We start from the raw sequence: 57,671 nt of genomic DNA, 5'->3' as shown, positions 1-57,671 counted from the left end.
CGTCACGTCAATACGGGGCTTTGCTGACGGTGTTGTGCAGCTTGTTGATTATCCTTCCCACGCTGGTGGTGGTCTGCACGGCGGACACGCCGCAGGCCTTTCAGGAAAATATCTACGTGGATGGCGTCATGTTTCATCTCTCTTCGCTGCGCAGTGTCGATCGCCAGGCGCTGGCGCGAAAGCGGCATGACCTGCCGGCGGGTATCAATAATGTTTACATCGCGTCGAACGGCCCGAAAGTGTTTGTTGCGCAATGTGAAGGCGAACTATCTAAGGAGGGAAAATGCGGTTACGAATACTATTCGTCATATTGAGCGTTTGCATCAGCGTTTCGCTGGGTGGCGTGCTGGCTTACCTGACCAGCGGCTACCTGGAGAGCAGAATGGTGCCTGTCGAGCCCTGCAGCAGCGTCATTCGTAACGGCAAGTTTATCGATGAAAGCCTGGAACATTACCAGTTTAATGGTGTTATCACCTGGTGGCCTAAACTGCACAGGCTAACGTTATTTGGTGTAAAAACCGATGAGGCCGGAAATCGGGTATTCAACCGAACCCTGCAGTTAAAATCGGTGACACAGAAAGGAAACGTCATCAATGGTCGGGTGGCAGAATTAAAAATTGCCGTTGGCGATCAACTTCCGCAGAAGACTTTTCTGATAAGTGAAGATGATCAGTATATTAATCTGTTATTCAAGCCGATTAATAAAAATAGCTGGCTAATGAAAATTAACGATAACTGGGTAGCAATGTGTGAGTATAAGTAATCTCACGATAATTTTATTATAAGACATATCCAGGCTGGCGAGTTTTAAATCTGCTGCTGCGGTTAGCTGTTCTCCTGTTTTCAGGGAGATGAATATCCTATCTTGCGGGACAGGATTTCATTATTAAACCTGGAGCAGGATATCTCCCATGTTAAAGAAAAATAAAATATCTCTGAGCGCTATTGCCGCAGGCCTGGCGTTAAGCGGAATGCTGGTCAGCACGTTTAGCCATGCGGCCGCAACCGACGCCGCCTCACAGATGCCGGATATCAGTCAGAAAAAAATTCTCGTCGGTTATTGGCACAACTGGGGAATTAACCCGGAAGAGATAGACAAAGCGCGCGGCTATCAGGGAGGCTTACCTTCTGATATGTCGCTGCGTGAAGTGCCGAGAGGCTACAACGTCGTCAACGTCTCCTTCATGAAAGTCATGGATGGGCAGAGCGGGAATATCCCCACCTTCAAACCCTACAACGCGAGCGATGAGGAGTTCCGCGCTCAGGTTGCAGAGCTGAACGAGCAGGGGCGCGCGGTGTTGATTTCACTGGGCGGCGCTGACGCGCACATTGCACTGAACAAAGACCAGACTGAAGCGCTTGCGGCGGAGATTATTCGCCTGACCGATCGCTATGGTTTTGATGGTCTTGATATCGACCTGGAGCAGACGGCCATTACTGCGGCTGACAACAGTACGGTGATCCCGGCGGCGCTGAAAATGGTGCGCGACCATTATCAGCAGCAGGGCAAACACTTCATCATCAGCATGGCACCAGAGTTCCCTTATCTTCAGTCCGATCGCGGGGTGAACTACAAAGCCTACCTGCAAAATCTTGAGGGCGTGTATGACTTTATCGCTCCACAGTATTACAACCAGGCGGGCGACGGCGTGAATATGATGACGCAGGAGGAGAAGGACGAAGTCGGTGAATGGTGGCTGCCGCAGGAATGGGGGAAGGGCTATAGCGACCGTCAAAAAGAGCTTTTCCTTTACTATCTCACCGACAGCCTGGCAAACGGGACGCGCGGGTATGTGAAGATCCCGGCGAACAAGCTGGTGATTGGTCTTCCGGCCAACCCGGATGCGGCAGGAACCGGCTATGTGCGAGACGCGCAGAGTGTCTTTAACGCACTTTCGCGACTGGAAGCGAAAAATGAAGCGGTAAAAGGGCTCATGACCTGGTCAGTGAACTGGGACAATGGCAACACTATAAATGGTCAACATTACGGCTATGAATTCCTGAACCGCTACCAGAGCATCCTTGACGGCAGTCTGCCGGATGGGGGCGACGAAACAGATACTCAGGCGCCAACACAGGTGCAGGGCGTGCAGGCCACGCTGAAGGGGCAGGATGTTTCGCTCAGCTGGCTGCCGGCTAAGGATAATACTGGCGTGGCGGGGTATGCCATCTGGCGCGGTCTGGAAAAGATCGGTGATACCCGTGAACTCAACTTTACCGACAGCCAAACCACGCCGGGTGTGACCTACCGCTACACGGTTATCGCCTATGACGCCGCCGATAACTACGCCGCCCCGAGCCAGGCGGTGACCGTTACCGTGCCTGAAGGCGACGAAAGCACTGGCGAAGAGGGCGGTCAGGGTGGCAACGCCACAGCGTTCACACCGGGAACCGTCTATGCGGTGGGGGATAAAGTGCTCTATGAGGGCAAGGTTTACCGCTGTCAGATTGGCCATACAGGTGCCAGCCATTGGGCGCCGGATCGGGCCCGCAACTTGTGGGTAGCTGAATAACCTTTTTTAAACAGCATGGCTTCTCAGGGAGCCGTGCTGTTATGTTTTACAGGACAACGACTATGCAAACTTCTCTGGTTATTGCCAAACGTTACGATCGGTTTTCTCGCCTTCTGCACTGGGTGGTCGCAGCCGTCATTATCTACGCGATGTGCATGGGCTATATTCTGCACGCTCTGGAAGGAACCCGCTGGTTTACCTTCTTTTCCGTGCTGAATATGTCGCTTGGTACCATCGCCACGCCCATCATGATGGTGCGTTTCGTCTGGCGCTTCTTCCGCCCTTCGGTGCCCTATCCGGCCACGGTGGCCGGACGTAAAAAACAGCTGGTCGTCTTTATTCATGAGCTGTTTTATCTGACCATAATGGTGGTGCTGGTTAGCGGTTTTCTGATGCTGCAAAAAGATTACAACCTGTTTGGTCTGGTGCCGGTTTCCCGCCCGATTGCCATCGCCGAAGTGAATGCGTTTTTCTTCCAGGTGCATCGCTATAGCTGCATTCTGCTGGGCTTAATTCTGCTTGGGCATGTCGCGGCGGTGTTGAAATACACCTTTAGCGGGCAGCGGGAGATCCTGCAGCGGATGCTGTGAGAAAGAGGCTCACTCCCCCCATCAGATGCGCGGTGTTATCGATCCTTTGAAACATCACCATCCCGCGCATCTGCCTTCCCTGCAGCGTTTGCAGGACAACTTCCCGGGCAAAGCTGTTTTCACCCTGTCTTGAGTACCAGGCGCGAAAATCGGGCAGGAACGACGTATCGCAGTGTGCGTCCAGAAGCGTCAGGGTGCTTAGCGTCTTTTCCTCATCCGGGAAGAGCGCTTCCGTGCTGCCTTGCCAATGGATCTCCTCCTCCGGCATCGAAAGGCGAAACACGACGCATGAACCCGTTTGCGACAGGCGGATCATGATGGCACTGGCGCTGGTCGCGAGCGCCTGCTGCTGTTGGATCCAGCGGCGATACTGATATAAGCAGTTGGCAAAAATCGCCGAAAATACCAGATACCACTGCGCCTGCCAGATTGCCGGTATGAGATCGGGCGTTAGCGTGTAAAAAATCCCTTCCCGCTGCTGGGTCGCCAACACCACAATCAGGTACTGGATAAGCAGCAGAGCGCCGACACCGCGTCCGGAGAGCGCAAACACGCTCAGTAAAACCACCGTTGTTTGCACCAGCAGCAGGTTTAGCCCTTGCCAGAGCGGGGGCAGGAGAAAGTAGCCCGTAATCAGCGCAAGCGTATTCGCGGCAAGGATCAGCGCTTCCCGCCCGTTAACGTGCTGGCGCGACGGCATCTTGTTCTCCCGCAACAGCGGCAGAATGGCGAGAATGCCGGTTAACGCAGCCAGCACCCAGGAAAAAAAATGCAGTGGCGCAATTGGATACCCTGACAGCAGCAGCGCCAGATTAAGCAGCAGGCTGCCGCAAAAAATGCTGAGTATTAACTGCAGGGGATAGACCAGCTCACCAATAATCGGCCTGCGCGCAAAACGCAGCGCAGGCAGCTGCGCATTCAGACGAAAGACGGCGACGCAAAGCGGAAAAATCGCAACGTCGAAAAGGGCGAACAGGCACGCCAGTGCGAGCGGACGGCCTATCCAGACCCCAACAAACACATGCAGCAGGCCAGCGGTAGCCAGCCACAGCGGCCACTCGCGCGGGGCTGTTAGCCATAACGCGGCGAAGAGCAACGGCGCCGGGAACCAGAGCGTGGTGGAGAGGCTCCAGCTATCCCGCGTGTGAAAGCTCAGGAATGCCAGCAGGATATAGAGACCTGAAAAGGCCAGCCAGCGGATGATATTGGTAATCAGCGTTGTTCTCCCACTGAGGCGTTCAGCGTTAATCAGGTATTTATCATTTTAATCTCAATTATTTTATCGTCGCTATTGATACGCTGGGATTTTTTCAAAAGGAATTAACAATGGACTGGCAAAGCGACAAACACGATCCTGCTACCGTTTGGTTTTCACTTTCTTCCCGTGCGGCAGAGCATGAGCAGGGAAAGCAGTGGCATATCGCGGCATTATTGTGGAAAGAGGCGGCGCAATATGCAAAAGTGCATCTGAATATCGAGTGGGCAAACCTGCGCGGTGAATTTTGTGCTTTGCGTGCAAACAGGATGCCTAAATATAACGAGTAGGCTCTGCTATTATCGGATATCGCATGTTCCTCAGAGTGTTGAACCATGGTAGAGAGTGTAATACTCGTTTTTAGTGTTTTACTGGGTGCCGTTATCGGCAGCTTTTGCAACGTCATTATTTATCGGCTCCCCTTGATTCTCCACGGTGAAGCACTTTCTTTATCGTGGCCTGCTTCCCATTGCCCCCGCTGTAAAAACCCCATTAAATTTCGTCACAATGTACCTCTGATTGGCTGGCTGCTGTTGCGTGGACGCTGCGCCAGCTGTGGTCAGGCGATATCGTGGCGCTATCCGCTGGTTGAAGCGCTTATGGCGCTGCTGTACGGGGTGATTATCTGGCAGCAGGGCGTCACGCCGCAAAGCCTGTTCGACGTGCTGGCGGTGACGTTTTTGCTGCCGCTGCTGTTTATCGACCTGCGCACCATGCTCCTGCCCGATCGTCTGACGCTCCCGCTGCTGGCGTTGTCGTTGGCGTTTGCCGCCAGCGGCTATAGCCATGTCGAGCCGATGCAGGCATTAATCGCCGCTCTGCTGGGCTTTGGTGTGCCCTGGACGCTCTCTTTACTGTTCCGTTTGTTGCGCGGTCATGAAGGTATGGGGATGGGGGATATGAAACTGCTGGCGGCGCTCGGGGCGTGGCTTGGCCCGCTGGCGCTGCTGGATGTTTTTGTTGCCTCTACGCTGCTGGCGCTAGTCACGGCGCTGATTCTGTTGCGGATCAAGCCCGGTCAACCGTTTCCCTTCGGCCCGTATCCGATTATCGCCGCGATAGGGTGGGTGGTGTTATACCGATAAAAAAGCGCCGGAAGGAAGGGGCGATTTCCGGCGCAAAATGATAACGAAAGTGTAGGCAGGGAATGATAATGTGAGGCACGGGTCAGTGAAGACCCGGCCAGAGTTAACTTACAGTATTATTTGCACTCTTTAGGCATGTTGGATGCACCTTCTTTCTTCCAGACGCCCCATTCGCCATCGGAGCCAGGCTTAACGCCTCGGGTTTCCCAGCTGTTCAGCCAGATGTTGCCTTCATAGCTCACTTTTTCACAAGGTGTCTTGTAAGTCTTGCTGTGGTCCCAGGCTTTTACATCGGTTTGTGCCGGGCGCAGTTTAATCACCTTCGTTGCCGTGGAGACTTTACCGGTATCAGGCGCCGTTACTTTCACCTGCAGCGTCACGTCCACATTGTCGGTATACGGATGTTTACCCATGAGGTTGGTGCTGAAGTTATTCGGTGACGAGATCTGAATCTTATCGGCGTGATTCAGTGCGGACCATTCAATTTTTGCCCCCTTTAACGAGTCATTATTCTTGGACACGACGGCGGCAGCAATAACGTCACTGCCGACGATGGTGTCCTGGTTGTTGCCCGTATTGATCTGCACATCAGAAGCCTGCTGCGCTTCCTTCACGGTCACCGTGATATCGTCGGAGCTGGTTTTGCCATTTTTGGCCGTAACCGTCAGGCGATAGGTCACTTTACCGATTTTGCCGGGCTTAATCAGCGCACGGGCTTTTGCCGCGTGGACGGTTGAAACCCATTCGCCACCGTTAGCGACCTGCAACGCACCAATGTCCTGACCAGAGACGATAGTCCATTGATATTTTTCAGCATTGACGCTTGCGGAACCGTTGAGGTCATAACCACGAGAATCACTGTTGCTGGTCACGGTGAAGTCACTGCCTGCCTTCGCCTCCGGTGCCGTGTTACCCGCGTCCGCTTTGGCATTCAGGGTCACGGTTTTTGAATCACTCTCGTTTTTGGCGTTGGTGACGGTCAGCTTCACATTTACGCTAAAATCGTTATCAGGTTTAGCCTTCAGGCGAATGCTGGCCTTAGCACTGGTGCTGTTCTCCAGAATGACCTTGTCGGCATTGCTGGTGACGGCCCAGCTGTACTTCAGCTCTTTCCCCGTAGAGGCGCTACCGTCCAGCGACAGCGCGCTGGTTGACAGGTTATGGCTGGATGGCGTGACGTTGGCCACCGGTTTGCTAATGACTTCACCGCCGAAATCGACGTCGATCATCTGATAAAATGCGTTATCGGTATCACGCACGCGCCAGACGGCATAAATTTTCTGTTTACCTTCACGCTCCGGTACATCGCAGGTGTGGGTTTCGAAGCCTGTCGGGATCGAAATATCGGCAGAAGGGTTGCCTGGTGCGTAAGTATAAACCTTGTGGCAGAAAGGTTTATCTTCAAACATCGCTCTGGTCAGGCGCGAATCCGCTCCCGGCATAGAGTGCCAGTCCGGCTTCGTAATGTAATAGGTAAAATAGGTGGTACGGTGCTTAGCCGGTAAATGCCATTTAAACTGGTGCGGGCCCGCAGACATCGGGTTGTTATAGGTATTCTGCTTTTCGTCATCCAGCTTGCTGAAGTCAGGAGTAGCCGTTGAGCCACCGCTTGCGAGTTTTCCATCCTGCGGGAACTGGAACAGCTGCTCGTTGGCGATCGGGGTTGGGCTCATATCGTTGCCAGCCGGGAGCTTTGGCGCTTCCACGGCGTCAGCAGGCCAGACGTTACTATGTTCACCTTTATCATTCATCGGCGGGAAATGAATCACCGAACGGGATTTTGGTTCAAAAACATAGCCATGTGCCAGCGCGCTCGTGGAATACATGCCAATCAATGCCACGGCTAACGCCGACGTAATATTATTCATCTTGAGTAGTTTCAAAATAATCTTCCCTGAATTAATTGAAGGACACTTCTACGTGAGTGAGGGGATTGTTCCCTTTGGCATACACCTTATTCGGCTGAGACTCATCGGGCGTAATCTCGCCGTTGCTGTGCTGGAAACCGGCACGCAGATCGGGATGCTGCTGGTTGATGGCCTGGGCAAGAGCGTAGGACCAGTGTGCCTCTTCGCCAGCAAGAATGGTGACGCGGGTCTCCAGGTCAGGCAGTTCGGTTCCGTCGTTAAAGAAGCGCGCACGAATCGTTTGCCCTTCAACGACCTTCACTTTCGCACCGTTGACGGCGCGTTCCAGTGAGCCAAGTTCTTTCATGCAGTTCTGGTGACCTTGTTCGCAGTTTGCCGATGGCGAGGTCGTGGCGGCGTTGGCTGAAACGCTGACGCCCGCCCCTGCCAGTAATGAGGCAAGGACAAAAGCAGATCCTGTTAATTTCATAAGTTCCCTTATTAATGACTGAACAATAACGAAAGGTAAATCTCACCTGCAGAGCAGGTAAAAAATGGCGTTATTACCGTGTGATAACAGGGACAAATAGTACCGGGAGGAGACAACTGGCTTGAATAAGAGACTTCTCTGGGCCATTAAGAGTCGGGGAGTTTCGGCAGAGAAGAGCGGCCGGTCATGCTGTTAAGAGGCTTGAGAGCGATATGGGGGGAAATGGCCAATATCAATCCTTTACTCTTTATATTCAAATATGAGCGTATATCGTTTTTTTAAATGTCTTTTTTACGAATTTCCTGCGTGCTGAGTTAATAAAATAAAGCCTGGCTTACATCCAGGCTTTACAATTATGTTAACCAAACAGGTATTTAAGGGCAGCTATTATTGGCTGCATCCGACGCTCGCCATGCCCCCCACTCACCGCCGCGTCCCGGCTCCTCTTGTCCGGCATTGACATACCACTGATTCAGCCAGATTTTGCCGTTATGCGATACGCGGGTACATTTCACCGGGTAGGCTATGCGTGGGTTATACGCTTCTGCGTTGTCGTCAGGAATATCAGGTAATTGCGGTTTTTTCACCGTTACGGTGATCTTCTCAGCGCTCACGCTTCCGTCTTTGCCCGTAACGGTTAACCAGTAGGTCGCTTCCCCGTCTGTATTGGCGGGTATAAGCGCCCGGGCGGCAGGGCCTGAAACTTCACGTACCCAGCCTCCGGCCTGTTTCTCCTGTAGCCAGAATTTGCCTGTACTGTTTTTGTCGATGGTCCATTTCCAGGAGACGGCATTCTTGCTGGCGCTGCCGTCTAACTGATACGCCCGTGAGGAATCGGTCGTGCCGGTAACAGTAAAGCTTTCTCCTGGCACAGCCTTTACTTCCTCCTTATCTTCCTCTTTGAGTTCCATAATCCTGGCCACCGCTTTCGCCATATTTGGGTGAGTACCCACTTTCGCTGAATCGCCTGCCGCTAAAGATGTACCGGTTTCCTGCAGGATGGTACGCATCTGTTGAGGCGTGACGGTGATATTGTGAGCTTTTGCAATGGCCGACAGGCTGGCGACCACGCCTGCGATAATCGGGTTCGCGGAGGAGGTGCCGGAGAAACTTGAGGTGTATTCCGCGTTTTTTATGCTATGCAAACCGCCATAACCCGTAGTAACCACATCCCAGCAGCCCCAGCTGGCGCTGGTCACGCGTGAACCATAGGTACTGAAAGAGGCTTTTTTGCCATTGTCAGCGCAGAATGCACCCGCGATGATCGCACCGGAATCCCGTTTTTTAACGTCAAATTTTCCGTTAAATCCAGCATGATCGAGGTTGATATTGCCATTGCCTGCCGCCTCGATAACGTGCACGCCTTTGTCCGTCAGCGCTTTAATCACGTCATAATAGGCAGGGGCGTTTTCCTGGGGGACATAGCAAGAGGAGGTACAGCCTGTCACATCCCCTCCGCCGGTCTGCATGCCAATTTGCACCACATCTCCTGCCTGGAGTCTGGGGATCATGTTGTAGAGGTGATTGGCCTGCCATTTGACGTACCCCATGCGGGCGTTCCACGTCAGGCCTTTGATGCCCGCATTGATATCTTTCGCCGCCATAATCCCGACGGAGCTGGTGTCGTGATCTTCGCCCGGCGTATAGCGCGTATCACCTTCATGGAAATCGATCGGCGGCAAATTCACATGGCTGGTATTCCACGCATTGTTTTCCATTGAGACCAGCGAAATGCCGCTTCCATCGTGTCCTGAATATTGGCTCACGCTGTCGCGATTTACGCCACCCATGTAATAGCCGGGCCGTTTTTCATCTGGTGATTTGGTGTAATCCTGTAGTCCACGAAAATCCGGGACGGTGGTCCGGTTGGGACTATTCAGGGCATAGCTCAGTCCGGAATAGGGCGGCACGTCGGGAATGTTGACACCCTTTTCCAGCGACACCGGCATGGATTCCGGGTAAGCCAGCTCAATATCTTGTCGCGTCGCCAGTTCATTAATTACGTTATTGATATATGCCGTGTCATGTTGCTTATTGGCTGGCAGCGCTATACGTAAGTAACGATTAAAGCCATAGCGTTCGTTAAGCGCATCCATCTCGCTTAATTCACTGCTGCGCAAATTATTTGCCGTAAATAACGGACTCACAGACAGGGTAGTGTCGCGTAATGAAAAGGGCGATGACTTATTGAGCGTCGTCCCAGGTTTTAATTTCACGATAACGGAGAGATACGAAGTGCCTTCCCAGGCTTGCTCGTGCGTGACGGAGTTCTGCGCAAAAGAGGGGGCACTCAGTAGTGCACAAATTAGCAGGGCCAGTCCGGTTTTATTCATGTCAACGATCGTCCTTATAAAATGCCATCCAGAGTATTGCGGGAACCATCCTGCCATGCGGGGGAATTCCCCTTAAGAAGAAGGTCAGCGATGAAATTGCGAGATGTCTGGCCCCTGTAGAGAATTTCCTGCCCCGGAAAATATAAGGCTGAAATTTGGCTGATGGATTTATGAGGTGGGCTGAAAAAGTTGTTAATCATCAATGCATAAGTATTGAATTTAATGAGGAATGGAAAATCTCATGAACATCTCCTGAGTGCTGTATGGAGTTTAAGAATTATCTGGAACTTAATATCACTAACCAGGGAGTTTAATTAATAAGGGATGCGTCACAATGCCCGGTGTTTCATATTGTTCTTTACGTCAAAAATTATCCGTGTGGGTAATCCTCTTACATTATTTATTTTCCATCTTTTTGCTTACGGTCCCTCCCGTCGCGCGGGCGCAAACTGAAACCCGTGCGACCGTTGAAAGCGAAAGCAATCAACCCCTGCGGGATAAAATGGCCGGCATATGGGGAAGCGCCCAACAAAACGGCGCGGGTGATGCCCTGCGCGGTGCGGCAAACAGCGAGGTAAATGCCGCGTTAACGCAGGAGGTGGAAGCGTGGTTAAACCATACCGGCGGGAAAGCCCGCGTTACGGCAGATGTCGGTATTGGCGGGAGCGATAGTCGCGATTTTGGGCTGGACTATCTGTGGCCGGTTAAAATCTGGCAACACGACATTCTGTTCACTCAGATGAGCGCACACCGCTGGAACGAGCGCGATATCCTTAACGTTGGCCTGGGCTGGCGACATACCTTTAACCCGCATTTGATGGCGGGTGGAAACCTCTTTTTCGATCAGGATGTCACGCGCCACCATAACCGAATGGGGGCGGGCGCCGAGCTGTGGAGCGATGGGATTCGTGCGTCCGCGAACTACTACCTGCCCCTGAGCGGCTGGCGTCATTCTGACGACAGCATGTTTAATGACGATCCCGACCGCTATGAACTGTATGAACGTGCCGCCCGCGGCTGGGATCTCAATCTGGAGACGGCCCTTTCACAGCACGTCGCGCTCAAAATGGGCTGGTTCCAGTGGTATGGCGACAAAGTGGACGTTAACGGCAGCCGCAGCGAGGCCAGCCGCAATCCTCACGGGCTTAACCTCGGGCTTAAGTGGCAACCTGTGCCGCTGGTGGGGGTGAGCGCGGAGCAGAGCATGATCAGCGGCCAGCGGGATAACTTCTCTGTGGGACTCAATTTCCACTGGGAGTTTGGCCGCAAACTCTCCGAAATGCTGGCAAGTGAAAATGCGGCGGCTTTGCCATCGCTGATGCAGTCCCGCACAGAGTTCGTTACCCGTAATAACAACATCGTTCTTGCCTATAAGCAGGAAGAAAAAGACAGACGCCTCTATTTCAGCCCTACGGAAAAAACCACGCAGGCTGGCGTGCCGCTGCTTCATGCGGTGAAAGGTGGGCAGGGGGGCGTCATTCGCTACATCTCCTCCAACACGACGATCGCGACCGTGGAGCCGGGCAACGGTCTGGTGAACCCAGCGCATCGGGGCGATGTCACCATCACCGCAACGGAAACGTCACCTGTCGATCCGGAGCACGTGTTGAGTTCCGCCAGCTATCACCTGACCGTAACGCCGGGGGATTTTGCCCCTTCCGTTGAAGGCGTTGCCATTAAAGGGGACATGTCACCCGGCAAGATCCTGGAGGGAAGTTACCTCTATAAATCCAATGAAGGGGAAGATGAAGACCCCGGGCAAACCCGGCTGCGCTGGTATGACGCAGATTCAGGCGAGACGCTGAAGGAAGGGAGTGCCACGTATGAGGTGCAAACGCGTGATATGGCCCGCACAGTGATCTTCGAAGTCACGCCGGTCAACAAAAAAGGGATCGCGGGAGAGAGTGGGGCGGCGAAAGTTTCCGGTAGCGCAACGATAACCGCCCTGCGTATCGATCATCTGCTTTCACCGGGCGAGATCCGTCGTGACGGCAGCGTGAAGTTCTTCGAAGAAAGTCACGGTGCGTTGCTGCTATTAGCCGAGGTAAAAGACGGTCAGGGCTCTCCGCTGACCGATCAGATGGTGTACTGGCAGAGCAGGAACTCGCTTGGCTCGTTATCGCAAAACAGCGTACGCACCGATGAGCACGGTCAGGCGCTGGTCAAAATAGAAAACATCATGGCGGATGGCGAGGATGAAATCACGGCCTCGTTGATCCCGCCTGCCGGGATCCAGAGCAAAGCCAGCGATAACAGTGTTCAGCAGGAGAAGATGGCGCTGGTTGTCGATTTTGCCCACCCGCTTGCCATCCACTTCGTGGCGTCTCCCGGGCGTGCAGAAGTTGCCACGGAAAATACGTTCACTATTGAAGTTACCGATCAGGATGGTAAGCCTCTGACGGTTGAAAAAAACGTTACGTGGAGCAGCAACGGTGAAACCCTGAGCGGCAAAACGGATAGCGAGGGAAGAGCGTCCATCGCGCTCACCGCGCCGCAAAAAACAGCAGATAAGTGGGTGGTGAATGCCACGGTGGATACCGTGAGTAGCCCGTCCGATCCCGTAAGCCTTGAGCCGGGGTCGGTGGCAAAAGTGGTGCTGGAAGTCCCGGAAAACGCGGTTGCTGGCAGCGCGGATCAAACCGTCAGCGCGCAACTGTATGACCGGTTTGATAACGCGGTTATCAGCCGTAAACAGGCTATCGCCTGGCGGATTGAAGGGAGCCAGTTCCGGGAAGCGCCCACCGGAGACAGCGATGAGCGCGGTATTGTCAGTGCAACCGTCGTGGTGCCTGAAAAAGCGCCATCGCAGGTGAAAGTCTACGCCGGTGATGAGCATAAGATTATCAATGTGAATGTCGGGAAGGTGGATCATGTCGAGCTGAAAGGCACGCCAGATACGCTGAATGCCAATGGCAGCAGTACCTCTACTCTAACCGCCATCGCGCTGGATGAGCACAACAATAGCGTGTCGGAGGTTCCCGTGAAGTGGACCCTCATCACGCAGCAGTATGGCGCGCTGAGTAAAACGATTGAAAAAACGGATGCGGACGGCAAAGCGACGGCCACGTTTACGACCGCATCAGCGGGGGGCAATGCGCTAATTGAGGTCGACATCGACGGCAAAAAACAAACGACGCAGCTGACGCTTAACGGTTACCCGATTATCCGCAGCATCACGCTGAATAAAACCGCCGGGCTGAAGGTCGGCGACACGGTAAGCGTGGAAAAGGTGGACGTGGAGCAGAACGGCGGTGGCGAGGTGACGCTGAGCTACCAGTGGCATCGTGACGGTGGCGCGATCGATGCCGCCACGTCGGGCAGTTATCGCCTGACGGAGCAGGACACGGGGGCGACCCTCTTTGTGGCGGTAACTGCCACCAACGCGGCCAAAAATGAAGGGTATAAGGCGTCGTCGAACACGGAGCCGGTGGTCGGGAAGGCATCGACCGTGACGGTGAGCGCCAGCGCGGACAGCGTGGACGCGAACGGGCTTAACACCATCACCTACACCGCCACGGCGAAGGACACCTTCGGCCGTGCGGTCGTGGGCGAGGCGATTACCTGGGATATCGACAAGCCGGAGCTGGTGAGCCGGGGAGAGGCCAGCGCTGTTACCGATCCGGAAGGCACGGGAACGATGACCGTAACCACGAAAAAGACCGGCGGAACCGTCACGGTGAGCGCCACGGTCAATGGTAAAAAAGGCGAGTCCGGCGCGGTGCTGAAAGGGATTCCAACAATTAAAAGCATCACCCTGAACAAAACCGCCGGGCTGAAGGTCGGCGACACGGTAAGCGTGGAAAAGGTGGACGTGGAGCAAAACGGCGGCGGCGAGGTGACGCTGAGCTACCAGTGGCATCGTGACGGTGGCGCGATCGACGGTGCCACGTCGGGCAGTTATCACCTGACGGAGCAGGACGCGGGGGCAACCCTCTTTGTGGCGGTAACCGCCACCAACGCGGACAAAAATGAGGGGTATAAGGCGTCGTCGAAAACGGAGCCGGTGGTCGGGAAGGCATCGACCGTGACGGTGAGCGCCAGCGCGGACAGCGTAGAGGCGAACGGGCTGAACACCATTACCTACACCGCCACGGCGAAGGACCGCTTTGGCCGTGCGGTAGTCGGCGAGGCGATTGTCTGGGATATCGACAAACCGGCGCTGGTAAGCCGGGGAGAGGCCAGCGCTGCTACCGGCGCGGAAGGCGCGGGAACGATGACCGTCACCACGAAAAAGACCGGTGGAACCGTCACCGTGAGCGCCACGGTTAACGGGAAAAAAGGTGAGTCCGACGTTGAGGTTTATGGCACACCGTGGGTGACAGACCTGCATATCTCCGGCACACCGGAGGTGGGGCAGACCCTGAGGGCGGAATACACCTTCACGGCAAACGGGGCCGGTACGGATGCCTCCACCTGGCAGTGGCAGTGGAAGGAGGGTGACGCATGGAAAAATGCTGAAGACGGAACGGCAAAAACGTTCACGCTACCGGACAGCTATGCGGGTTACAGCGTGCGGGTGGTGGTGACGCCGAAGGGCAGCAGTCACCCGTCGCTGACCGGGACGGTACAGGAGAGCCAGGCGGTGGCGGCGTACGGCGCCCCAGCGGTGGAGGGCCTGCGTATCTCCGGCACGCCGGAGGTGGGGCAGAACCTGAGAGCGGATTATACCTTTATGGCGAACGGAACCGGTGCGGATGCCTCAACCTATATCTGGGCGAGGTACGAGAAAACCAGCTGGATGCCGATTGAGGGGGCAACGGGTCGGGAATATACCCTCCGGGCCGAAGATACGGGTTACAGCATTAAAGTGACGGTAATACCGAAGGGCAGCAGCCAGCCGACGCTGACCGGCGCGGTCCAGCATAGCTCCGCACAGGATGTTTATGGCGCGCCCTCGGTGACAGATCTGCGTCTCTCGGGCACGCCGGAGGTGGGTCAGGCCTTAAGGGCAGAATACACCTTCATAGCGAACGGAACCGGTGCGGATGCCTCAACCTATATCTGGGCGAGGTACGAGAAAACCAGCTGGATGCCGATTGAGGGGGCCACCGATCGGGAATACACCCTTCGGGCCGAAGATGCGGGTTACAGCATTAAAGTGACGGTAATACCGAAGGGCAGCAGCCAGCCGACGCTGACCGGGACGGTTCAGAGCAGCCCGGAGGTGAACGCTTTTGGGGCGCCTTCGGTGACGAATCTGAGGATTTCCGGCACGCCGGAGGTGGGTCAGGCCTTAAGGGCAGAATACACCTTCACGGCGAACGGAACCGGTACAGATGCCTCAACTTATATCTGGGCGAGGTACGAGAAAACCAGCTGGATGCCGATCGAGGGGGCAACGGGTCGGGAATATACCCTCCGGGCCGGAGATGCGGGTTACAGCATTAAAGTGACGGTAATACCGAAGGGCAGCAGCCAGCCGATGCTGACCGGGACGGTACAGAGCAGCCCGGAGGTGAACGCTTTTGGGGCGCCTTCGGTGACGAATCTGAGGATTTCCGGCGCGCCGGAGGTGGGTAAGGTCCTCAGGGCTGAATACACCTATACGGCAAACGGAAGCGGTACGGATAACTCTACCTATATATGGGGGAGGTACGAGAAAACCAGCTGGATGCCGATCGAGGGGGCAACCGGCCGGGAATATACTCTGCGGGCCGGAGATGCAGGTTACAGCATTAAAGTGACGGTAATACCGCAGGGCAGCAGTCAGCCACAGCTGCAGGGCGAGACACAACATAGCCCGGCGGTAGATGCGTATGGCGCGCCGACGGTGACGAACCTGAGTATTTCCGGTACGCCGGAGGTGGGGCAGACCCTGAGAGCGGATTACACCTTTACGGCGAACGGTACCGGTGCAGATGCGTCTACCTACATCTGGGGGAGATACGAGAAAACCAGCTGGATGCCGATTGAGGGGGCAACGGATCGGGAATATACCCTTCAGGCCGGGGATGCTGGGCACAGCATTAAAGTGACGGTAGTACCGGGAGGCAGTACTCAGCCGTCGCTGCCCGGCGCGGTGCAGAACAGCCCGGCGGTAGACGTTTATGGTGCGCCTTCGGTAACTGATCTGCACATCTCCGGGACGCCGAAGGTGGGGCAGACCCTGAGGGCAGAATACACCTTCAAGGCAAATGGGGCCGGGACGGATGCGTCCACCTTCCAGTGGCAATGGCAGGACGGTGCTGCATGGAAGAATGCCGCAGGCGGCACGGCAAGTACGTTCACGCTGCCGGACAGCTATGCGGGCTATAGCGTGCGCGTGGTGGTAACGCCGAAGGGAAGCAGTCACCCGTTGCTGACCGGTGTGGCACAGGAAAGTCCGCCGATGGCAGCCTATGGTGCGCCAGTAGTGACGGGGCTACGTATTTCCGGCACGCCGAAGGTGGGGCAGACCCTGAGGGCGGAATACACCTTCAAGGAAAACGGGGCCGGTACGGACGCCTCCGGCTTCCAGTGGCAGTGGCAGGACGGGGCAACATGGAAGAACGCCACAGGCGGCACGGCAAGCACGTTCACGCTGCCGGACAGCTATGCGGGTTACAGCGTGCGGGTCGTCGTAACGCCGAAGGGCGCTGGCCAGCCGTTGCTGCCCGGAACGGTACAGAATAGCCCGGCGGTAGCGGTATATGGCGTGCCGTCTGTGGTGGGGCTGAGGATCTCCGGCACGCCGGAGGTGGGGCAGACGCTGAGCGCGGAATATACCTTCACGGCAAACGGATCGGGTTCGGATGCCTCCACCAGGCAGTGGCAGTGGAGGGATGGTCAAACGTGGAGAAATGTTGCAGGCGGCACGGCAAAAACGTTTACGCTGCCGGACAGCTATGCGGGCTATGACGTGCGGGTAGCCGTAAAGCCTAAAGGTTCAGGGCAACCTGAGTCCGGCAATGAGGTCTTTAGTAATGCTGTTACCATAAGATCTAAGCCCGTGCCTTTCGTTACAAATTTGGGATACAGCGGCAAAACCGGGGCCTGTAACAGAATAACGGCAACCTACACTTATAATGCTAATGGCGGAGCATCTGAAGGCAACACTATATTTCAGTGGAAATGGGGAAGCACCGTCGTTTCCAACGTACAAGGCGTTACTTTAGGCTATTGGGGTGAGGTCACACTGTATGTGACGCCAGTAAATAAAGACGGTATCAGAGGTAAGACGGAATCAAAAACGTTTAAAAACACGGGATCAAGTACCTGTGATTGGTAAGTAGGTTAATTCTTTCTGAGGTACTTTTGTAAACAGGGGGGCATAAGCCCCCCTGAATCCTACCTGTCGAATATTTGTTTACGGAGCACAGGGATAAAATTCATGAATAATGTTTATCCTGAAAAGCAAGCATCACTACTCATCGGTGATGCAGCCACGCATTTATCCTTGCAGGGTATTAATATTGATCATGTTTCGCTCAGTCATTACCTGAGTAAAAAACTTGAGTATGCCAGGCGTATTGATGATTGCCTGTATGCTGAGGTGATTTATCTGGCACTTTCAATGTTGAAGGAAAACGCTCAGCCCTGCGGGCAATGCTGTTGTCAATATTATGAGTGGCTTGATACATCTAACGGTTAAAGGCATGGCTTTTAATTCGCTTTCAAAGCTGATTATTACTGCTTCGGGCAATTTTCACTTCTTCAGCAAAATCCAACGCTTCTTTGTAATCAAAACGACGCGTCTTTGCGTTATGCCTGCCGGGTAACGGTGCCGGTATTTTCACGCCGAATAGCTCACCTGTCGTCATCAGCGCATAAACTAATTCAGCTTCAGTGACATCGGCCATCTTCGCCATAATATTCGTCCTGATACAAAAACTTAACTTCACGTTTAGTCCTCCGTTTGCAAAAGCGTTTCAGTCATGTTGCCTTCTGTAAAAATCGATAATGCTGTCGAGATTGGGTCGCATAAAGTTCATGGCGTCGATGGTTTCACACCAGCCCGAAAGGGATTCATTTGCTTTTACATACCATGCATGCTGTTCGCTTCGGGGGTGATGACCTGTAATCAAAACAAGCATGTCGGGTTTAATTCTTCTGATGAACTCCAGATACTTCACCAGATGCACCTTCGTGCCAAACGTGTCGGCATCAATAATGCAAAGTATTTTATCTCTGGCGATAAAGTAATAACGTGCAATTTCTGCAAGCCCTTTTTCAAATAAAAAAGAGTTTGTTCGCACGCAAACCCGAATTTTTTCAGGGGGTTGTTTAACTGAATGATCCATCTTTTGTCTCGCTCATCATGGTACAAAATATGAGATGGCTTTCAAGGCTACTATTCCAGACTAAAGGCTGGCAAGGCATTATATTCATTACTCAGAACAAAATAAGATGGGATTGGTATTGTGATTATTAAGAATCCTCTCTTTGTCTATGAGCTAATAATAAATAACTGCTGATATTATTCAGAGCCATGTTCTACTGACTGGCACATTAAGATATGGTCAGTGTTGTGCAAAGTTGTAATTTTTATTTTTTTCAAAGAGGATTTTTTCATGACAAAGGACATCGAAAGTCTTAGCATTAGCAATGCTTAGCATTTTTTTTCACAGCATCAGGATGTGCCAGTGATTACGCGCGTATGATCAACATTGAAAATCCTGACCATCTGAAAATCAGGATTTATAATGCTATCTATGAAGAGGGTAACAATAATGATTTTATTACCCATGTCTGGTTTGGTAACGAAGAAAACGGCGTCAACTTACAGGCAAACGGTAAAAACTGTAGTTATAAGAAAAAGAATTACCGTTTCGTTAACTCTCCCGTGGTCACCATTATTAATGATTCATCTTTAAATCTGCGACCCTATTTTTCTGTTAACGGGAGCGATTTTTTTGCTGCCGGCAGCTCGATCATCCCCAACGGGATCCGAATGTTTACCGGGGACAGTGGCACATGGAAAAAACAGGGCGTTCGCCACGGTGATAACCTGAAAGTGAAGTTTAGCTACGCGCTGGCTGAGCCGGGTTCACAAAAAGAGGTCATCTGTCCCTCGCTGGACTCCTTAACAGAAAACCAGCTTTATCGTCTTCAGGGTGGGGAGCAAAATGCGCTCTGCGCCCTTGAGAGTAACGAGATTCAGATAAAAAACGATCGTATTCAAAAAGCTAACAAAGCCGTCAGGCAACATCTCAAAAGCGTGTTGCCTGACGCGTCATAGTCTTATGGAATGGCGGTCATCACCCATTGTGGTCGATATTGTTGCTCCCCACCTTTGATATCACACCAGGCCATTAGCGGGTCGGTAACGGCGCCAGTTTTTTCATAGAGTAACATTGTACTGCTCTCCGGGTTGGGTTCGGATGCTTTAACCCCTGCGGGTAGCCACCATTTGCAGGCAAACTGAGAAACATCGGGTATGGAGCCCGGATCCGGAATGACCTGCGCCACATTGACGCTCGCATAACCTTTCAATGATTTCTGGGCGGCAGCCACCTGGTCTTTAATGATAAAAGACGTATCGGGAATCGCGCCGTCAGGAAAGAATGCTTTAATCTGCGGCCAGATCCGGGCAATCGGCATTGCCTGGTTATAACCATTCACCAGCTCACCGCTGGTACTGAGTGCCAGAACGCGCTGCGTGTAGTTATCGATCAGCGGCGCACCTACGCCCGGCTTCATAGGGTTGTTCTTATTACCCATATCGTTGTTGTATGTGCTACAACGATGCCGGAACTGACCCGCTTCGCGGTCGTATAGCTCAATAGCACAGTGGGTGCCATCTGACTTATTCACTGCAGCATACAAACGCGCATTATCTTTTTTAAACTGCGCCTGCGGCAGATAAAATTCGGTTTTTTGGGTGGCAATGTCGTTAGCCTTCGTCTCATCTCTTGGATCAATTCCTAAATAACCCAGTGATTTGACAAAATCTTCCTGCGCTTTATCGCCCGCAAAATCTAACGACAATAAACGATATTTACCGTCTCTGCTGGATGACTTGCCAAACGCTTTCACTTTGGCCGTTTTCTTTATCTGATAACTGGTACAATCATTTGGATTGACCTCAACCTCCTGAACAAACCAGACCTCTGTGGTTCTCACCTTTTTATCTTCTTTTAACGGGAAACTGCTTAATACCAGCAGGTCACCATCAACCCCTTTTTCGCCGATGCGCCATCCGGTATTGTAATGCGGTTTTTCTCGGTCATAGGTATCGCGGATCACCGCGACGGGTTTTGTATAGTTATAGATAAAAGGTGAGTCTTTAAAGCAGGAGTGCGGGAGCGGGTTTTTGTCACCCGGAATGATATTAAACAATGACATATCCTGAAGCGCTGGCTCGCCCCTGACCTGGAAGGCAATTTCGGCCTGTCGGGAAGAGGGAAGTGCAGAACCATCGGCAGCTAACAACCGTACCGTTACGCTATCACCAAAGATGGATAATGCATCGAAACTGACATGGTGCTCATCTGAGCCGCTCAGAATTTTCTCAGCCGCATAACGGTAAACTTCGTTGTTATTTTTACCCGCAATTTCCACTATCGCATCGGCGGGCAGGTTAGCATACGAGATATGGACATCAAGCAGCGCCGCATCTTCTATAACAACCGTCTCCTGCGTTTTATTTTGATTAAGATAATTATCAGCGACCTCCAGTGGGGTATTCGTTACATGATTATTTACCGTTATTGCCTGTTCGCCTGCAAATACAGGAAGGATGCTTTGAGATCCCACGGCCAGTGAAATAAGAAGGTAAGCCAGTCGTTTTTTTGGCATATACGCACTCTCCAGTTTGTGTATTTCCGCACGTCCAGAGTGACGATCAATAACATGCCCGCCATGGCCCCGCTGGTAAGAAAAAGATATATTTTTATGATATTGTGTCTAACACCGTATTATTCCATTAGCGACCACAGGCCGCAGGCAGCGGGGCCTGCGGATCGCTCTCTACCTGAAATTTCCAGTCGTAATACGTTTTGGCTTTGGCAAACTGTTTTGGATCGTGACGAAAGCCGGTTTTTTTCCGTGGTGTACCTTTTCCGAGACTGCGCACGCCAATCCATCGCCCCTGAGGGTCGAGGATCATTCCCCAGTTTTTACTCCCGGTTAGCGGGTCGGCGTAGTGCTGGCGCAGGTGATAAAGCGGTTTTCGCCCGCGTTTATCAATAAGCAGCTGTTCAAAACGCACGGGAAAACAGCCATCACCGTTGCCGCGGTAGGCTTGTATCGCTGCGCGGATTTGATCGCCGCGAAATAAAAGCTCAGCCTCCTGCTGCGCCTGATAACGCATCTGCACCTCGTCGCGGCTTTTCAGCAGCGACAACGCCAGCGTGGAGAGCGCAATCAGCAGCAAAAGATAGGTAAAGCCTCCCTGTTGTTTAATCGAACGCATCGGGATGATCCTGCCCGGGTTTAGGTGGCGTCTCGACGTCAATAATTTGCCCTTCGTCATCGGTCTTCGCTTCCCAGATATCGCGGCGGTTGGTGATCGGATCCAGCGGCATCTGGCGCAGATAACCGGCCTCGATCAGATCCTCCAGGCTGTATGGCCCCGCCAGGCGATCGCGGCGGTAGTGATCGATCGCGCTGCGCAGCGCATGCAGGTTATGCTCGCGCACCACCTCTTTGGCTCTGTCCGCGTGCTGGAAAAATCGTGGGGCGACAAGGGTCATCAATGTCGCGATGATTGCCATCACCACCAGCAGCTCGATGAGCGTAAAACCTTTTTCACCATTGCGCATAGGGCACTCCATTCAAACCGCTGGCCGTACTGGTGCTGCTGACATCAAACACATCTTTCCCTCCGCCGCTGAAATCGCCGGGTGGCTGTGTGGATGCGCGTAACCGCCAGGTCTCTTCATCATTTTTTCCCTCGCAATCGCACATCGGATCGCGCGGAATATGGCGCAGAAAGTAGATCATCGCGCCAGTGGGCGACGTCTTATCCCGCACGCCTTCCACCAGGCTTTTTAGCGACGGCGGGTATCCGGATTCGCTGGTTTTTTTCTCAATGATGCCGTCCACGCTTGCCTGGTGATAACGGTCAATGGCATCGCGCAGCGTGCGAAGCGACTCGCGTAGCTGCGTCTCCTGCTGCCGCTGGTGATAGTTACGCATCAGCGGCGCTGCGGCAGCGGCAAGCGTGGCGAGTAGCGCCAGCGTGACGATCATCTCAATCAAGGTAAAACCGCGCTGGCGCTGCATTACGATGCTCCGTTTTCCGTTTCAGACTCATCGAGGATCGGTGGCGGCAGGGTTGCCGCGCGGTCAGGGAAATGAGCGGGCGGCGCAAGCGCCGGTGCGGTAAACCCGCTGCCAGGCTCGTCGCGCTGCAGGTCGCGCAGCTGGATGCTGTCGCCCGTTAAATCGTCGCTACCCATCTCAATGGTACTGACGTGGCTTCCCGGTAAATCGAGGTTGCGTTCGATGGTCGGCGTAATTAACAGCACGACCTCCGTGCGCTCTTTATTGTCGGAATTGCTGCTAAACAGGCGGCCCAGCCCTGGGATGTCACTTAATAATGGCGTTCCTTTTTGGGTCGTGGTTTCATCCTGCTTGATCAGCCCTGCCAGCATCTGGGTCTCGCCGTTCATACTGCTGAGCGTGGTATTGGCTTCGCGTTTCGTGGTGCGGTAATACTTTGCGCCGTTCTCGCCGGGTTCCTCGGCACCCAGGGCACTGAGCGTGAACTTCACCTCCATTGAGATATTGTCATCCATACTGACTTCCGGAGTGACTTCCAGCTTCAGGCCGACATCCTGATAATCCACTTTCTGTTGCGAAATACCGTCGTTGACGGTTGTGGTCAGTACCGGGATAGTTTGACCAATATCGACCAATGCTTTTTTATTGTTTTTCACCCGGATCCGCGGGTTTGCCAGCACTCTGGCGTTGCTCAACACCTTTTTCATGTCAATGGTCATATTGTCGACATCGACCATGATATTTTTGGCGCTCAGGTCGCCCAGCGGGATCCCACTTCCCTTTAAATCACCGTCTTTACTTTTGGCAAAACCCGCGCTGATGGTTTGCGGCAGCTTCACGCCAAGCGCTTCAAGATCGTTGGTATTCACCTCCAGCACCTCAACGGCCAGCGTGACCTCCGCTTCAGGCCGGTCGAGCGTCACTAACAGGCGCTCCGCTTTTTCCACGCTCTCTTTTGGCCCGCGCAGGGTGACGGAGTTGGTTCGCTCATCAACGTGCACATCCTTCAGCTTGACCATGTTGCGCAGGGCGACATTGACATCTTTCGCTTTCGCGTAGCCCAGGAAGATGGTTTTGACGACCACGTCACGATAGATCTTCTCTTTTTGCGCGGTAGCGGGGTAGATCAGCAACGTATTGCTGTTCAGCACTTTTTTCCGCAGGTTATTCGACAACAGCAGCACGTTGATGGCATCTTCCGCAGTGGTGCGTTTGGCGATAAGGCTGCCGGTGGTGCTGGAAGAAATATCTTTGTCGAAGATGATATTGACCCCGGTCATCTGGCTGATGGTGTTAAAGATGGCCATCAGGCTGTGCTCGCGAAAATTAAGCGCAATCGTTTTTTGCAGCTCCCGGTTCAGACGCTGCTCCGGCTGGTTGATCCGTGAAACCTCACGCATCAGATGATCGCGCAGGGCGCGCGCCTGTGGCCAGTTAGGGTCCTCTTCCAGCACCTGCTGGATTTTGTGCAGCGCGCGTGCCGGGTCGCGGGTGCTGTTAGCCACCGCCTCCTTATACAACGTGTCCAGCGCCCGACGGGCATCGAGTTTACGTAGCCCCTGCAGGGCGCGCAGGTTGCCGGGCTCATAGGTAAGCGCATCGCGCCACATTTGCGTCGCCAGGGTGTAGTTATTCTGACGCACCGCGAGATCGGCATTTTTCAGGTAGTCATTTACCAGCTTTTTGCTGATATCAGCCTGCTCGGCGCGAAGCGCAATATCCTGCGGACTGGCGATGCGCTGTTGGTCTATTTCCTTCAGCCGCTTAACCAGTACCTGTGGCGAGGCGGTCACCGATTCCCGGGCCGGAGGCGCCGCACGTTGTGCACAGCCGCTCAGTAGCGCGCATGACAACAAAAAAGTGAGAGCAATTGTTTTTTTCATGATTAATGTGTCGGTTCCGATTGCAGTTCATCCAGTTCCAGCCGCTGCTGGGTATGGGTGGGCTGCCATTCAAACAGGAGGTGGTCGTTCGCCACCGCTTTTAAAATCCAGTTGTTGACCGGCGAGCTACCGATCCAGATCCTGCCGTCCGCTCTGCAGTGCTCGCAGACCGGCCAGGTCTCTTTGCCATCCGTCAGCACAACGATCCTCTGACGGTTTTCCCACCAGGCGCCGAGAAGCTGGAACGGTAGCGGCGGTGCGGTCGGTATCGCCTCTTCAGGCCGATCGCTGTCCGGCTGCTCTTCTGCCGCGTCTTGCGCCCTGCTGTGTGGGGTTGAAAAGAGATCGACGCGCGTTGGGTGAGCCGTCTCAGGCTTTGCCGGCGCGGGGCGCGGGCGTGAGACCGGCTGCACCTCAGGCGGCGCTTGCGATATCTCTTCATCGGCAAACTGGCTCCAGAACACAGCACCGGCTGTCAGCACCAGTGCGAGCTGTAAATAGCGCGGCAGTTTCATGGCGACTCCTTCAACAGACGAAGCTGCACGGTGGCGCTGAGCTGGCTTTCCGATGGCCCGGCGCGCCGCAGGCTTAGCTGCTCAATGCGTAACGGCAGGGTGCGGCTCAGCGTTTCCAGCGCGTCCACCAGCGGCAGATATTCACCGCGCAGCGGAATATCCAGCCGTAGCGCGGTTTTACCGTCGTCGTTTTCCAGCTGGTAGCGGCTGGCGTCCACCTTCATTCCCCGGCTCCTGAGCTGCTCAAAAATGAGCCTGACCTGCTGATATTCTCCGAGGCTGATGCGGTTCTGGAGTTCCGGCTGCTGTTTATCCAGCGGCAGCGCGGTTTGTAGCTGCGTCTGGATCCGGGCAAGGTTCTCCTGCAAATGAATGGTGTGCGGCCGCACGCCGCCCAGCCATAACACCAGCAGCCCAGCGGGAAGCCCGGCGAGCACGAGCGGAAGCGTTCCGATGCGTCCGGCAAACAACGCCGCCTGCCAGCGCAGCACGGCGGATTTATTCTGAAGCCGCATGGTGCTCCTCCGTCGTCACCTTGACGTCGAGTACCGCGTTAATCGGCCAGGCGGGATCGCCCTGCGCCGACTGGCGATGGTTCTCCAGCACCACATGCGCGGGCAACTGCTGTAGCCGCTCGCTAAAGGCGAGTAGGGCGTCAAGATTGCTTGCATTCACCGTTAGTCGCGCATCGCCTTTACTGGCAATGACGTCAATGCTCAGTAGCGCAATATCAGGAGTTAGCACGCTGCCGATGTTGTCCAGCAGTTTGATAGCCGGTGGGACGGCCTGTAGCTGCTGAGACATACGCAACCGGCGCTGCTCTGCTTCACGCAGCTGGCGCAGAGTCTGCTGCCGTTGGGCGAGCTGCTGCTGTACCTTCGACGTCTCCAGCTCAATGCGCTGGTGCTCAAACAGGCCATACACTACGGCGCTGGCGAGCGGTAAACAGAGGAGTCCGGTTAACAGCAGCGTGCGTGCGGCCCACGGGGTGCTACGCGTAAACAGCGGTGCCATGTAGACTCTCCTGTAGCGCGACTTCCTGGTGATGCTCGCCGTCGGTATGAATGACGTAGCCTGGACATTCCTGCATTCCGCTTAGCCGGGCGATAACCCGCAGCTGGGCGTCCATCTCCTGCTGTGGAAGAGTCAGTGTCCAGACGTCACGCCAGCTGTGATGCTGACGGCTGGCAATCCGGCTATGGTGGGGACTCATCGCCACAAACAGGCCGTTTTCCGGCAGGGCGCGGGCGAAGTGGCTTAAAAGCTTTTGAAACGGCGTGACAACCCCGCGAAAACGCAGCCGCTCCCGACGCGCCAGCGCGCCAAGCAGATGCCAGCAAGGTTGCTTCAGGCACGCGGCCAGCGCCGACTGCTGCCAGTTCAGGGTCTCGAAGCGCACCAGCCAGTCGACGGGCGGACTCGCGCGATGAACCGCCTGTTGTCGGGCGAGTTGGAGCAGCTCCTGCGGTGTGGTCACGCCGTCATGCCAGGGCTGGATTAAAAACGTCAGATCGTCGGTATCGAGGTGAAATTCCACCGCGTCACGCCACGGTAAGGCGGCGGGGCGCAGGCGCAGCAGCGTTTCAAGCGCGGCCTCCAGAGGCTGATCGGGCTGGCGTTCATGCGTGGCAAGTACCACATTGTTGCGGCGCAACCGCACGGCATGAGGCCAGATGTCGCACTGCCAGGTGTTAGTGAGTGATAACACGGTTCACCTCCTCCCAGGTGGTTTTGCCTTCGACCACGGCGCGCAGCGCGATGGTTGAGAGCGGAACAAAACCGTCATTCAGCGCCACCTCCTTTAACTTGCGCCGGGGCGATCGCTCCAGCATTGCTTCTTTCATCGCATCACTGAAATGCAGCACTTCCGCCAGCGCTAGCCTGCCGCGAAAGCCGCTGTCGCGGCAGGTATCGCAGCCCCTCCCTCGACGCCATCGGGGCGTAAGCTGCTGTAGCGGGCCGGATTGCCACGCCGCGAGAAGGTCATCCGTGGGCGTGGTGTCATCAATACAGTCCGGGCAAATCTGGCGAACCAGCCGCTGCGCCACGACGCCGTTAAGGGCGGTGATCAGGCTGGCGGGCTCGACCTGCATATATAAAAAACGTTCCAGTACGCTAAAGACGTCATTGGCGTGAACCGAGGAGAGCACCACGTGGCCGGTGAGCGCCGCCTGCACGGCAATGCCGGCGGTTTCGCCATCGCGGATCTCACCCACCAGAATGATGTCCGGGTCGTGACGCAAAATGGCGCGCAGGCCTCGGGCGAAGGTGAGCCCTTTTTTATCGTTGACCGGAATTTGCAGCACGCTGTTGAGCTGGTACTCCACGGGATCTTCAATGGTGATGATTTTGCATTCACCGCTGTTGAGTTCGCTGAGTGCCGAATAGAGGGTGGTGGACTTCCCGCTCCCCGTAGGTCCGGTGACGAGCACCATACCGTGGGGCAGATGGGTTAACTGACGAATGGCGCCCAGCGTGTGCTCATCAAAGCCGAGCGTCTCCAGGCGCAGGTTTTGATCGTGTGATTTATCCAGCACGCGCAATACGGCATCCTCGCCGTACACGCCCGGCATAATGGACACGCGAAAATCGACGGGACGCTGGAGAATTAACGCCTTAAAGCGTCCGTCCTGAGGCGTGCGCCTTTCGGAAATGTCCATACAGCTCAATACCTTGAGACGGGAGATCACCTGTTCCGCCTGCTGAAGCCCGGCGCAGTGGCGAATGCTGTGCAGGACGCCATCGATGCGGTACTTCACCATCAATCCATCCGCTACGGCGCAAAGGTGAATATCGCTGGCCCGGCTTTGCAGGGCATCAAACAGCGTGGCGTTAACCAGCTTAATGACGGCATGGGGTTCACTGGCAATGGCCGCAGGGGTGATCTCCAGCCACCGGGCCTCTTTATTCTCTTCACTCTGCTGCTGTTCCAGCTGATCGAGCGTGCGCTGCTGTTTGGCGAGCTCATCAAGCCGGGCATTAAGCTGAGAAAGCGGAGCCAGCGCGGGTAACGCATTCACGTTATAGGCCCACTGGCGCAGCGCCAGCGAAAACGGATCGCCCAGCGCAACGTGGAGCTGCCCGTTCACGCGCAGCGGCAATGCCCGCTGGCTGAGTGATTCGGTCAACGGTACGGCTTCGAAATCCTCTTCGCTGTCGGCGAGCTGTGTGGGTGAGAGCGGCGTGAGCCCCAGGGAACCGGCGGCTTCTTCTAACGCGCCGGGGAAACTGTCCAGCAGTTCCGCCAGGGCCTGACAGCGCTGCTCGTCCGGCAGGTCGAAAAGGGGGTCTACAGACGGTGAGTGAGACATTATTGCAATCCTCCTGCCAGTTCAAAAATGGGCATGTACAGTAAAAACACGACGAGCCCAACGATGCCGCCAACGACCATCATCAGAATCGGTTCAAAAATTTTGCTAAAGGTTTCAATCGCGCGTTCCAGCGATTCATCATAAAAAGCGGCGATCCGCTCGCACATGGCAGGCAGTTCGCCGCTGCGCTCGCCGACCTGCAGCAGACGGCTGGCGACAGGAGTCGTCATCTGCTGGGCTTCCAGCATGCGGGAGAGCGACTCGCCGGCGGCGACGTCGCGGATAACCTGTTCAACCTGCTGACGATGCGTGGCGGGCAGGATCTCCCGGCTCAGCATTAACGCATCAGGCGCGGGGAGGCCGCCCTGCAGCAGCAGGCCCAGCGTGCGGTAGAAACGCACCAGCACAGAAAGCTGATGCTGCTGGCGTAAGGCGGGAATGCGCAGCAACAAACCGAGCGCACGCTGGCGCAGGCGCGGGCTACGCACCGCCATCACGATGCCTGCAACCGCTGCCGCACAACCGGCCAGCAGCAGTGAACCATGGGTTTGCGTCAGACGTCCCCACCAGAGGATAAGCTGTGCGCTGGCGGACGGGTTCTTCATCCCGTCAAACACCACGGAAAAACGCGGAATAATAAAGCCGAGCAGAAAGAACAGAATTATCCCGCCGGCCGCGATCACAATTGTCGGATAGAGCAGGGTTGATTTAATCCGCTTGCGCAGAATTTCCATTCTTGATTCGTAAAACTGAAAACGCTTTAGCGCTTCGGGTAAGTGTCCGGTTTGCTCAGAAGAGGCGACGGTATTAATCAGCAGAGGCGGAAAGAGCGCCGGTAGCGCCATCATCGCCTGGGATAGCTGTGCTCCTTCATAGAGCTTTTTAACCAGCGTATCCAGAACCAGCGAGGTACCACCGTCGCGGCTGCTTTCGCGCAGCGCTTCGACGGCCTCGACCACGACCAGCCCGGCTTCCAGCAGGGCGATAAGCTCCTGCAAGAACAGATTCAATGGAAAGCGTTTCTCCTTGCGGGCAGGACGTTCCTGTACCTGCAAAACGATGCCGCCGGCGGCAATAATGCGGGCGCTGGCATCATCAGGCGACGCGGCAAGCACGGTTTGATTGACGCGCTTCCCCCCCTGAAGGATGGTGACGATATATGGTTTCATTTTGGCGACAGTGTATGGCTCTGCCTTTTAAGGCGGGCATAATGCGGAGCCACTTTTTTTATATATTGTTGACGAAGCGCGCGGCGCTGCGGCGTATTTGCCGTTCCGGCGTTATATGCGCCCACCGCGTCCCAGGTATAACCAAAGCGCTGGATTTGACCTGCCAGGATCCAGGCGCCGGTCATGACACTTTGGCAAGGGTCGGTCAGCAGATCTTTTTGACTAATACGAAATTTACGCAGCGCATCGAAGTGAATGCTATTGATCTGCATCAGCCCGACATCCAGTGAGCCATCACGGTTTTTGTTGATGGCCCGCGTGTTGCCGTTGGATTCCACTATCGCTATCGCCTGTAATAGCTCTGGCTCAATACCGTAACGTTCTCCCGCCAGCTGCCAGCAATCGGCGCGGCAGGAAAATACGCTGAAGATAAACAGCGAATATAAGGACAGGCGCAGCATGTTCAGAACCCGTACGTGACAGGCTTACCGTCTTTACCGCCGGAGGTAATTTCGACTTCATTAATAGCGTCTTTTGTCCGGGCGGGGTTATGCCACTGGTACGGATTGCCCCAGGGATCTAACGGCACATGCTGGCTGAGATAAGGGCCATTCCAGTTTTGTACGTTGGACGGTTTTTCGGTCAGTGCTTTCAGCCCTTGCGTTTCACTTGGATAACTGCCGGTGTCGAGGCGATATTGCCCTAGCGCCTCCGCAAGTGAGCGCATCTGTCGGGCAGCGGTTTTCTCTTTAGCCGAGTCGACATTGGAGAAGACCTTAGGTCCGACGAACCCTGCCAGCAGCGCAATAATCATCAGTACGACCAGCAATTCAAGCAGGGTGAAACCACCCTGTTTTCGCATCACGTTTGTTGCGTATTTCATTGAGAGCGTCCTTATTGGATATAAGTTGTGATTAATTTCTGAATTTTCCCTGAAAAAAGAGAGGGCACACAGGTATGCCATCTTTTTTAATTAGTGAAGATGGGAAAGCTAAATAAAGAAGCGTCTTACAGGATGCGAGAATTTTCCCGGGCTGTCGTTGAGGTATTTATTATAAATACGAGAGATATTTCTGAGTGAAGTCGTAGGTTTTTGATGGTGTTCAATATACATCGAGCAAATAAATATAAATAACGCGATTTTTTTTGGCAAAAGAAATTTCTTATTTAACGCGGACGGATTCCTGATTCGCCACTCTTTAATCCCCAACGATCTCAGCGCTAAAAAAAAAGACAATTTGAGAGGTAATCCACAGGACTATCATCACAAAGCAATAAGGAACTTTGATGAAAAAACTTACATTATCTCTGTTAATTGGTAGCGCATTAATGGCGCAGTCGGCTTTCGCGGCGCAGGCACCGCGAGCGGTCACCTATCTGACCTCCTGGGGGGGTCCGGTTGAGTCCGTTGAGGATATGAAAGAGGTGAAAGCGGATACGTTCCTGCTTTCATTTGGTGGCTGGGATGCAAGCGGTAAGCTGTCCAGTTCAGATAATATTGTTGCAGTACCACAATATGATCCCTGGTACATTAATGCGCCAGCCTATGTCGTGTGGAGTCAGTTGAAGCTGGCGCATCCGGAGAAAAAAATGATGCTGGCGCTCGGCGGTGAGACTTATTCCTCAATGTGGTCTTATCTGAATAACGCGCAAACGCGAGAAACGCTGGCGCAGAATCTGGTGAATCTGCTGAATACCAACTTCCCGGTGTATAAAAAGAACCTGAAGCCGGAAGAGATGGTCGGCGAATGCCTGAGCGCCGACTGGCAAGGCAAATGTAATATGGCGAACTACCAGAAGGCGGGTACCGTTCAGCTTGACGGCATCGATTTTGACTTTGAAAAACCCGAGCGCGTCACGCCAGAGGAAAACGCAAACCTGTTGGATCTGGCTGAACGGGTTCGTAGCAAGCTCAATGCGTCCGGCAGCAAAAAGCTGCTGAGCCTGACCACCTATCACGTTGGTGCTGACCCGGAGAACTGCGCAAACAGCGCGGTAACCGAGAATTGTTCCTTCGTTGAGGCGGCTCGCTCTTCACACCACGGCGAAGTTCTGCCGCTGCTGACGCAGGGGAAAAACGTTTTCGATTTCTTCAACGTCATGGCCTATGACGCCGGCCCGCGCTTTAAGTATGACGTGGCGATGGCCAACTACGCCCGGGCGGTGGGTGATAAGAGTAAAATCGTTCTCGGCCAGACTATCAACTCCCAGTGGGGGCCAGAAGGCCGCTTTGTTGAGAGCCGGCAGAACAACGTAAATCGTGCGGGATGGCAGGCGCAGAACGGCTATGGCGGTTTCTTTATCTGGACATTGGGTTCAAACGATCAGCAGCTTTCCATGTCGCAGCAGGTTGACTACTTCAATGAAATGAAAGAGCGCGCGGACCTGATGTCGCCCGAACGCCCGCAAGACACCGTCGCGCCAACTGCACCAACAGGACTGAAGGTGCTGAACAATGGCTTGACGATCACCCTTGCCTGGCAGCCCTCCACCGATGACCATGGCGTGGTGGGATATGACATCTACCGTAATGACAAAAAAGTCGGAACTTCAACGGACACCCAGTGGACCGATAGTGCGGTTGAAACCGGTGGTGTGGTGTACCGCTACAGCGTGAAAGCACATGATGCAGCGAACAATATTTCCGAAAGCAGCAACGTGGTTGAGGTTGAAACCGTCCAGGTCGAAGAGGGACGCCCGGGCGCGCCAACCGGTCTGACCCTGGTTTCTTCGACGGAAAACAGCCTGACGGTGAAATGGAATGCGGTAGATAAGGCGGTGAAATATCGCGTACTGCGCGATGGTGCAGAGTTGCTTACCGTGAGCGAAACGCAGATTTCCGACAGCGGCCTGCGCGCGGGAACGACTTACAGCTACCAGGTAATCGCCGAAAATGCCAAAGGTCATCAGTCTCTTGCGAGTGCGCCGCTTAAAGCCACGACGAAAGAGGGTTCAGTGACGCCTGAGCCGGAAGGCGAGTGGAAAGTCGGTACGAGCTATAAGACCGGAGAAATCGTTACCTATAACGGCACACAGTATCGCTGCGTGCAGGGTCATACGTCTCAGTCCGACTGGACTCCTTCAGCGGTTGCGACGCTTTGGCAGCCTGTACCTTAATCTTTCGCGGCCCTCGCAAGGGGGCCTTTTTCAGGCGTGAGCGCGACTTACCAATTACTTTTTGTTAACTAATTGTTATCATCTATAGTGCAATAAATTAACATAAGCGCTGTTTTGGTGCAATAATTGCACTGTTTTTGTGCGTTTTGTGTTCTTTTCTGGTCTCTGCCGTCTTCGGAACCCGCCTGCATCTGTAACAATACGTTGCTGTAACCCCTTCATTTCCTGTCGTTTTTCAAAATCTATTTTGAACCAATTCAAAATTGGTTCGTTTATTGCTTAATCATTAGCACGATAAGTAGCACCTCATATCAATAACTTATCGTTCATAACAAGAAAATAATGATGATAGTGAGCGAACCAATATGGAAAAACCGTCACGGTTTCTGGCCAATTCCAGCACCGCGCTTGAGCAGCTGCGCGGGCTAATCAACCAGCATGAGTCAACACCAGGCATTCCGCTGCCCACGGAACGTGAGCTGTCGGAAACACTCGGCGTAGGACGACGCGAAGTGCGTCGCGCGCTGGACGTGCTGGAAGAAGAGGGGCGGATCTGGCGTAAACAGGGGAAAGGCACCTTTATTGGTCCGGCTGCCCCGGTTGAACCGCTGGCCCTTCAGGGATTGGTTCAGCAGACCAATCTGCTGGAAGTGATGGAAGCTCGTATACAGATCGAACCCGGCTTAGCCCGGCTTGCGGCACTGCGTGCCACCAGGGAAAACCTCGCGCTCATGCAGCGCATGCTGGAACGCATCGACAAGGTCAGCCCGGATGACCGCGATCTCAACGAACTGTGGGATAGCGCCTTTCACCGCGCCATTGCCGAGGCGGCGGGTAATCGCCTGATGCTCGGTCTGTTTGATGCCATTGATGCCGTGCGGCGCGAACCCGGCTGGCAGCATCTGCGTGAATTGGCCCGCACACCCGAACGTGTCGACAGCTACAACGACCACCATCACAAGATCATGTCCGCGATTATCCATCGCCAGCCTAATGAAGCAGCGGCCGCCATGCGCGAACACCTGCTCAGCCTGCAAACCGCCCTGATTCAGGCGATCCATCTTGAGGACGACTTCACGCTATGACGACGATCCCGTTTAAGGACTCCGCGCCTGTACTCCGGCTGAATAATCTCAACGTTAAATTTTCCGGCTCGCCGGTCAGCGTCCTGGACGGCATTTCCCTGACGGTCAAAGCGGGCGAAACGCTGGCGCTGGTGGGCGAGTCCGGCTGCGGAAAAAGTATCACCTCACTGGCGCTGATGGGGCTACTGCCCGCCAGCGCGCAGATCGTCAGCGGCGAGATGCAGTTTCGCCGCCACGACCTGCGCAAGCTCTCGCCGCGGGAGTATGCCGACCTGCGCGGCAGCGAGCTGGCGATGATATTCCAGGAGCCGATGACCTCACTCAATCCGGCGTTTACCCTGGGGGATCAGCTGAGCGAAGCGGTGATGCGGCACCAGAACGTTTCGCGCCCGGAGGCGATGAAGGTCGCGCTGCAGATCCTCGAGAAGGTACAGATCCCGGCGGCGGAGATGCGCCTCAAGGCGTATCCGCACCAGCTTTCCGGCGGCATGCGCCAGCGCGTGATGATTGCGATGGCGCTGATCAACCATCCTAAACTGCTGATTGCCGATGAACCGACCACCGCGCTGGACGTCACCATTCAGGCGCAAATCCTGACCCTGCTGAACACCCTTAAAGAAGAAACCGGCACGGCGGTGCTGATGATCACCCACGATTTGGGCGTGGTGGCAGAAGTGGCGCAGCAGGTGGCGGTGATGTACGCCGGGCAGGTGGTGGAGCAGGGAAGCGTGGAGGCCATCTTTGCCGACCCGCAGCACCCGTACACCATCGGCCTGATGGGCTCGATCCCCTCCCTGGGGGCACGCAAAGGCCAGCTCTCCACCATTCCCGGATCGGTTCCGCTCCCGGAGTCCATGCCGAAAGGCTGTCGTTTCGCGACACGCTGCCCGTTTGCGCAGTCGCGCTGCCATGATGAAAAACCGCAGCTCACCACGCTCGGCGCGGGCCATCAGGTTGCCTGCTTCCGCGTGCCGCTCGAACACCACATTGCCCTGGGAGAGACCGCATGACCACGCCCATTCTTGAAGCCCGGGACCTCAGCAAGCTTTTCCCCGGCCCGAAAAAACTCTTTTCTCCGGCCCGGTTTGTCACGGCGGTCGATCGCGTTTCGCTTGCCGTGATGCCGGGCGAAACGCTGGCGATTGTCGGCGAGTCCGGCTCCGGGAAATCCACCCTCGGTCGTCTGCTGCTGCGCCTGCTGGCCGCCAGCGAAGGGCGCGTGTTTTATCAGGGGGAGGATATCACCGACGCCTCCGGCGCCCGTCTGAACCAGCTCCGGCGCGAGCTGCAGATTATCTTCCAGGACCCTTTTGCCTCGCTGAACCCGCGCATGACGGTGGAGCAGATCGTCGGCGAGCCGCTGTGGCTGCACCAGAACATGAAGAAAGCGGATCGTCAGTATCGCGTCGCGGAGCTCCTCAAGACCGTTGGCCTGCCTGCCGCCTGGGCCGGGCGCTATCCGCACGAGTTTTCCGGCGGGCAGCGCCAGCGTATCGGCATTGCGCGCGCGCTGGCCTCGGGGCCAAAGCTGCTGCTGGGCGACGAGCCGGTTTCCGCGCTGGATGTGTCGGTGCAGGCGCAGGTGGTCAACCTGCTGGAGAGCCTGAAGCACCAGCTGGGGCTGACGATGGTGATTGTCGCCCACGGTCTGGCGGTGATCCGCCACATGAGCGACCGCGTGGCGGTCATGTATCTTGGGCAAATCGTTGAGCTTGCTACCGTCGACGAGATCTTTGACGCACCGCTGCACCCTTACACGCAGGCGCTGATCGCCTCGGCTCCCCAGATGCAGCCCGGCGTGGAACGCGACGCGCCGCTGCTGCAGGGGGATCTGCCGAACCCGGCTAACCCGCCGTCCGGCTGTCGCTTCCACACCCGCTGCCCGTACGTCACCGATGAATGCCGGCAGGTCGAGCCGATTAATCAGGTGCTCGACGGCGGGCGTCAGGTTGCCTGCCACCGCTGGCAGGACATTAATCGCGATCGCAGCGTTATCCAGATCGCACCGCCATCCGCAGCCTTTCTGCGCCGCCGCGCGCTGTTTGAACACGCGGCTACTCACTCCTCCCTTCCTTCAAGGAACTCATGATAATGACAATGCGTAATTCTCTTTTGACCGTACTGGGAAGTGTTATGTTGCTTGGCGCGGCGCTGCCCGCCCATTCTGAAAGCGTGCTGCGGATCGGTCTGGGGGCAGACCCGGACATGCTCGACCCACATCTGGCGCGCACCTACTATGGCCGCTTCGTCTTTGCCTCCCTGTGCGACAGGCTGGTGGACGTCGACGAGCACCTGAAGGTGGTGCCGGGTCTGGCGAAATCCTGGGCCTGGAGCGAAGACGGAAAAACCCTGACCATGGATCTGCGTGAAGGCGTGACCTTCCACGACGGTGAAAAATTCGATGCCGCCGCCGCGAAATACAACCTTGACCGCGCCCTGACCCTCAAAGGTTCCCTGCGTAAAAGCGAGATCTCTTCCGTGGAGTCGGTAGAGGTCACCGGCCCGATGCAGATTGCGCTGCACCTGAAAACCCCTGACGCCGCGCTGCTGATGCAGCTTACCGACCGTGCGGGCGCGATGATGGCACCCGAAGCCGCGAAGAAGCCTGACTTTGCCGCCCATCCGGTCTGTTCCGGCCCGTACAAGTTCGACAGCCGCGTGTCGCAGGACCGCATTGTTCTGACCCGCTTCGACAATTACTGGAATAAAGACGCCTACCACTTCGACAAAATTATCTATCTGCCGATCCCGGACGCCTCAGTGCGCCTCGCGAACCTGCGCGCGGGCGATCTCGATCTGACCGAAGGCATCGCCGCCAGCGACGTTAAAACCGTCGAAGCCGACAGCAAGCTGGCGCTGGCGAAGATAACCGGTCTGGGCTATCAGGGGATCACCTTCAACATCAACAATGGCAAGGTCCCGGCGAACGATCCGTTCAAGGATGCCCGCGTGCGCGAGGCGTTTTCTCAGGCCATCGACCGTGAGGCGTTAAATCAGGTGGTCTTTGAAGGCCTCTACACCCCGGCAAACCAGGCGTTTTCTACGGTGAGCCCGTATCATGTCAACCTGCCGGTGCCACCTCGTGACGTCGAGAAGGCCAAAGCGCTGCTCAAAGCCGCAGGCGTCACCGCGCCGCTGACCGTCAACCTGCTGGTGCCGAACAACCCAACCTCGCAGCAGGTGGGACAGGTGCTGCAGGCGATGGTTGCTGAGGCGGGCTTCACGCTGAACCTGCAGATGACCGAATTCGCCACGCTGCTGGATCGCCAGCAGAGCGGTGACTATCAGCTGAGCTTCTCCGGCTGGTCGGGACGCCCGGACCCGGACGGCAGCATCTACGGCTTTATCCACAGCAAAGGTACCCTGAACGACGGCCGCTACAGCAACGCTCAGGTCGATGAGTGGTTGACCCAGGCGCGCCAGAGCACCGACCAGGCCGCGCGCCAGCCGCTGTATGACAAGGTGGTGAAGCAGCTGCAAACCGACATGCCGATTGCCTACCTCTACTTCGAGCCGCGCATTTTTGGCCTGAACAAAAGCGTGCAGGGCTTTAAGCCGTACCCGGACGGCATCGTGCGTCTGGCCGGTTTGACGCTGGCGAAATAAAAGTCCTGAGGAGAACCCATGCTGGAACTGATTTGCAAACGTCTGCTGCTGGCCGTCCCGACGCTGTTGCTGGTGAGCATGATGGTGTTCGGCCTGCAAAAGCTGCTGCCCGGCGATCCGCTGATCGCCATGGCCGGGGAAGAGCGCGACCCGGCGGTGATCGCCCAGCTGCGCGCGGAGCTGAACCTGGATGCGCCGATCCCTGTGCAGTATTTCCACTGGCTGACGCGGGCGCTGCAGGGCGATCTGGGCGTCTCCTTACGCACGCACGAACCGGTGACTGAGCTTATCGCCAGCAAGCTGCCGGTTACGCTGGAGCTGTCCCTGCTGGCGATGATTATCGCGCTGGTGTTTGGTATTAGCATGGGGATCCTCGCGGCGGTGAATAAAAACAGCTGGGTGGATCACGGGGCGAACTTCGTGGCGATCTCGGGGATCTCGATCCCCCACTTCTGGCTGGGGATCCTGCTGATTCTGGTCTTCTCGGTGAACCTGCAGTGGCTGCCCGCGTCCGGCTACGTGCCGTTCAGTGAAGATCCGCTCCAGAACCTGCGCACGCTGCTGTTGCCCGCGTCCGTGCTCGGAACCGGCCTCGCGGCGACGCTGATGCGCCACACCCGCGCGTCGATGATTGCGGTGCTGAAGGCAGATTATATCCGCACCGCCCGGGCTAAGGGGCTGCTGCCGAAAGCGGTGATCCTGAAGCACGCGTTTCGCAACGCGCTGGTACCGGTGATCACCCTCACCACGCTGCTGTTCGGCGAGCTGCTGGGCGGCGCGGTGCTGACCGAGCAGGTCTTCACCATTCCGGGCTTTGGCAAGATGATCGTCGATTCGGTGTTCAACCGTGACTACGCGGTGGTGCAGGGCGTGGTGCTGATCGTGGCGATCGGCTTTCTGCTGCTCAACCTGCTGGCCGACGTGCTTTACGTCCTTATCAACCCGAAAATGCGAGGTTAACGATGGCGGAACTGACGACGCAAACCGTTGCGCCCGCGCTGCCGCGCGCGGAAAACCGGGTGCTGAAGAAATTCCTTGCCAACAAAAGCGCGGTGATTGGCGCGCTTGTGGTGGGCTTCTTTGTGCTGGTGGCGCTGCTGGCTCCGTGGATTGCCCCGTTCGATCCGGTCAAAGCCAACTTCCTGGCGGTGCGTAAAGCGCCGTCGGCGATGTACTGGTTCGGCACCGACGAGCTGGGACGCGACATTTTGTCCCGCATTATCTGGGGGGCTCGCACCTCGCTGATGGCGGGCTGTATGTCGGTGGTTATCGCCGTGGTCATCGGCGTGCCGCTGGGGCTGGTGGCGGGCTACTTCCAGAAGATGTGGGACGGCGTGATATCGCGCTTTATCGAGGCGCTGCTGGCCTGTCCGTTCCTGATCATGGCGATCGCGCTGGGGGCATTTTTGGGCCCGAGCCTGACCAACGCGATGATCGCCATCGGTCTTTCGGCAATGCCGATCTTTGCCCGCCTGACGCGCGGGCAGGTGATCGCCATCCGCAACGAAGAGTACATCGACGGCGCGCGGGCGATTGGCCTGCCGGATCGCTGGATCATCATTAAATACGTTCTGCCAAATGTGATGTCGCCGATCCTGGTGCAGGCCACGCTGGCCATCGCCTCGGCGATTATCGCCGAAGCCAGCCTGTCGTTTTTAGGGCTGGGGCAGCAGCCGCCCAATCCGTCCTGGGGCTCCATGCTCAACACCGCGAAAGGGTTTCTTGAGCAGGCACCGTGGATGTCTGTTTTCCCCGGCGTGGCGATTTTTCTTGCCGTGCAGGGCTTTAATTTACTTGGCGACGGGCTGCGCGATGCGCTCGATCCGCGCCATGACTAAGGAGTCATGATGACCAAAGCGCTTGATTTTACGTCCGGTTACGATTCACGACGCCCACCGATGATGGGCCATAATGCCGTTGCCACGTCGCAGCCGCTGGCGGCGCAGGCGGGAATGAAAATGCTGCAGCTGGGTGGCAACGCCGTCGATGCGGCCATTGCTGCCGCGATGGCGCTGACGGTGGTTGAGCCGACCGGCAACGGGATCGGCAGCGACGCCTTTGCCATCGTCTGGGATGGTGAAAAGCTGCACGGCCTGAACGCGTCGGGACGCTCGCCGGCCAGCTGGCATGCGGATCTGTTTGCCGGCAAAACGGCGGTACCGGAAATCGGCTGGGACGCGGTGACCGTGCCTGGGGCAGTGTCCGGCTGGGTTGCCCTGGCGGAACGTTTTGGCACGCTGCCGCTGACCACGCTGGCGCAGCCTGCGATTGACTACGCGCGCAACGGTTTCCCGGTCTCGCCGCTGATTGGTCATCTCTGGCAGCGCGGCTATAACAAGCTGAAAGATCAGCCGGGCTTTAGCGCCTGCTTTGCGCCGGAAGGCCGCGCTCCGCGCGTAGGAGAGATCTTCCGTAACCCGGCGCAGGCTAATTCGCTGGAGCTTATTGCCAAAACCAACGGCGACGCGTTTTACCGCGGCGAGCTGGCGCAGAAAATTGCTGCTTTTGCCAAAGAACACGGCGCGCACCTGACGGCTGAAGATCTGGCAAACCACCGCGTGGACTGGGTCGAGATGCTGTCGCGCGACTTCGCGGGCGGCTCGGTGCAGGAGCTGCCGCCAAACGGCCAGGGGATCGCCACGCTGATTGCGCTCGGTATTCTGGAGCAGTGCGGAATTGAGAAGCATCATCCGGACTCCGTGCAGTCCCTTCACCTGTCCATCGAGGCGATGAAGCTGGCGCTGGCGGATCTCGACCGCTACGTGGCGGATGAAGAACACATGGAGTTCGCCGCAAAAGAGCTGCTGAGCGACCATTATCTGAAGTCGCGCGCGGCGCTTATCGACCACGATAAAGCCTCTGATTTTGTCTACGGCTCCCCGACGCAGAGCGGCACGGTCTACATCAGCACCGCCGACGACAGCGGGATGATGGTCTCGTTTATTCAGTCCAACTTTATGGGCTTTGGATCAGGCATCGTGGTGCCGGACACCGGGATCAGCCTGCAAAACCGGGGCTGTGGATTTGTGCTGGATCCGAATCACCCGAACGCGCTGGCGGGCAGTAAGCGTCCGTTCCACACCATCATTCCGGGCTTTGCGATGGACGGCAACGGCCAGCCGCTGATGTCCTTCGGCGTGATGGGCGGCCCGATGCAGGCGCAGGGGCACATGCAGATGGCACTGCGCATTATGCTGCACGGGCAAAACCCGCAGGCGGCCATCGACGCGCCGCGCTGGCGCGTGGTGCAGGGCAGGGAGGTGTTCGTCGAATCGACGTTCGATCGCAATACGATTGCGGCGCTGCGCGAGCGCGGGCATCAGATCGTGGTGGAAGATCCGCTCCAGGATTACAACTTCGGCGGAGCGCAGGTGATTTACCGCATGCCGGAAGGGCACTACGTGGCCGCGACGGAAAGCCGCAAAGACGGGCAGGCGTTAGTGAGTTAATGTTTTATCCCCCTAATGCGAGCAGCGAACAATCCCCTCTCCCCTTTGGGGAGAGGGTCAGGGTGAGGGGAAAATTTCACCCAATGCTAAACGGATCCGCATCCTGCCACGCCGGAAACTTCTCCCGATACTCCTTCAGCGCCGTTAACGACAGTTCAGCATCAATGCGCGTCGCCTGATGCGGCTCGGCGGTGGCAATAATCTCGCCCTGCGGGTTCACCACCCGGCTGTCGCCGCGGTAGTGATGCCCGTTGCCGTCCGTTCCCACGCGGTTACAGCCCACCACGTACGCCTGGTTCTCAATAGCGCGGGCCACCAGCAGCGCCTGCCAGTGCAGCGAGCGCGGCGCAGGCCAGTTGGCGACATACAGCGCCAGGTCGTAATCGTTCCGGTTGCGCGACCACACCGGGAAGCGCAGGTCGTAGCAGACCAGCGGCAGGATGCGCCAGCCGCGCCACTCAAACACCACGCGTTCGTTACCGGCTTCATAGTGATGATGTTCATCGGCCATGCGGAACAGGTGGCGTTTATCGTAAAAATGCACTTTTCCTTCCGGCTCCACCAGCAGGAAGCGGTTCACCGGTCCGCGCTCCGTCTGCAGGGCGGCGCTACCGGCGATCAGCGCGTTGGTCTGCTGCGCTTTGGCATGCATCCAGGCGACCACCTCTTCCTGGGGCATCGACTGTTTAGCCGCTTCCATCGCGAAGCCGGTGGTAAACATCTCCGGCAGGACAATCACATCTCGCCCGGTAATTTCTTCCAGTTGACGATCAAAGTGGCGCAGGTTGGCAGGGCCATCCATCCACACTAAAGGCTGCTGCAAAATCGAAATCTTCAAACCAGGCACGATACAGACTCCTCAAACGACCCCTTTTTGACACTGTAGCACGTCATTACGAGAAAATGTGGCAATAAAAAACCCCGCACCGGGCGGGGTTTGTCAGAGCGAAGCGGGTTATGCCGCTTCAGGTTTGCGGTGCTTCTCCGGCAGCTTTACCGGCTGCGTCGCCAGCTCTTCCGGTTCGAAATCATCCACGTTAATACTGCGCAGACGGCTCTCTTCGGCTTTCACCAGCAGCGCAGCTTCGTCGTTATTGATAATGCCACCAGCCAGCGCCTGTTTCGCCAGTTCATCTAGACGGGTAAACGGCAGGTTTTTGCCCAGCTGTTTACAAATTTTCTGGTGAATCGGGTCGGCGGCCATCACGTCCAGCAGCGCCTCTTCCAGCAGGCCCACCGGGTTATGCGGCGTTGGCGCCAGATACTGACCGCGGCCGATACGGGAGCGGGTTGCGCTCGGAACCTGCAGGATCTTCGCCACCTTGTGGTCCAGCTTGTCCGACGGCGCCAGATGATGGCGACCGGTCGGGAAGATCACCGCGCGCAGGGCGCCCGCCACGAAGCGGTTCGGGAAGTTGGCCAGCAGGTCGTCAATCGCCTGTTCCGCCTGATACATTGCATCCTGTACGCCCCAATGCACCAGCGGCAGATCCGCTTCCTGACGGCCTTCGTCGTCGTAGCGCTTCAGGACCGCAGAGGCCAGGAAGATCTGGCTCAGCACATCACCCAGACGGGCAGAGATACGTTCGCGACGCTTCAGGCTACCGCCCAGCACTGCCATAGAGACGTCAGACAGCAGAGCCAGGTTGGCGCTCAGACGGTTCAGATGCTGGTAGTAACGTTTGGTCGCATCCCCGGTTGGCGTTGCGCTGGTCAGGCCGCGCGTCAGGCCGAGCCAGAAGCTGCGCACCTTGTTGCTGCCCACGTGACCGATATGTTTGAACAGCAGCTTGTCGAAGGCATCCACGTCGTTGTTCTGCGCGGCGGCCATCTCTTCCAGCACGTATGGATGGCAGCGAATCGCCCCCTGGCCGAAGATCATCATGCTGCGGGTCAGGATGTTTGCCCCTTCCACGGTGATGGCAATCGGTGCGCCCTGATAGCCACGCGCCAGGAAGTTGCCTTCGCCGAGCATAATGCCTTTACCGCCTGCGATATCCATCGCGTCAATAATCGACTGCTGCGCGCGGTGGGTACAGTGGTACTTCACAATCGCGGACAGCACGGCCGGTTTTTCGCCCAGCATAATGCCGTAGGTAATCAGGGATGCAGCGGCGTCCATCACGTAGGCGTTGCCCGCGATGCGCGCCAGCGGCTCTTCGATACCTTCCATCTTGCCGATGGAGATTTTGAACTGACGACGGATATGGGCGTACGCGCCAATCCCCATCGCTACCGACTTCAGACCGCCGGTTGAGTTCGACGGCAGGGTGATCCCGCGGCCCACCGACAGACATTCAACCAGCATGCGCCAGCCCTGACCGGCCATTTTCGGGCCGCCGATGATGTAGTCAATCGGCACGAAGATATCCTGACCGCGGGTCGGACCGTTCTGGAACGGCACGTTCAGCGGGAAGTGACGACGACCAATTTCAACGCCCGGAGTAGAGGTTGGGATCAGGGCACAGGTAATGCCCAGATCTTCTTCTCCGCCCAGCAGTTTTTCCGGGTCGGAGAGCTTAAACGCCAGGCCGAGCACCGTGGCGATAGGCGCCAGGGTGATATAACGTTTGTTCCAGGTCAGGCGCATGCCCAGTACCTGCTGGCCCTGCCATTCGCCCATGCACACTACGCCGGTATCCGGGATTGCGCCTGCATCGGAGCCCGCTTCCGGGCTGGTCAGCGCGAAGCAAGGGATTTCCTGACCGCGCGCCAGGCGCGGCAGGTAGTGATCTTTCTGCTCTTCCGTACCGTAGTGCTGCAGCAGCTCGCCCGGCCCTAAGGAGTTCGGCACGCCGACGGTAATCGCCAGGATCCCGGAGACGCCCGCCAGCTTTTGCAGGACGCGAGCCTGAGCGTAAGCGGAGAATTCCAGACCGCCGTACTCTTTCTTAATGATCATCGCGAAGAAGCGATGCTCTTTCAGGTATGCCCACAGCTCCGGCGGCAGGTCGGCCATCTCGTGGGTGATAGCGAAGTCGTTTGCCATGCGGCACGCTTCTTCCACCGGGCCGTCGATAAAGGCCTGCTCTTCGGCAGTCAGACGCGGCTGTGGATAGTTGTGCAGCTTTTTCCAGTCCGGGTTGCCCTGGAACAGATCGCCTTCCCACCAGGTGGTACCGGCGTCAATCGCTTCTTTCTCCGTGCGCGACATCGGCGGCATCACTTTACGGAAGCCCTTGAACACCGGCGCGGAGATCATCGACTTGCGCATCGGGGCCAGGTTAAACGGCAGAAGAATGATGGCAAGAGGGACTAAAATCCAGATATTCCAGAGGCCTGCGACGCCAAGCGCAGCCGTCCAGGCCAGAAGAATCAGGCTGCTCAGGAATAAACTGACGCGGTGATAGAACAACACACCGAGCAGTACAACGGTTGCGAGAATGCTCAAAATCATCATAAAGAAAAGCTCCCTTGCTTGTAGGAGGTCTGACCACTTGTGATGATATGGTTGTAGTTGATGTGAATTCCTTTAGCAATGTGTTTACAAAATAATTACAACCTGGTTCACATTGTTCGTGTTTTCGCCGGCACAAAAAATCAAAACGCCGGACGATTCGCATGGCTTTAGCTTCTCGCTTTTCCCGCTATCCGGTACACTCCACTGTGTTATTTCATCAATACTGAAGGATTATCCTCATGTACCAGGATCTTATTCGTAACGAACTGAACGAAGCGGCGGAAACGCTGGCGAACTTTCTGAAAGATGATGCCAATATTCACGCTATTCAGCGCGCAGCGGTCCTGCTGGCCGACAGCTTCAAAGCCGGTGGCAAAGTACTCTCCTGCGGTAACGGCGGTTCCCACTGTGACGCCATGCACTTCGCCGAAGAGCTGACCGGACGCTATCGCGAAAACCGTCCGGGCTACCCGGCGATTGCGATTTCCGACGTGAGCCACATCTCCTGCGTAGGCAACGACTTCGGTTACGACCACATCTTTTCCCGCTACGTTGAGGCAGTAGGCCGTGAAGGCGACGTGCTGCTGGGTATCTCTACCTCCGGTAACTCCGCGAACGTGATCAAAGCGATCGCCGCCGCGCGTGAAAAAGGGATGAAGGTCATCACCCTGACCGGTAAAGATGGCGGTAAGATGGACGGTACGGCGGATATCGAAATTCGCGTTCCGCACTTCGGCTATGCAGACCGCGTTCAGGAAATTCACATCAAAGTGATCCACATCCTGATCCAGTTGATCGAAAAAGAGATGGTTAAGTAAGGCTTCGCTGGGGGGCACCAGCGCCCCCCGCAGTTGTGGAGTGGAGGTAATCTATGTGCGAACTGCTCGGGATGAGCGCCAATGTGCCAACCGATATCTGCTTTAGTTTCACCGGGCTGGTTCAGCGCGGTGGAGGAACCGGGCCGCACAAAGACGGCTGGGGCATCACCTTCTACGAAGGCAAAGGGTGTCGCACGTTCAAAGATCCGCAGCCCAGCTTTAACTCACCGATTGCCAAACTGGTGCAGGATTACCCCATTAAATCCTGTTCGGTGATCGCGCATATTCGTCAGGCAAACCGCGGCGAAGTGGCACTGGAAAATACCCATCCCTTTACCCGTGAGCTGTGGGGCCGTAACTGGACCTACGCGCACAACGGGCAGCTTACGGGCTATAAGTCGCTGGAGACGGGGAACTTCCGACCGGTTGGCGAAACGGACAGTGAAAAGGCCTTCTGCTGGCTGCTGCATAAGCTGACGGAACGTTATCCGCGTACGCCCGGCAACATGGCCGCCGTATTCAAATACATCGCGACGCTGGCCGCTGAACTGCGAGAAAAAGGCGTGTTTAACATGCTGCTGTCTGACGGGCGCTACGTGATGGCGTTCTGCTCGACGAATCTCTTCTGGATCACGCGCCGCGCGCCGTTTGGCGTCGCTACGCTGCTCGATCAGGATGTGGAGATAGATTTTCAGAAAGAGACCACACCCAACGATGTGGTCACAGTCATTGCAACGCAGCCGCTGACGGGCAACGAAACCTGGCAAAAGATTATGCCAGGCGAGTGGGTGCTATTTTGTCTCGGGGACCGTGTAATTTGACGCCAGCTGTGGATGGACAACTTCGTGGCTCAGCGGTTTGCTGACCACGTAACGGCCATCGACGATAGAGACCACTGGTGGTTTGTGGGTCTGCTCAAAGTAGTCATAACCTGGCTTCAGCTGTTTCCAGAAATCGGCGTAGTAAGAGTACTTATGGCGCGCCATGTTGGCATCCGTCATGCGGAACGGGTAGATGCTGACCTGAACGTTAGGCTGCCCAAAGACCAGTGCGCCGGTCACGAACTGGAAAATCTCATCAATGCCGGAATCGGTCATCGCGTAGCAGCCGACAGACACGCAGGCACCGTGGATCATCAGGTATTTCCCTTCATAACCGTGAGCACGGTCATAGGCGTTCGGGAAACCGATGTTGATCGCTTTATAGAAGCGGCTATCCGGCTTTAACTGGTTGCGCTGAACGTTGTAAAACCCTTCCGGACTCTTGAAATCGCCCTGACGCTGTTTCGGGCCCAGCCCGCCGGAATAGTTACAAATCTTGTAGCTATCAAGCAGCTGATACGTCTCGCCCATTTTTACAAACAGATCGAGCGTGCGCTCTTCCTTGAAGATTTGAATATAAACCGGGGATCCCATTAACTGCTGTTTATATTCTTTGCTGATCGGCGTCGTGGAGCTGTTGCTGCTGAGCAGCCCGGCAAACGACATGCACGGAATCAGAAGCATCGCAATGAACAATGCGATTTTACGCATACTACTAGTTCCTTGATAAAACCATGACCAACTTGCCAGGACGGCAAAAGAGACCCGAAATCAGATTATTCTGTTAGGAGCGCTCACATTAGCACCGCTATAGATTTTCGCAAGAGCCGGGCGGTGAGTTTACAAATTAGTTTTACTTTATAAACCATCAAATACCCGCTGGCTCCAGGAACTTTGCGTAATAGCTCGCATTTTGGCGCGCCCGACGGCGGATTACCTGCCCGTCAGAAGGGGAAAATGTTACACTTCGCGCCCACTGGATTGTTGTTTATGGAAACCTGCTAACCACATGTTTAAAATAAAAAAAGGACTTAATCTGCCGATTGCAGGCGTGCCTGAGCAGCACGTCTCGTCTGGCGTAAGCGTCCGTCATGTCGCAATTTTAGGTGACGATTATCTGGGAATGCGTCCTTCAATGCTGGTGCAGGAGGGCGATCGCGTGCTCAAAGGGCAGGCGCTCTTTGAGGACAAAAAAAATCCCGGCGTCATGTTCACGGCCCCCGCCAGCGGCACCGTTGTGGCGATCAACCGCGGCGAGCGTCGCGTGTTGCAGTCGGTGGTTATCCGCATCGAAGGCGATGAACAGCGTGAGTTTGCTCGTTATGATGCGGCAGACCTCGCGACGCTTAGCCGCGAAGATGTGCAGGCTCAGCTGCTCGCGTCCGGCCTGTGGACGGCGCTGCGTACGCGTCCTTTCAGCAAATCGCCCGTTCCTGATACCGCCCCGGCCGCTATTTTCGTTACGGCCATCGACACCAACCCGCTCAGCGCGGATCCGCAGCCCATTATTCTGGCGCAGCGTAAAGCCTTTGATGCCGGGCTGACCGTTCTGACTCGCCTGACGCCCGGAAAAGTGCACGTTTGCCAGGCCGGGGGCGGCAAGCTTGGCGGCCATCCTCAGGGGCAGGTCACGTTTAATGAATTTTCCGGTCCGCATCCGGCGGGGCTGGTCGGGACCCATATCCACTTCCTTGAGCCGGTGAGCCTGAAGAAACAGGTCTGGCACCTTAATTATCAGGACGTCATTGCCATCGGTAAGCTCTTTACCACGGGTGAACTCTGCGCTGAACGGATCGTCGCTATCGGCGGGCCTCAGGCCGCCAACCCGCGTCTGGTTAAAACGCTTCTGGGAGCAGACATTAATGAACTGCTTGCGGGGGAAACGAAAGAGGGTGAAAACCGCCTGATTTCCGGTTCGGTACTCAGCGGCCGCCGCGCTGTAAATGCGTACGCGTACCTGGGACGTTTCCATCTTCAGGTGAGCGTAGTTATGGAAGGGCGCGAGAAAGAGCTGTTCGGCTGGGTTCTGCCAGGTGCAGAAAAATACTCCGTCACCCGCACCACGCTGGGCCACTTCCTGCGGCACAAGCTGTTTAACTTCTCTACCAGCACGAACGGCGGCGAGCGCGCGATGGTCCCGATTGGCAACTACGAACGTGTAATGCCGCTGGATATTCTACCCACCGTGCTGCTGCGCGATCTCCTGGCCGGCGACACCGACGGCGCGCAGGCGCTCGGTTGTCTTGAACTGGATGAAGAAGATCTGGCGCTCTGTACCTATGTGTGTCCAGGTAAATACGAATATGGACCCGTATTGCGCGAGGTGTTAACCCGCATTGAGCAGGAAGGATAACCATGGGATTAAAACACCTCTTCGAAAAAATTGAGCCGCACTTTACCGAAGGGAAGCTCAAAAAGTACTACCCGCTGTATGAAGCAACGACGACCATTTTCTACACCCCGGGTCTGGTAACGAAAGGGGCAGCGCACGTTCGTGATGCCATCGATCTGAAACGCATGATGATCCTGGTGTGGTTTGCGGTCTTCCCGGCCATGTTCTGGGGCATGTACAACGTCGGCCTGCAGACCATTCCGGCGCTGCACCATATGTACGACGCCCAGCAGCTGGCGCAGGTAATTCAGTCTGACTGGCACTATCGTCTGGCCCAGTCGCTGGGGGTAAGCTTTGCTGCAGACGCGGGCTGGCTGAGTATGATGACGCTGGGCGCGGTCTTCTTCCTGCCGATCTACATGACCGTCTTTATCGTGGGCGGCTTCTGGGAAGTGCTGTTCGCCATCATCCGTAAACACGAGATCAACGAGGGCTTCTTCGTTACCTCCATTCTGTTTGCGCTGATTGTTCCGCCTACGCTGCCGCTCTGGCAGGCGGCGATGGGGATCAGCTTTGGCGTGGTGATTGCTAAAGAGATTTTTGGCGGCACCGGACGCAACTTCCTCAACCCGGCGCTGGCGGGGCGTGCGTTCCTGTTCTTTGCTTACCCGGCGCAGATTTCGGGCGACCTGGTATGGACGGCGGCGGACGGTTTCTCCGGCGCGACGCCGCTTTCTCAGTGGGCAGCAGGCGGCGGTGAAACGCTGGTCAACAATGCTACCGGCCAGCCTGTGACCTGGTTCGACGCGTTTATTGGCAACATTCCGGGCTCCATTGGTGAAGTGTCTACCCTGATGATTTTGATCGGCGGGGCCATCATCCTCTTTGGCCGCGTGGCGTCCTGGCGCATCGTCGCGGGCGTCATGCTCGGCATGGTGCTTACCGCCACGCTGTTCAATCTCATTGGTTCAAACACGAACCCGATGTTCTCCATGCCGTGGTACTGGCACCTCGTGCTGGGAGGCTTTGCGTTTGGCATGATGTTCATGGCCACCGATCCCGTCTCGGCCTCCTTTACCGACAGAGGTAAATGGTGTTACGGGGCGCTCATTGGCGTGATGTGTGTACTGATTCGCGTGGTCAACCCGGCCTATCCGGAAGGGATGATGTTGGCCATTCTGTTTGCCAACCTGTTTGCGCCGCTGTTCGACTACCTGGTCGTGCGCGCCAACATTAAGCGGAGGAAGGCGCGTGGCTGAGGTTAAAAATAACGACAGCATCAGCAAAACGCTGCTGGTGGTTTTGGTACTGTGTCTGGTTTGTTCCATCGTGGTTGCCGGTTCTGCCGTAGGGTTGAAACCGCTGCAGCAGGAACAGCGCGCGCTGGATAAACAGCGCAACATCCTGGCCGTAGCCGGGCTGATGCAGAAAGGCATGACGAAGGACGACGTCGCGGCCGTGTTTGCTGAACGTATTACCGCAAGGTTGGTGGATTTAAAAACCGGCGAGCTGATGGATAAAGACCCGGCGAAATACAACCAGGCGCTGGCGCTGAAAGATCCGCAGATGAGCACCGCGCTTGACGCCTCGCAGGATCCGGCAGGTATTAAGCGCCGCAGCAACATCGCGGAGATTTACCTGGTGCGTGACGAGCAAAAGCGTGTGCAGGAAGTGGTTTTGCCCATCTACGGCAACGGCTTGTGGTCAATGATGTACGCCTTTGTGGCACTGGATACCGATGGCCGCACGGTCAAAGGCATCACCTATTACGATCAGGGCGAAACGCCGGGGTTGGGGGGGGAAGTTGAGAACCCTAACTGGCGTGCGCAGTTTGTCGGTAAAAAAGTGCTCGACGACAGCGGCCAGCCTGCGCTGAAGGTGGTGAAAGGAGGCGCGCGTCCCGGTGATGAATTCGCCGTTGACGGCCTTTCCGGCGCCACGCTCACCTCTAACGGGGTACAGCACAGTTTTGATTTCTGGATGGGTGAACTGGGCTTTGGTCCCTTCCTGAAAAATGTACGTGAAGGAGCGCTGAACAATGGCTGATACGGGTGAACTGAAAGAAGTTAAAAAAGTGCTGATTGGCCCACTTTTAGCCAATAACCCGATAACTCTGCAGGTGCTGGGCGTCTGTTCTGCCCTGGCGGTGACCACCAAACTGGAAACGGCGGTGGTGATGACGCTGGCGGTAACGCTGGTAACGGCGTTCTCCAGCATGTTTATCTCGATGATTCGCCACCACATCCCCAACAGCGTGAGGATCATCGTGCAGATGGCGATCATCGCCTCGCTGGTGATCGTGGTCGATCAGCTGCTGCGCGCTTTCGCCTACGAAACGTCGAAGCAGCTTTCGGTGTTTGTCGGCCTGATTATCACCAACTGCATCGTGATGGGGCGCGCTGAAGCCTACGCCATGAAAATGCCGCCGCTGGCGAGCTTTATGGACGGTATTGGCAACGGCCTGGGTTACGGCGTAATCCTGCTGACGGTCGGTTTCCTGCGCGAGCTTATTGGCAGCGGCAAGCTGTTTGGCGTTCAGGTACTGGATACGGTACAGAACGGCGGCTGGTATCTGCCGAACGGCCTGTTCCTGCTGGCCCCAAGCGCATTTTTCATTATCGGTTTGCTGATCTGGCTGATTCGTACGTTGAAGCCTGAACAGCAGGAAAAGGAGTAACCGACGATGGCTCATTACCTGAGTTTATTTGTGCGCGCGGTGTTTGTTGAAAACATGGCGCTCGCCTTCTTCCTGGGCATGTGTACGTTCCTTGCCGTTTCTAAAAAGGTTTCGACGGCATTTGGCCTGGGCGTGGCGGTCACCGTTGTGCTGGGGCTTTCGGTTCCGATTAACAACCTGGTGTTCAACTTCGTGCTGCGGGACAGCGCGCTGGTGGAGGGGGTTGATCTTAGCTTCCTGAACTTCATCACCTTTATCGGGGTGATTGCGGCGCTGGTGCAAATCCTGGAGATGATCCTCGATAAGTATTTCCCGTCGTTGTACAACGCGCTGGGGATCTTCCTGCCGCTGATCGCGGTGAACTGCGCCATCTTTGGCGGCGTCTCGTTTATGGTGCAGCGCGATTACAACTTCAGTGAATCGGTGGTGTACGGCTTCGGTTCCGGTATCGGCTGGATGCTGGCGATTGTCACCATGGCGGGGATCCGTGAAAAAATGAAATATGCCAACGTGCCCGCTGGGCTGCGCGGCTTAGGGATCACCTTTATCACCACCGGCCTGATGGCGTTGGGCTTTATGTCCTTCTCCGGTGTGCAGCTATAAGGGCTAACAGATGGAAATTATTCTTGGCGTGGTAATGTTCACGCTGATAGTACTGGTGCTGTCAGGGCTGATTCTGGCGGCGCGCGCAAAGCTGGTCAATTCCGGGGATGTGATCATTGATATCAATGACGATCCGCAGAACCAGATCCGCACCCCGGCAGGGGATAAACTGCTTAATACGCTCTCGGGGAACGGGATTTTTGTCTCGTCAGCCTGCGGTGGCGGTGGTTCATGTGGGCAGTGCCGTGTGACGGTGAAAGAGGGAGGCGGGGATATTCTGCCAACTGAACTGTCGCATATCACGAAGCGTGAAGCGAAAGAGGGTTGCCGCCTGGCATGCCAGGTTGCGGTGCGCCAGAACATGAAGATTGAGCTGCCGGAAGAGATCTTCGGCGTGAAAAAATGGGAGTGCGAGGTTATCTCTAACGATAACAAAGCCACGTTCATTAAAGAGCTTAAGCTGCGCGTCCCTGAAGGGGAGAGCGTCCCGTTCCGCGCGGGGGGCTATATTCAGATTGATTGTCCGGCGCACACCGTGGCGTATGCTGACTTCGACGTGCCCGATGAATACCGGGCCGACTGGGATAAATTTAACCTCTTCCGCTTCGTTTCCGAGGTAAAAGAGCCAGCGCTGCGCGCCTACTCCATGGCTAACTACCCGGAAGAGAAGGGCATTATTATGCTCAACGTGCGTATCGCCACGCCGCCACCGAATGTGCCTGATGCGCCGCCGGGCGTCATGTCGTCATATATCTGGTCCCTCAAGCCGGGTGACAAGGTGACGATCTCCGGTCCGTTCGGCGAGTTCTTTGCTAAAGATACCGACGCGGAAATGGTCTTTATCGGCGGCGGTGCCGGTATGGCCCCGATGCGCTCGCACATCTTCGACCAGCTCAAACGTCTTAGCAGCAAGCGTAAAATCAGCTTCTGGTACGGTGCGCGTTCGCTGCGCGAAATGTTCTACGACGATGAGTTCGAGCAGCTGGCGCGTGAGAACCCTAACTTTACCTTCCACGTGGCGCTTTCCGATCCGCAGCCGGAAGATAACTGGACGGGCTATACGGGCTTCATCCACAACGTGCTGTATGAAAACTACCTCAAACAGCATCCGGCACCGGAAGACTGCGAGTTCTATATGTGTGGTCCGCCAATGATGAACGCCGCGGTGATCAAGATGCTAAAAGATCTCGGCGTGGAAGATGAGAACATCCTCCTTGATGATTTCGGAGGCTGATCGTGTTGACCTTTCTGGCAACCTTCGCGGTGTTTGTGCTGGTGATCTTCGGGATGTCGTTGGGCTGGATCATCAAGCGTAAAAGTATTCAGGGCAGCTGTGGAGGCATCTCTTCCATCGGGATGGAAAAGGTATGCGACTGCCCGGAACCGTGCGATGCGCGTAAAAAACGGATGGCTCGGGACCAGCAGAGGATCATCTAGAAAAAGGCCGCTTCATGCGGCCTTTATCATTTATTTTGCCCAGCTTTTGGCTTTGGCTGGAGAGTCCACCAGAACTCCTTCGGCACCCAGTGTTTTCGCCTTCTGGTAGTCCTCTTCAGAGTTCACGCCGATAAAAATCAGATGGGCATTGCCCTGAGAGCGGAAGCAGTCAACGGCCTCTTTGTCCCACGTTAATGTTGCAGGAGAGACACCTTCGCCTAAGGTGAATTTCTCGACTACCTCTATTTTTCGGTTTAACTCAAGCCCATACCAGTAATCGTCCATTTTTTGTGAAGGAGGCAGACATTCGTGGCTCAACGAAATCGTGGCCAGACGCGTGCGAGTCTCGCTGCGTGTGACAAAGCGGGGGATTTCGGCAGGCAATGCTTCCATATAGCGATCTTCGGTTGAATAGACGCGAACGCGGTTCAGGCTGTTGGTCTCTTTCAATACGTTAAGCAGCGTGTTGCCCATGGTCGCTGGATCTGCATCCGGCGATTTGATGTCAATGAAAAATCGCGTATCTGGCCAGGCGGTCAGTACCGACTTCAGCGTCGGTATCGGAGTATTAAGCAGGTTTTCCGGCAGGCCTTTATCTTTCCACTTCACGCTGGCATCCGCCTTTGCCAGTTCTTCAGCGGTATACTGTGACACCTTTCCCTGCAAATTGGTTAACGCCTTCAGGTCGGCTGGTCGATAGAGAACCGGTACGTCATCCCGGCTTAACTGCACGGTTATCCAGACGATATCTGCTTTGTTTTCGAGCGCGAGCTTTATGGCTGGCAGGGTGTTTTCAGGTGCATCTGCGGTACCGCCCCGGTGGGCGACGATTTCTGGATTTGCTGATGCGGCACTCGCCAGAAACAGTAGCGAAACTGATAATATTTTCTTCATGAATGATCGCTCTCCATTTATTAGCTAACTCTATGTAAATAAAGGATTTGTCTTGAGCGTTTGTAACACGTTTTTATGACAACTGTGAGTAAGGAAAATTGCTGACGCATTTTTTGCCTTTTGTTATACTGTATATAAATACATGTGTGGTATGACCGATGCGCAAAATAATCCATGTTGATATGGACTGCTTTTTTGCCGCAGTGGAGATGCGTGACAACCCGGCGCTGCGGGATATTCCCATCGCCATTGGCGGCAGCCGCGTTCAGCGCGGTGTGATAAGCACCGCCAACTATCCTGCGCGCAAATTTGGCGTGCGCAGCGCCATGCCGACGGCGATGGCGCTGAAACTTTGTCCGCACCTCACCCTTTTGCCCGGTCGCTTTGACGCCTATAAAGAAGCCTCAAACCATATTCGGGAAATTTTCTCCCGCTACACCTCACTGATTGAACCGCTATCGCTGGACGAAGCCTATCTGGACGTCACCGATAGCCTGCACTGTCACGGCTCCGCTACCCTGATGGCGCAGGAGATCCGTCAGACCATTTTTAACGAGCTGAATCTCACCGCATCGGCAGGCGTCGCGCCGGTAAAATTTCTCGCCAAAATCGCCTCCGATTTAAATAAACCCAACGGCCAGTACGTCATCACCCCTGAAGAGGTCCCGGCGTTTTTAAAAACGCTGCCGCTTGGCAAAATCCCCGGCGTAGGCAAAGTCTCCGCCGCTAAGCTGGAAAGTATGGGGTTACGCACCTGCGAAGATGTGCAGCGAAGCGACCTGGCGATGCTGCTCAAGCGCTTTGGGAAGTTTGGTCGCGTACTGTGGGAGCGCAGTCAGGGCATCGATGAGCGCAGCGTAAGCAGCGAACGGTTACGTAAATCGGTCGGGGTTGAACGCACGCTGAGCGAAGACATCCATGACTGGTCGGAATGCGAAACCATTATTACGGAACAGCTCTATCCGGAGCTGGAACGACGCCTGAGCAAAGTAAAGCCTGATTTACTGATTGCCCGACAGGGCATCAAACTGAAATTTAACGACTTTCAACAGACAACGCAGGAGCACGTCTGGCCGCGCCTGAACAAGGAGGATCTTATCGCAACGGCGAAAAAGGCGTGGGAAGAACGACGAGGCGGACGAGGGGTGAGGCTGGTGGGACTGCATGTCACATTACTGGACCCGCAGTTAGAACGTCAGTTGGTTTTGGGATTGTAATAGCCCCGTGGCACGAGGTTGTTCACCCTCTCCCTTGAGGGAGAGGGCTGGGGTGAGGGGATTACTTAGCAGGAATCGCCTTCAGCAGTTCTGTCAGCAGCGTCCAGTAATGGCCGACGCTTTCGATATGAACCTGCTCATCAGGAGAGTGCGGACCGGTGATGGTCGGCCCGATGGAAACCATGTCCATATCCGGGTACGGTTTCTTGAACAAACCACACTCCAGACCCGCGTGGATCACCTGGATGTTCGGGGTGCTGTTGAACAGACGCTGATAGGTTTCACGCACCAGCGCCATTACCGGAGAACTTGCATCCGGCTGCCAGCCCGGGTAGCTGCCTTTTGCAGACGTTTTCGCGCCCGCCAGCGTACCCAGAGATTCCAGCATGCTCACCACGTACTCTTTACCGCTGTCGATCAGGGAGCGGATCAGGCAGATGATTTCCGCGCTGTCGTCGCTCATGGTCACCACGCCCACGTTAAGGGAGGTTTCCACCACGCCTTTCGCCACGTCAGAGTTGCGAATAACGCCGTTTGGCGTCGCATTCAGCAACTGAACGAAAGTGTCACGAGACTGCGCGGTCAGCGCGGCTTTATCCGTAGAAACGGATTCCAGCACCACGGTCAGGTTCTTCTCTTTCGCCGACAGTTCGTTTTTCAGGATATCCAGGTAGACGCTGGAGAGTTTTTTCAGCTCGTCCGCTTTTGCCGCTGGCACCGCCACGGTGGCAAAGGCTTCGCGTGGGATTGCGTTGCGCAGGGTACCGCCGTTGAAGTCCACCAGACGAAGATCCAGCTCGGCCGCGTGGCCCGCCAGGAAGCGCGCCAGCAGCTTGTTGGCATTACCCAATCCCAGGTGAATATCACCGCCCGAGTGACCGCCTTTCAGCCCTTTCAGCGTCAGCTTGAAGGTCTGGAAGCCTGCAGGAATCGCTTCGCGAGACAGCGGCAGAGTAGAGATGAAATCAATCCCTCCCGCGCAGCCCATGTAGATCTCACCTTCTTCTTCGGAGTCGGTGTTGATCAGGATGTCGGCCTGCAGCCAGTTCGCCTGCAGACCGAACGCGCCGTCCATGCCCGCTTCTTCTGTCATGGTCAGCAGCACTTCCAGCGGACCATGCTCAACGCGGTCGTCGGCCAGCACCGCCAGCGCAGAGGCCATACCGATACCGTTATCCGCGCCCAGCGTGGTGCCACGCGCTTTCACCCAGTCGCCGTCGATGTACGGCTGGATTGGGTCTTTAGTGAAGTCGTGAACGGTGTCGTTGTTTTTCTGCGGCACCATGTCCAGGTGCGCCTGCAGCACAACCGGTTTACGGTTTTCCATGCCTGCGGTGGCAGGTTTGCGGATCAGAATGTTGCCAACCTGGTCGCGCTCAGCGTGCAGGCCTTTTTCCTTCGCCCAACCCATAATATGTTCGGCAAGCTGTTCTTCATGGTAGGAAGGGTGTGGAATGGAGCAAATTTTGGCAAAAATATCCCACAGCGGCTGCGGAGATAATTGAGACAGTTCAGACACGATAAGTCTCCTTGTCGAGGCGCTGCAAACAGGGTTGCAGGCCATAGGGTTAGCAGGTTAATAGTTACCACAAGACAGGCTTGCGAGATGCAACTGAGAATACCACTTTCTCTGCTGGCGGGTAGCATAAAGCATGTAAAAACTCAGGCTGAGGGCGCTAAACACTGGTTTTTAGTGCGTCAGATCTCTATAATCTCGCGCAACCTATTTCCCCCTCGAACACTTTTTAAGCCGTATAAAAACAGGCTGGGACACTTCACATGAGCGAAAAATACGTCGTCACCTGGGACATGTTGCAGATTCACGCACGCAAACTGGCTGCGCGTCTGATGCCTTCCGAACAGTGGAAAGGCATTATTGCCGTCAGCCGTGGCGGTCTGGTACCGGGGGCGCTGCTGGCACGTGAGCTGGGTATTCGTCATGTCGATACCGTCTGCATCTCCAGCTATGACCATGATAACCAGCGTGAGCTGAAAGTGCTGAAACGCGCTGAAGGCGACGGTGAAGGCTTCATCGTTATCGACGATCTGGTGGATACCGGCGGTACCGCGGTGGCTATCCGCGAAATGTATCCAAAAGCGCACTTCGTGACGATCTTTGCTAAGCCAGCGGGTCGCCCACTGGTTGACGATTACGTGATTGATATCCCGCAGGATACCTGGATTGAACAGCCGTGGGATATGGGCGTGGTCTTCGTTCCGCCTATTTCAGGCCGTTAATTTCAGTACGTAACTTTACACGCCCGGCTATGCCGGGCGTTGTTCTTTTTATCCCGCCACGCGTTACAATGGGCACTATATGACGTATCCATGGAGGCAACGCAATGACGCAGGCGAATCTCACCGAGACTCTTTTCAAACCCCGTTTCAAACATCCTGAAACGTCGACGCTGGTCCGTCGGTTTAATCCGGGTACCATGCCTGCCGTCCAGTCTGCGTTAGACGGTAAAAACGTGCCCCACTGGTACCGCATGATTAACCGCCTGATGTGGATCTGGCGCGGTATCGATCCGCGTGAAATCCTTGACGTGCAGGCGCGTATCGTCATGAGCGAATCTGAACGGACCGACAGCGAGCTGTACGATACGGTGGTGGGCTATCGCGGCGGCAACTGGATCTACGAATGGTCGAAACAGGCGATGCTCTGGCAGCAAAAAGCCAGCCAGGAAGAGGATGCCACGCGCAGCGGCAAGCACTGGCTGCATGCGGCCAATCTCTACGCCATTGCCGCGTATCCACATCTGAAAGGTGATGAGCTGGCCGAGCAGGCCCAGGCGCTGGCGAACCGTGCTTATGAAGAGGCGGCGCAGCGCTTACCGGGCCAGATGCGCGAGCTTGAGTTCAGCATTCCTGGTGGCGCTCCCGTCACTGGGTTCCTGCATATGCCGGAAGGCGACGGCCCGTTCCCGACCGTACTGATGTGCGGCGGGCTGGATTCCCTGCAAATCGATTATTACAGCCTGTTTGAGCGCTACTTTGCACCAAAAGGGATTGCAATGCTGACGCTCGACATGCCTTCTATTGGCTTCTCGTCGAAGTGGAAATTGACTCAGGATTCGAGC

General features: G+C 55.8%; 53 protein-coding genes (2 of these 53 only partly in view). 29 read left to right on the top strand and 24 right to left on the bottom strand.

All coding sequences use genetic code 11. From position 1 onward, the window contains the following. The 4 genes from URZ40_RS02665 to URZ40_RS02650 form a co-directional block, all read left to right on the top strand. On the top strand, positions 1 to 314 hold the 3' portion of the coding sequence (locus URZ40_RS02665; protein ID WP_320719730.1) for a helix-turn-helix domain-containing protein. Its footprint begins 424 nt before the window's first position; the window shows 314 of its 738 coding nt (coding positions 425–738); its start codon lies beyond the left edge, outside the window; the stop codon is at positions 312 to 314. Then, complete coding sequence (locus URZ40_RS02660; protein ID WP_166710189.1) at positions 284 to 763, top strand: hypothetical protein; 480 nt, start codon at positions 284 to 286, stop codon at positions 761 to 763. The genes URZ40_RS02665 and URZ40_RS02660 overlap by 31 nt, the downstream gene beginning before the upstream one ends. A gap of 148 nt (positions 764 to 911) precedes the next feature. Further along, on the top strand, positions 912 to 2,513 hold the full coding sequence (locus URZ40_RS02655; RefSeq protein ID WP_320719729.1) for a glycosyl hydrolase family 18 protein: 1,602 nt from the start codon (positions 912 to 914) through the stop codon (positions 2,511 to 2,513). Between the two features lie 62 nt (positions 2,514 to 2,575). Beyond that, positions 2,576 to 3,103, top strand: coding sequence for a cytochrome b (locus URZ40_RS02650; RefSeq protein WP_163331086.1), 528 nt, complete (start codon positions 2,576 to 2,578; stop codon positions 3,101 to 3,103). Here the strand turns inward: URZ40_RS02650 and URZ40_RS02645 are convergent. Further along, a complete protein-coding gene (locus URZ40_RS02645; protein ID WP_192984668.1) occupies positions 3,066 to 4,199 on the bottom strand; it encodes a hypothetical protein in 1,134 nt (377 codons plus the stop codon). The genes URZ40_RS02650 and URZ40_RS02645 overlap by 38 nt on opposite strands. A 230-nt stretch (positions 4,200 to 4,429) precedes the next feature. Here URZ40_RS02645 and URZ40_RS02640 point away from each other — a divergent pair, with 230 nt between their 5' ends. Both URZ40_RS02640 and URZ40_RS02635 read left to right on the top strand, forming a co-directional pair. Further along, the gene (locus URZ40_RS02640; RefSeq protein WP_116344043.1) at positions 4,430 to 4,648 is read left to right on the top strand and encodes an ANR family transcriptional regulator; all 219 of its coding nucleotides are present in this window, start codon (positions 4,430 to 4,432) and stop codon (positions 4,646 to 4,648) included. Positions 4,649 to 4,693: 45 nt separating this feature from the next. Further along, positions 4,694 to 5,443 carry an A24 family peptidase gene (locus tag URZ40_RS02635; RefSeq protein WP_163331084.1) on the top strand — a complete coding sequence of 250 codons (750 nt, stop codon included), beginning with the start codon at positions 4,694 to 4,696 and terminating at the stop codon, positions 5,441 to 5,443. A gap of 116 nt (positions 5,444 to 5,559) precedes the next feature. On the opposite strand, the gene URZ40_RS02630 is transcribed toward URZ40_RS02635, so the two are convergent. The 3 genes from URZ40_RS02630 to URZ40_RS02620 all read right to left on the bottom strand — a co-directional run bounded on the left by URZ40_RS02630 (position 5,560) and on the right by URZ40_RS02620 (position 9,900). Continuing rightward, positions 5,560 to 7,326, bottom strand: a complete 1,767-nt coding sequence (locus URZ40_RS02630; protein ID WP_320719727.1) for a lytic polysaccharide monooxygenase — start codon at positions 7,324 to 7,326, stop codon at positions 5,560 to 5,562. Positions 7,327 to 7,342: 16 nt separating this feature from the next. Continuing rightward, entirely contained in the window at positions 7,343 to 7,780 is a 438-nt protein-coding gene (locus tag URZ40_RS02625) for a hypothetical protein (protein WP_320719726.1), read from the bottom strand. 374 nt (positions 7,781 to 8,154) lie between these two features. Beyond that, positions 8,155 to 9,900: a S8 family serine peptidase gene (locus URZ40_RS02620; protein ID WP_320719725.1), complete on the bottom strand. Its 1,746-nt coding sequence runs from the start codon at positions 9,898 to 9,900 to the stop codon at positions 8,155 to 8,157. Between the two features lie 715 nt (positions 9,901 to 10,615). On the opposite strand from URZ40_RS02620, the gene URZ40_RS02615 reads away from it, so the two are divergent. After that, positions 10,616 to 17,320 (top strand): inverse autotransporter beta domain-containing protein, encoded by a 6,705-nt coding sequence (locus URZ40_RS02615; RefSeq protein WP_320719724.1) that lies wholly within the window; start codon positions 10,616 to 10,618, stop codon positions 17,318 to 17,320. Between the two features lie 102 nt (positions 17,321 to 17,422). Next, on the top strand, positions 17,423 to 17,683 hold the full coding sequence (locus URZ40_RS02610; RefSeq protein WP_316380298.1) for a hypothetical protein: 261 nt from the start codon (positions 17,423 to 17,425) through the stop codon (positions 17,681 to 17,683). 22 nt (positions 17,684 to 17,705) lie between these two features. Here the strand turns inward: URZ40_RS02610 and URZ40_RS02605 are convergent, their stop codons facing one another. Beyond that, the gene (locus tag URZ40_RS02605; protein WP_316380299.1) at positions 17,706 to 17,900 is read right to left on the bottom strand and encodes a hypothetical protein; all 195 of its coding nucleotides are present in this window, start codon (positions 17,898 to 17,900) and stop codon (positions 17,706 to 17,708) included. Between the two features lie 60 nt (positions 17,901 to 17,960). Next, positions 17,961 to 18,332, bottom strand: coding sequence for a hypothetical protein (locus URZ40_RS02600; RefSeq protein WP_320719722.1), 372 nt, complete (start codon positions 18,330 to 18,332; stop codon positions 17,961 to 17,963). A gap of 356 nt (positions 18,333 to 18,688) precedes the next feature. On the opposite strand from URZ40_RS02600, the gene URZ40_RS02595 reads away from it, so the two are divergent. Then, positions 18,689 to 19,270: a hypothetical protein gene (locus URZ40_RS02595; RefSeq protein ID WP_320719721.1), complete on the top strand. Its 582-nt coding sequence runs from the start codon at positions 18,689 to 18,691 to the stop codon at positions 19,268 to 19,270. Positions 19,271 to 19,272: 2 nt separating this feature from the next. Here URZ40_RS02595 and URZ40_RS02590 read toward each other — a convergent pair whose 3' ends face one another. From URZ40_RS02590 to gspG, 13 genes are all read right to left on the bottom strand, one after another. Beyond that, entirely contained in the window at positions 19,273 to 20,829 is a 1,557-nt protein-coding gene (locus URZ40_RS02590; RefSeq protein WP_320719720.1) for a hypothetical protein, read from the bottom strand. 127 nt (positions 20,830 to 20,956) lie between these two features. Continuing rightward, complete coding sequence (locus URZ40_RS02585; protein WP_163330374.1) at positions 20,957 to 21,445, bottom strand: type II secretion system protein; 489 nt, start codon at positions 21,443 to 21,445, stop codon at positions 20,957 to 20,959. Next, the gene (locus URZ40_RS02580) at positions 21,432 to 21,794 is read right to left on the bottom strand and encodes a type II secretion system protein (RefSeq protein WP_080442026.1); all 363 of its coding nucleotides are present in this window, start codon (positions 21,792 to 21,794) and stop codon (positions 21,432 to 21,434) included. Before URZ40_RS02580 ends, URZ40_RS02585 begins: the two co-directional genes overlap by 14 nt. After that, positions 21,781 to 22,257 carry a type II secretion system protein gene (locus URZ40_RS02575; protein WP_061099126.1) on the bottom strand — a complete coding sequence of 159 codons (477 nt, stop codon included), beginning with the start codon at positions 22,255 to 22,257 and terminating at the stop codon, positions 21,781 to 21,783. Before URZ40_RS02575 ends, URZ40_RS02580 begins: the two co-directional genes overlap by 14 nt. Beyond that, positions 22,257 to 24,050: a secretin N-terminal domain-containing protein gene (locus tag URZ40_RS02570; RefSeq protein ID WP_302221131.1), complete on the bottom strand. Its 1,794-nt coding sequence runs from the start codon at positions 24,048 to 24,050 to the stop codon at positions 22,257 to 22,259. The genes URZ40_RS02575 and URZ40_RS02570 overlap by 1 nt, the downstream gene beginning before the upstream one ends. A 92-nt stretch (positions 24,051 to 24,142) precedes the next feature. Next, complete coding sequence (locus URZ40_RS02565) at positions 24,143 to 24,655, bottom strand: hypothetical protein (protein WP_166710203.1); 513 nt, start codon at positions 24,653 to 24,655, stop codon at positions 24,143 to 24,145. Continuing rightward, on the bottom strand, positions 24,652 to 25,170 hold the full coding sequence (locus URZ40_RS02560) for a hypothetical protein (RefSeq protein ID WP_163330377.1): 519 nt from the start codon (positions 25,168 to 25,170) through the stop codon (positions 24,652 to 24,654). The genes URZ40_RS02565 and URZ40_RS02560 overlap by 4 nt, the downstream gene beginning before the upstream one ends. Continuing rightward, positions 25,154 to 25,669 (bottom strand): hypothetical protein, encoded by a 516-nt coding sequence (locus URZ40_RS02555; protein ID WP_320719719.1) that lies wholly within the window; start codon positions 25,667 to 25,669, stop codon positions 25,154 to 25,156. The genes URZ40_RS02560 and URZ40_RS02555 overlap by 17 nt, the downstream gene beginning before the upstream one ends. Next, positions 25,647 to 26,363: a hypothetical protein gene (locus tag URZ40_RS02550; protein ID WP_116341753.1), complete on the bottom strand. Its 717-nt coding sequence runs from the start codon at positions 26,361 to 26,363 to the stop codon at positions 25,647 to 25,649. Before URZ40_RS02550 ends, URZ40_RS02555 begins: the two co-directional genes overlap by 23 nt. Beyond that, complete coding sequence (locus URZ40_RS02545) at positions 26,347 to 27,966, bottom strand: GspE/PulE family protein (protein WP_320719718.1); 1,620 nt, start codon at positions 27,964 to 27,966, stop codon at positions 26,347 to 26,349. Before URZ40_RS02545 ends, URZ40_RS02550 begins: the two co-directional genes overlap by 17 nt. After that, entirely contained in the window at positions 27,966 to 29,135 is a 1,170-nt protein-coding gene (locus URZ40_RS02540; RefSeq protein WP_116341749.1) for a type II secretion system F family protein, read from the bottom strand. The genes URZ40_RS02545 and URZ40_RS02540 overlap by 1 nt, the downstream gene beginning before the upstream one ends. Continuing rightward, positions 29,132 to 29,596 carry a lytic transglycosylase domain-containing protein gene (locus URZ40_RS02535; RefSeq protein ID WP_166710209.1) on the bottom strand — a complete coding sequence of 155 codons (465 nt, stop codon included), beginning with the start codon at positions 29,594 to 29,596 and terminating at the stop codon, positions 29,132 to 29,134. The genes URZ40_RS02540 and URZ40_RS02535 overlap by 4 nt, the downstream gene beginning before the upstream one ends. Positions 29,597 to 29,598: 2 nt before the next feature. Beyond that, positions 29,599 to 30,018 carry a type II secretion system major pseudopilin GspG gene (gene gspG / locus URZ40_RS02530; protein ID WP_116341745.1) on the bottom strand — a complete coding sequence of 140 codons (420 nt, stop codon included), beginning with the start codon at positions 30,016 to 30,018 and terminating at the stop codon, positions 29,599 to 29,601. A gap of 404 nt (positions 30,019 to 30,422) precedes the next feature. Here gspG and URZ40_RS02525 point away from each other — a divergent pair, with 404 nt between their 5' ends. The 8 genes from URZ40_RS02525 to URZ40_RS02490 all read left to right on the top strand — a co-directional run bounded on the left by URZ40_RS02525 (position 30,423) and on the right by URZ40_RS02490 (position 40,392). After that, a complete protein-coding gene (locus URZ40_RS02525; protein ID WP_320719717.1) occupies positions 30,423 to 32,252 on the top strand; it encodes a glycosyl hydrolase family 18 protein in 1,830 nt (609 codons plus the stop codon). Positions 32,253 to 32,617: 365 nt separating this feature from the next. Further along, on the top strand, positions 32,618 to 33,337 hold the full coding sequence (locus URZ40_RS02520; protein ID WP_116341741.1) for a FadR/GntR family transcriptional regulator: 720 nt from the start codon (positions 32,618 to 32,620) through the stop codon (positions 33,335 to 33,337). Next, positions 33,334 to 34,347, top strand: a complete 1,014-nt coding sequence (locus tag URZ40_RS02515; RefSeq protein ID WP_320719716.1) for an ABC transporter ATP-binding protein — start codon at positions 33,334 to 33,336, stop codon at positions 34,345 to 34,347. Before URZ40_RS02520 ends, URZ40_RS02515 begins: the two co-directional genes overlap by 4 nt. Next, entirely contained in the window at positions 34,344 to 35,426 is a 1,083-nt protein-coding gene (locus tag URZ40_RS02510) for an ABC transporter ATP-binding protein (protein WP_116341737.1), read from the top strand. The genes URZ40_RS02515 and URZ40_RS02510 overlap by 4 nt, the downstream gene beginning before the upstream one ends. 2 nt (positions 35,427 to 35,428) lie before the next feature. Next, entirely contained in the window at positions 35,429 to 36,943 is a 1,515-nt protein-coding gene (locus tag URZ40_RS02505; RefSeq protein ID WP_316380309.1) for an ABC transporter substrate-binding protein, read from the top strand. Positions 36,944 to 36,961: 18 nt separating this feature from the next. Beyond that, a complete protein-coding gene (locus URZ40_RS02500; RefSeq protein WP_028012068.1) occupies positions 36,962 to 37,903 on the top strand; it encodes an ABC transporter permease in 942 nt (313 codons plus the stop codon). A 2-nt stretch (positions 37,904 to 37,905) separates the two neighbouring features. Further along, positions 37,906 to 38,781: an ABC transporter permease gene (locus URZ40_RS02495; protein ID WP_116341735.1), complete on the top strand. Its 876-nt coding sequence runs from the start codon at positions 37,906 to 37,908 to the stop codon at positions 38,779 to 38,781. 9 nt (positions 38,782 to 38,790) lie between these two features. Beyond that, positions 38,791 to 40,392 carry a gamma-glutamyltransferase family protein gene (locus URZ40_RS02490; RefSeq protein ID WP_320719734.1) on the top strand — a complete coding sequence of 534 codons (1,602 nt, stop codon included), beginning with the start codon at positions 38,791 to 38,793 and terminating at the stop codon, positions 40,390 to 40,392. Positions 40,393 to 40,468: 76 nt separating this feature from the next. Here the strand turns inward: URZ40_RS02490 and URZ40_RS02485 are convergent, their stop codons facing one another. Together URZ40_RS02485 and fadE are read right to left on the bottom strand one after the other, a co-directional pair. Continuing rightward, entirely contained in the window at positions 40,469 to 41,239 is a 771-nt protein-coding gene (locus tag URZ40_RS02485) for an amidohydrolase (protein WP_041911141.1), read from the bottom strand. 108 nt (positions 41,240 to 41,347) lie between these two features. Then, positions 41,348 to 43,792, bottom strand: coding sequence for an acyl-CoA dehydrogenase FadE (fadE, locus tag URZ40_RS02480; protein WP_048957586.1), 2,445 nt, complete (start codon positions 43,790 to 43,792; stop codon positions 41,348 to 41,350). 239 nt (positions 43,793 to 44,031) lie between these two features. Here fadE and lpcA point away from each other — a divergent pair, with 239 nt between their 5' ends. After that, positions 44,032 to 44,610, top strand: coding sequence for a D-sedoheptulose 7-phosphate isomerase (lpcA, locus tag URZ40_RS02475; protein WP_003863232.1), 579 nt, complete (start codon positions 44,032 to 44,034; stop codon positions 44,608 to 44,610). 53 nt (positions 44,611 to 44,663) lie between these two features. Further along, complete coding sequence (locus URZ40_RS02470; protein WP_028012073.1) at positions 44,664 to 45,431, top strand: class II glutamine amidotransferase; 768 nt, start codon at positions 44,664 to 44,666, stop codon at positions 45,429 to 45,431. Here the strand turns inward: URZ40_RS02470 and dpaA are convergent. After that, positions 45,402 to 46,142: a peptidoglycan meso-diaminopimelic acid protein amidase gene (gene dpaA, locus URZ40_RS02465; protein ID WP_041911140.1), complete on the bottom strand. Its 741-nt coding sequence runs from the start codon at positions 46,140 to 46,142 to the stop codon at positions 45,402 to 45,404. The genes URZ40_RS02470 and dpaA overlap by 30 nt on opposite strands. A gap of 298 nt (positions 46,143 to 46,440) precedes the next feature. Here dpaA and URZ40_RS02460 point away from each other — a divergent pair, with 298 nt between their 5' ends. From URZ40_RS02460 to nqrM, 7 genes are read left to right on the top strand one after another with little or no spacing between them, the layout of a single operon-like run. Beyond that, positions 46,441 to 47,784 carry a Na(+)-translocating NADH-quinone reductase subunit A gene (locus URZ40_RS02460; RefSeq protein ID WP_316380311.1) on the top strand — a complete coding sequence of 448 codons (1,344 nt, stop codon included), beginning with the start codon at positions 46,441 to 46,443 and terminating at the stop codon, positions 47,782 to 47,784. A gap of 2 nt (positions 47,785 to 47,786) precedes the next feature. Next, positions 47,787 to 49,022, top strand: a complete 1,236-nt coding sequence (locus URZ40_RS02455) for an NADH:ubiquinone reductase (Na(+)-transporting) subunit B (protein WP_116341729.1) — start codon at positions 47,787 to 47,789, stop codon at positions 49,020 to 49,022. Further along, positions 49,015 to 49,809, top strand: a complete 795-nt coding sequence (locus URZ40_RS02450; RefSeq protein ID WP_316380312.1) for a Na(+)-translocating NADH-quinone reductase subunit C — start codon at positions 49,015 to 49,017, stop codon at positions 49,807 to 49,809. Before URZ40_RS02455 ends, URZ40_RS02450 begins: the two co-directional genes overlap by 8 nt. Beyond that, the gene (locus URZ40_RS02445; RefSeq protein ID WP_028012078.1) at positions 49,802 to 50,440 is read left to right on the top strand and encodes an NADH:ubiquinone reductase (Na(+)-transporting) subunit D; all 639 of its coding nucleotides are present in this window, start codon (positions 49,802 to 49,804) and stop codon (positions 50,438 to 50,440) included. Before URZ40_RS02450 ends, URZ40_RS02445 begins: the two co-directional genes overlap by 8 nt. A gap of 6 nt (positions 50,441 to 50,446) precedes the next feature. After that, on the top strand, positions 50,447 to 51,043 hold the full coding sequence (gene nqrE, locus URZ40_RS02440) for an NADH:ubiquinone reductase (Na(+)-transporting) subunit E (protein WP_061099102.1): 597 nt from the start codon (positions 50,447 to 50,449) through the stop codon (positions 51,041 to 51,043). 10 nt (positions 51,044 to 51,053) lie between these two features. Beyond that, positions 51,054 to 52,277, top strand: coding sequence for an NADH:ubiquinone reductase (Na(+)-transporting) subunit F (gene nqrF, locus URZ40_RS02435; protein WP_116341725.1), 1,224 nt, complete (start codon positions 51,054 to 51,056; stop codon positions 52,275 to 52,277). 53 nt (positions 52,278 to 52,330) lie between these two features. Further along, the gene (nqrM, locus tag URZ40_RS02430; protein WP_192845943.1) at positions 52,331 to 52,480 is read left to right on the top strand and encodes a (Na+)-NQR maturation NqrM; all 150 of its coding nucleotides are present in this window, start codon (positions 52,331 to 52,333) and stop codon (positions 52,478 to 52,480) included. Between the two features lie 30 nt (positions 52,481 to 52,510). Here the strand turns inward: nqrM and URZ40_RS02425 are convergent, their stop codons facing one another. Next, entirely contained in the window at positions 52,511 to 53,374 is an 864-nt protein-coding gene (locus URZ40_RS02425; protein WP_320719714.1) for a glycerophosphodiester phosphodiesterase family protein, read from the bottom strand. 158 nt (positions 53,375 to 53,532) lie between these two features. On the opposite strand from URZ40_RS02425, the gene dinB reads away from it, so the two are divergent. Further along, on the top strand, positions 53,533 to 54,591 hold the full coding sequence (gene dinB / locus URZ40_RS02420) for a DNA polymerase IV (protein ID WP_116341719.1): 1,059 nt from the start codon (positions 53,533 to 53,535) through the stop codon (positions 54,589 to 54,591). 61 nt (positions 54,592 to 54,652) lie between these two features. Here dinB and pepD read toward each other — a convergent pair whose 3' ends face one another. Beyond that, entirely contained in the window at positions 54,653 to 56,110 is a 1,458-nt protein-coding gene (gene pepD / locus URZ40_RS02415; protein ID WP_116341717.1) for a cytosol nonspecific dipeptidase, read from the bottom strand. A 260-nt stretch (positions 56,111 to 56,370) separates the two neighbouring features. On the opposite strand from pepD, the gene gpt reads away from it, so the two are divergent. Then, positions 56,371 to 56,829: a xanthine phosphoribosyltransferase gene (gpt, locus tag URZ40_RS02410; RefSeq protein WP_003863205.1), complete on the top strand. Its 459-nt coding sequence runs from the start codon at positions 56,371 to 56,373 to the stop codon at positions 56,827 to 56,829. Positions 56,830 to 56,933: 104 nt separating this feature from the next. Beyond that, positions 56,934 to 57,671, top strand: partial view of an esterase FrsA gene (gene frsA, locus URZ40_RS02405; protein WP_153657154.1) — the 5' portion only. 507 nt of this gene lie beyond the right edge of the window; only the first 738 of its 1,245 coding nucleotides appear in the window; the start codon lies at positions 56,934 to 56,936; its stop codon lies beyond the right edge, outside the window.

It is taken from the genome of Enterobacter sp. 296B2 (assembly GCF_034106185.1).
In the GTDB taxonomy this organism is placed as follows: domain Bacteria; phylum Pseudomonadota; class Gammaproteobacteria; order Enterobacterales; family Enterobacteriaceae; genus Enterobacter; species Enterobacter cloacae_N.
Note: the sequence above shows the minus strand (reverse complement) of the source record. Positions and strands in the feature narration are given on the sequence as shown.

Excerpts from the sequence above, each read along its gene's own strand:
- URZ40_RS02580 (WP_080442026.1), bottom strand. The coding sequence starts at position 21,794 with ATGCGCAATGGTGAAAAAGGTTTTACGCTCATCGAGCTGCTGGTGGTG.
- URZ40_RS02495 (WP_116341735.1), top strand. The coding sequence starts at position 37,906 with ATGGCGGAACTGACGACGCAAACCGTTGCGCCCGCGCTGCCGCGCGCG.
- URZ40_RS02500 (WP_028012068.1), top strand. The coding sequence starts at position 36,962 with ATGCTGGAACTGATTTGCAAACGTCTGCTGCTGGCCGTCCCGACGCTG.
- URZ40_RS02565 (WP_166710203.1), bottom strand. The coding sequence starts at position 24,655 with ATGAAACTGCCGCGCTATTTACAGCTCGCACTGGTGCTGACAGCCGGT.
- URZ40_RS02515 (WP_320719716.1), top strand. The coding sequence starts at position 33,334 with ATGACGACGATCCCGTTTAAGGACTCCGCGCCTGTACTCCGGCTGAAT.
- URZ40_RS02510 (WP_116341737.1), top strand. The coding sequence starts at position 34,344 with ATGACCACGCCCATTCTTGAAGCCCGGGACCTCAGCAAGCTTTTCCCC.
- URZ40_RS02505 (WP_316380309.1), top strand. The coding sequence starts at position 35,429 with ATGACAATGCGTAATTCTCTTTTGACCGTACTGGGAAGTGTTATGTTG.
- URZ40_RS02555 (WP_320719719.1), bottom strand. The coding sequence starts at position 25,669 with ATGGCACCGCTGTTTACGCGTAGCACCCCGTGGGCCGCACGCACGCTG.
- URZ40_RS02520 (WP_116341741.1), top strand. The coding sequence starts at position 32,618 with ATGGAAAAACCGTCACGGTTTCTGGCCAATTCCAGCACCGCGCTTGAG.
- URZ40_RS02635 (WP_163331084.1), top strand. The coding sequence starts at position 4,694 with ATGGTAGAGAGTGTAATACTCGTTTTTAGTGTTTTACTGGGTGCCGTT.
- URZ40_RS02455 (WP_116341729.1), top strand. The coding sequence starts at position 47,787 with ATGGGATTAAAACACCTCTTCGAAAAAATTGAGCCGCACTTTACCGAA.
- URZ40_RS02460 (WP_316380311.1), top strand. The coding sequence starts at position 46,441 with ATGTTTAAAATAAAAAAAGGACTTAATCTGCCGATTGCAGGCGTGCCT.
- URZ40_RS02560 (WP_163330377.1), bottom strand. The coding sequence starts at position 25,170 with ATGCGGCTTCAGAATAAATCCGCCGTGCTGCGCTGGCAGGCGGCGTTG.
- gspG (WP_116341745.1), bottom strand. The coding sequence starts at position 30,018 with ATGAAATACGCAACAAACGTGATGCGAAAACAGGGTGGTTTCACCCTG.
- URZ40_RS02525 (WP_320719717.1), top strand. The coding sequence starts at position 30,423 with ATGAAAAAACTTACATTATCTCTGTTAATTGGTAGCGCATTAATGGCG.
- URZ40_RS02610 (WP_316380298.1), top strand. The coding sequence starts at position 17,423 with ATGAATAATGTTTATCCTGAAAAGCAAGCATCACTACTCATCGGTGAT.
- URZ40_RS02490 (WP_320719734.1), top strand. The coding sequence starts at position 38,791 with ATGACCAAAGCGCTTGATTTTACGTCCGGTTACGATTCACGACGCCCA.
- URZ40_RS02625 (WP_320719726.1), bottom strand. The coding sequence starts at position 7,780 with ATGAAATTAACAGGATCTGCTTTTGTCCTTGCCTCATTACTGGCAGGG.
- dpaA (WP_041911140.1), bottom strand. The coding sequence starts at position 46,142 with ATGCGTAAAATCGCATTGTTCATTGCGATGCTTCTGATTCCGTGCATG.
- URZ40_RS02585 (WP_163330374.1), bottom strand. The coding sequence starts at position 21,445 with ATGCGTTCGATTAAACAACAGGGAGGCTTTACCTATCTTTTGCTGCTG.
- dinB (WP_116341719.1), top strand. The coding sequence starts at position 53,533 with ATGCGCAAAATAATCCATGTTGATATGGACTGCTTTTTTGCCGCAGTG.
- nqrM (WP_192845943.1), top strand. The coding sequence starts at position 52,331 with ATGTCGTTGGGCTGGATCATCAAGCGTAAAAGTATTCAGGGCAGCTGT.
- gpt (WP_003863205.1), top strand. The coding sequence starts at position 56,371 with ATGAGCGAAAAATACGTCGTCACCTGGGACATGTTGCAGATTCACGCA.
- URZ40_RS02595 (WP_320719721.1), top strand. The coding sequence starts at position 18,689 with ATGATCAACATTGAAAATCCTGACCATCTGAAAATCAGGATTTATAAT.
- URZ40_RS02615 (WP_320719724.1), top strand. The coding sequence starts at position 10,616 with ATGGCCGGCATATGGGGAAGCGCCCAACAAAACGGCGCGGGTGATGCC.
- URZ40_RS02545 (WP_320719718.1), bottom strand. The coding sequence starts at position 27,966 with ATGTCTCACTCACCGTCTGTAGACCCCCTTTTCGACCTGCCGGACGAG.
- nqrE (WP_061099102.1), top strand. The coding sequence starts at position 50,447 with ATGGCTCATTACCTGAGTTTATTTGTGCGCGCGGTGTTTGTTGAAAAC.
- URZ40_RS02535 (WP_166710209.1), bottom strand. The coding sequence starts at position 29,596 with ATGCTGCGCCTGTCCTTATATTCGCTGTTTATCTTCAGCGTATTTTCC.
- URZ40_RS02470 (WP_028012073.1), top strand. The coding sequence starts at position 44,664 with ATGTGCGAACTGCTCGGGATGAGCGCCAATGTGCCAACCGATATCTGC.
- nqrF (WP_116341725.1), top strand. The coding sequence starts at position 51,054 with ATGGAAATTATTCTTGGCGTGGTAATGTTCACGCTGATAGTACTGGTG.
- lpcA (WP_003863232.1), top strand. The coding sequence starts at position 44,032 with ATGTACCAGGATCTTATTCGTAACGAACTGAACGAAGCGGCGGAAACG.
- URZ40_RS02590 (WP_320719720.1), bottom strand. The coding sequence starts at position 20,829 with ATGCCAAAAAAACGACTGGCTTACCTTCTTATTTCACTGGCCGTGGGA.
- URZ40_RS02605 (WP_316380299.1), bottom strand. The coding sequence starts at position 17,900 with ATGGCGAAGATGGCCGATGTCACTGAAGCTGAATTAGTTTATGCGCTG.
- URZ40_RS02640 (WP_116344043.1), top strand. The coding sequence starts at position 4,430 with ATGGACTGGCAAAGCGACAAACACGATCCTGCTACCGTTTGGTTTTCA.
- URZ40_RS02540 (WP_116341749.1), bottom strand. The coding sequence starts at position 29,135 with ATGAAACCATATATCGTCACCATCCTTCAGGGGGGGAAGCGCGTCAAT.
- URZ40_RS02445 (WP_028012078.1), top strand. The coding sequence starts at position 49,802 with ATGGCTGATACGGGTGAACTGAAAGAAGTTAAAAAAGTGCTGATTGGC.
- URZ40_RS02650 (WP_163331086.1), top strand. The coding sequence starts at position 2,576 with ATGCAAACTTCTCTGGTTATTGCCAAACGTTACGATCGGTTTTCTCGC.
- URZ40_RS02600 (WP_320719722.1), bottom strand. The coding sequence starts at position 18,332 with ATGGATCATTCAGTTAAACAACCCCCTGAAAAAATTCGGGTTTGCGTG.
- URZ40_RS02575 (WP_061099126.1), bottom strand. The coding sequence starts at position 22,257 with ATGCAGCGCCAGCGCGGTTTTACCTTGATTGAGATGATCGTCACGCTG.
- fadE (WP_048957586.1), bottom strand. The coding sequence starts at position 43,792 with ATGATGATTTTGAGCATTCTCGCAACCGTTGTACTGCTCGGTGTGTTG.
- URZ40_RS02660 (WP_166710189.1), top strand. The coding sequence starts at position 284 with ATGCGGTTACGAATACTATTCGTCATATTGAGCGTTTGCATCAGCGTT.
- URZ40_RS02425 (WP_320719714.1), bottom strand. The coding sequence starts at position 53,374 with ATGAAGAAAATATTATCAGTTTCGCTACTGTTTCTGGCGAGTGCCGCA.
- URZ40_RS02655 (WP_320719729.1), top strand. The coding sequence starts at position 912 with ATGTTAAAGAAAAATAAAATATCTCTGAGCGCTATTGCCGCAGGCCTG.